General features: G+C 70.0%; 54 protein-coding genes, 1 other RNA gene and 1 riboswitch (2 of these 56 running past the window's edge). Of the genes, 32 read left to right on the top strand and 23 right to left on the bottom strand.

The window, feature by feature from the left end:
• The 3 genes from MKK88_RS31760 to MKK88_RS31750 all read right to left on the bottom strand — a co-directional run.
• A protein-coding gene (locus tag MKK88_RS31760) for a c-type cytochrome (RefSeq protein ID WP_244007458.1) crosses the window boundary here: on the bottom strand, positions 1–129 show its start. The gene continues 189 nt to the left of window position 1, outside the view; only the first 129 of its 318 coding nucleotides appear in the window; its start codon is at positions 127–129; its stop codon lies off the left edge, out of view.
• Positions 130–277: 148 nt separating this feature from the next.
• The gene (locus MKK88_RS31755; RefSeq protein ID WP_244007456.1) at positions 278–1546 is read right to left on the bottom strand and encodes a PQQ-dependent sugar dehydrogenase; all 1269 of its coding nucleotides are present in this window, start codon (positions 1544–1546) and stop codon (positions 278–280) included.
• A gap of 113 nt (positions 1547–1659) precedes the next feature.
• Positions 1660–3162: an NAD(P)/FAD-dependent oxidoreductase gene (locus MKK88_RS31750; protein WP_244007454.1), complete on the bottom strand. Its 1503-nt coding sequence runs from the start codon at positions 3160–3162 to the stop codon at positions 1660–1662.
• A gap of 268 nt (positions 3163–3430) precedes the next feature.
• On the opposite strand from MKK88_RS31750, the gene MKK88_RS31745 reads away from it, so the two are divergent.
• The gene (locus MKK88_RS31745) at positions 3431–5251 is read left to right on the top strand and encodes a hypothetical protein (protein WP_244007452.1); all 1821 of its coding nucleotides are present in this window, start codon (positions 3431–3433) and stop codon (positions 5249–5251) included.
• On the opposite strand, the gene glp is transcribed toward MKK88_RS31745, so the two are convergent.
• The 7 genes from glp to MKK88_RS31710 form a co-directional block, all read right to left on the bottom strand.
• Positions 5223–6452, bottom strand: coding sequence for a gephyrin-like molybdotransferase Glp (gene glp / locus MKK88_RS31740; protein ID WP_244007450.1), 1230 nt, complete (start codon positions 6450–6452; stop codon positions 5223–5225). The two genes, MKK88_RS31745 and glp, sit on opposite strands and share 29 nt — an antisense overlap.
• The gene (gene moaC / locus MKK88_RS31735) at positions 6449–6940 is read right to left on the bottom strand and encodes a cyclic pyranopterin monophosphate synthase MoaC (protein WP_244007448.1); all 492 of its coding nucleotides are present in this window, start codon (positions 6938–6940) and stop codon (positions 6449–6451) included. Before moaC ends, glp begins: the two co-directional genes overlap by 4 nt.
• Before the next feature lie 3 nt (positions 6941–6943).
• Positions 6944–7837 (bottom strand): indole-3-glycerol phosphate synthase TrpC, encoded by an 894-nt coding sequence (gene trpC, locus MKK88_RS31730; protein ID WP_244007446.1) that lies wholly within the window; start codon positions 7835–7837, stop codon positions 6944–6946.
• Entirely contained in the window at positions 7834–8871 is a 1038-nt protein-coding gene (gene trpD, locus MKK88_RS31725) for an anthranilate phosphoribosyltransferase (RefSeq protein ID WP_244007444.1), read from the bottom strand. The genes trpC and trpD overlap by 4 nt, the downstream gene beginning before the upstream one ends.
• 36 nt (positions 8872–8907) lie before the next feature.
• A complete protein-coding gene (locus MKK88_RS31720) occupies positions 8908–9522 on the bottom strand; it encodes an anthranilate synthase component II (protein WP_244007951.1) in 615 nt (204 codons plus the stop codon).
• Positions 9523–9792: 270 nt separating this feature from the next.
• A complete protein-coding gene (trpE, locus tag MKK88_RS31715) occupies positions 9793–11310 on the bottom strand; it encodes an anthranilate synthase component I (protein WP_244007441.1) in 1518 nt (505 codons plus the stop codon).
• Positions 11311–11314: 4 nt separating this feature from the next.
• Positions 11315–13216 carry a peptidylprolyl isomerase gene (locus MKK88_RS31710; protein ID WP_244007439.1) on the bottom strand — a complete coding sequence of 634 codons (1902 nt, stop codon included), beginning with the start codon at positions 13214–13216 and terminating at the stop codon, positions 11315–11317.
• Between the two features lie 182 nt (positions 13217–13398).
• On the opposite strand from MKK88_RS31710, the gene tpiA reads away from it, so the two are divergent.
• On the top strand, positions 13399–14160 hold the full coding sequence (gene tpiA, locus MKK88_RS31705; RefSeq protein ID WP_244007437.1) for a triose-phosphate isomerase: 762 nt from the start codon (positions 13399–13401) through the stop codon (positions 14158–14160).
• Between the two features lie 86 nt (positions 14161–14246).
• Entirely contained in the window at positions 14247–15158 is a 912-nt protein-coding gene (ppk2, locus tag MKK88_RS31700; RefSeq protein WP_244007435.1) for a polyphosphate kinase 2, read from the top strand.
• A gap of 11 nt (positions 15159–15169) precedes the next feature.
• Here the strand turns inward: ppk2 and MKK88_RS31695 are convergent, their stop codons facing one another.
• Positions 15170–15619, bottom strand: coding sequence for a nuclear transport factor 2 family protein (locus tag MKK88_RS31695; RefSeq protein ID WP_244007433.1), 450 nt, complete (start codon positions 15617–15619; stop codon positions 15170–15172).
• A gap of 264 nt (positions 15620–15883) precedes the next feature.
• Between MKK88_RS31695 and secG the strand changes: the two genes are divergently transcribed.
• The 4 genes from secG (at position 15884) to MKK88_RS31675 (ending at position 20218) form a co-directional block, all read left to right on the top strand.
• Complete coding sequence (gene secG / locus MKK88_RS31690) at positions 15884–16360, top strand: preprotein translocase subunit SecG (protein ID WP_244007431.1); 477 nt, start codon at positions 15884–15886, stop codon at positions 16358–16360.
• 144 nt (positions 16361–16504) lie between these two features.
• Positions 16505–18133 (top strand): CTP synthase, encoded by a 1629-nt coding sequence (locus tag MKK88_RS31685; RefSeq protein ID WP_244007429.1) that lies wholly within the window; start codon positions 16505–16507, stop codon positions 18131–18133.
• Between the two features lie 58 nt (positions 18134–18191).
• Positions 18192–18644, top strand: coding sequence for a DNA polymerase III subunit chi (locus MKK88_RS31680; RefSeq protein ID WP_244007427.1), 453 nt, complete (start codon positions 18192–18194; stop codon positions 18642–18644).
• A gap of 2 nt (positions 18645–18646) precedes the next feature.
• A complete protein-coding gene (locus MKK88_RS31675) occupies positions 18647–20218 on the top strand; it encodes a S10 family peptidase (RefSeq protein WP_244007949.1) in 1572 nt (523 codons plus the stop codon).
• A 59-nt stretch (positions 20219–20277) separates the two neighbouring features.
• Here the strand turns inward: MKK88_RS31675 and MKK88_RS31670 are convergent, their stop codons facing one another.
• A complete protein-coding gene (locus MKK88_RS31670; protein ID WP_244007947.1) occupies positions 20278–21300 on the bottom strand; it encodes a DUF4424 family protein in 1023 nt (340 codons plus the stop codon).
• 139 nt (positions 21301–21439) lie between these two features.
• Positions 21440–21634, top strand: a riboswitch (cobalamin riboswitch).
• Between the two features lie 33 nt (positions 21635–21667).
• On the opposite strand from MKK88_RS31670, the gene MKK88_RS31665 reads away from it, so the two are divergent.
• The 9 genes from MKK88_RS31665 to cobJ are packed head-to-tail and all read left to right on the top strand — an operon-like array spanning position 21668 to position 31013.
• Positions 21668–21850, top strand: coding sequence for a CbtB domain-containing protein (locus MKK88_RS31665; RefSeq protein ID WP_244007426.1), 183 nt, complete (start codon positions 21668–21670; stop codon positions 21848–21850).
• 16 nt (positions 21851–21866) lie between these two features.
• Positions 21867–22604: a CbtA family protein gene (locus MKK88_RS31660; RefSeq protein WP_244007424.1), complete on the top strand. Its 738-nt coding sequence runs from the start codon at positions 21867–21869 to the stop codon at positions 22602–22604.
• Positions 22597–22998 (top strand): DUF1636 domain-containing protein, encoded by a 402-nt coding sequence (locus MKK88_RS31655; RefSeq protein WP_244007422.1) that lies wholly within the window; start codon positions 22597–22599, stop codon positions 22996–22998. The genes MKK88_RS31660 and MKK88_RS31655 overlap by 8 nt, the downstream gene beginning before the upstream one ends.
• A complete protein-coding gene (gene cobW / locus MKK88_RS31650; protein ID WP_244007420.1) occupies positions 22995–24029 on the top strand; it encodes a cobalamin biosynthesis protein CobW in 1035 nt (344 codons plus the stop codon). Before MKK88_RS31655 ends, cobW begins: the two co-directional genes overlap by 4 nt.
• A gap of 46 nt (positions 24030–24075) precedes the next feature.
• On the top strand, positions 24076–27420 hold the full coding sequence (cobN, locus tag MKK88_RS31645) for a cobaltochelatase subunit CobN (RefSeq protein WP_244007418.1): 3345 nt from the start codon (positions 24076–24078) through the stop codon (positions 27418–27420).
• Positions 27417–28793: a precorrin-3B synthase gene (locus MKK88_RS31640; protein WP_244007416.1), complete on the top strand. Its 1377-nt coding sequence runs from the start codon at positions 27417–27419 to the stop codon at positions 28791–28793. The genes cobN and MKK88_RS31640 overlap by 4 nt, the downstream gene beginning before the upstream one ends.
• Complete coding sequence (locus tag MKK88_RS31635; protein ID WP_279602667.1) at positions 28790–29479, top strand: precorrin-8X methylmutase; 690 nt, start codon at positions 28790–28792, stop codon at positions 29477–29479. Before MKK88_RS31640 ends, MKK88_RS31635 begins: the two co-directional genes overlap by 4 nt.
• Entirely contained in the window at positions 29479–30258 is a 780-nt protein-coding gene (locus MKK88_RS31630) for a precorrin-2 C(20)-methyltransferase (protein WP_244007413.1), read from the top strand. Before MKK88_RS31635 ends, MKK88_RS31630 begins: the two co-directional genes overlap by 1 nt.
• Positions 30255–31013, top strand: coding sequence for a precorrin-3B C(17)-methyltransferase (gene cobJ / locus MKK88_RS31625; RefSeq protein WP_244007411.1), 759 nt, complete (start codon positions 30255–30257; stop codon positions 31011–31013). The genes MKK88_RS31630 and cobJ overlap by 4 nt, the downstream gene beginning before the upstream one ends.
• Here cobJ and MKK88_RS31620 read toward each other — a convergent pair.
• Positions 30983–31762, bottom strand: a complete 780-nt coding sequence (locus tag MKK88_RS31620; RefSeq protein WP_244007409.1) for a cobalt-precorrin-6A reductase — start codon at positions 31760–31762, stop codon at positions 30983–30985. The genes cobJ and MKK88_RS31620 overlap by 31 nt on opposite strands.
• 13 nt (positions 31763–31775) lie before the next feature.
• On the opposite strand from MKK88_RS31620, the gene cbiE reads away from it, so the two are divergent.
• Genes cbiE through MKK88_RS31600 form a run of 4 tightly spaced genes read left to right on the top strand, consistent with a single transcriptional unit; the run spans position 31776 to position 35498 of the window.
• Positions 31776–33008 (top strand): precorrin-6y C5,15-methyltransferase (decarboxylating) subunit CbiE, encoded by a 1233-nt coding sequence (cbiE, locus tag MKK88_RS31615; protein WP_244007407.1) that lies wholly within the window; start codon positions 31776–31778, stop codon positions 33006–33008.
• Entirely contained in the window at positions 33005–33409 is a 405-nt protein-coding gene (locus MKK88_RS31610; RefSeq protein WP_244007405.1) for a cobalamin biosynthesis protein, read from the top strand. The genes cbiE and MKK88_RS31610 overlap by 4 nt, the downstream gene beginning before the upstream one ends.
• Positions 33406–34182 (top strand): precorrin-4 C(11)-methyltransferase, encoded by a 777-nt coding sequence (gene cobM, locus MKK88_RS31605; protein ID WP_244007403.1) that lies wholly within the window; start codon positions 33406–33408, stop codon positions 34180–34182. Before MKK88_RS31610 ends, cobM begins: the two co-directional genes overlap by 4 nt.
• Positions 34179–35498 carry a cobyrinate a,c-diamide synthase gene (locus MKK88_RS31600; protein WP_244007401.1) on the top strand — a complete coding sequence of 440 codons (1320 nt, stop codon included), beginning with the start codon at positions 34179–34181 and terminating at the stop codon, positions 35496–35498. Before cobM ends, MKK88_RS31600 begins: the two co-directional genes overlap by 4 nt.
• A 133-nt stretch (positions 35499–35631) precedes the next feature.
• Here the strand turns inward: MKK88_RS31600 and MKK88_RS31595 are convergent, their stop codons facing one another.
• The gene (locus MKK88_RS31595) at positions 35632–36039 is read right to left on the bottom strand and encodes a helix-turn-helix domain-containing protein (protein ID WP_244007943.1); all 408 of its coding nucleotides are present in this window, start codon (positions 36037–36039) and stop codon (positions 35632–35634) included.
• Between the two features lie 377 nt (positions 36040–36416).
• Here MKK88_RS31595 and MKK88_RS31590 point away from each other — a divergent pair, with 377 nt between their 5' ends.
• Together MKK88_RS31590 and MKK88_RS31585 are read left to right on the top strand one after the other, a co-directional pair.
• Positions 36417–36764, top strand: a complete 348-nt coding sequence (locus MKK88_RS31590; RefSeq protein ID WP_244007399.1) for an antibiotic biosynthesis monooxygenase family protein — start codon at positions 36417–36419, stop codon at positions 36762–36764.
• A gap of 460 nt (positions 36765–37224) precedes the next feature.
• Positions 37225–38730 carry an exopolysaccharide biosynthesis polyprenyl glycosylphosphotransferase gene (locus tag MKK88_RS31585; protein WP_244007397.1) on the top strand — a complete coding sequence of 502 codons (1506 nt, stop codon included), beginning with the start codon at positions 37225–37227 and terminating at the stop codon, positions 38728–38730.
• A gap of 16 nt (positions 38731–38746) precedes the next feature.
• Here the strand turns inward: MKK88_RS31585 and MKK88_RS31580 are convergent, their stop codons facing one another.
• Positions 38747–39232 carry a Fur family transcriptional regulator gene (locus MKK88_RS31580; RefSeq protein ID WP_244007395.1) on the bottom strand — a complete coding sequence of 162 codons (486 nt, stop codon included), beginning with the start codon at positions 39230–39232 and terminating at the stop codon, positions 38747–38749.
• Between the two features lie 131 nt (positions 39233–39363).
• Between MKK88_RS31580 and MKK88_RS34000 the strand changes: the two genes are divergently transcribed.
• The 3 genes from MKK88_RS34000 to MKK88_RS31570 are packed head-to-tail and all read left to right on the top strand — an operon-like array spanning position 39364 to position 41170.
• Positions 39364–39498: a hypothetical protein gene (locus MKK88_RS34000; protein ID WP_279602666.1), complete on the top strand. Its 135-nt coding sequence runs from the start codon at positions 39364–39366 to the stop codon at positions 39496–39498.
• A complete protein-coding gene (locus MKK88_RS31575) occupies positions 39495–40298 on the top strand; it encodes a metal ABC transporter ATP-binding protein (protein ID WP_244007393.1) in 804 nt (267 codons plus the stop codon). The genes MKK88_RS34000 and MKK88_RS31575 overlap by 4 nt, the downstream gene beginning before the upstream one ends.
• A gap of 47 nt (positions 40299–40345) precedes the next feature.
• Positions 40346–41170 (top strand): metal ABC transporter permease, encoded by an 825-nt coding sequence (locus tag MKK88_RS31570; protein WP_244007942.1) that lies wholly within the window; start codon positions 40346–40348, stop codon positions 41168–41170.
• Here the strand turns inward: MKK88_RS31570 and MKK88_RS31565 are convergent, their stop codons facing one another.
• From MKK88_RS31565 to MKK88_RS31555, 3 genes are read right to left on the bottom strand one after another with little or no spacing between them, the layout of a single operon-like run.
• On the bottom strand, positions 41171–42034 hold the full coding sequence (locus MKK88_RS31565) for an SDR family oxidoreductase (protein ID WP_244007391.1): 864 nt from the start codon (positions 42032–42034) through the stop codon (positions 41171–41173).
• On the bottom strand, positions 42031–43176 hold the full coding sequence (gene queG / locus MKK88_RS31560) for a tRNA epoxyqueuosine(34) reductase QueG (protein ID WP_279602705.1): 1146 nt from the start codon (positions 43174–43176) through the stop codon (positions 42031–42033). Before queG ends, MKK88_RS31565 begins: the two co-directional genes overlap by 4 nt.
• A gap of 29 nt (positions 43177–43205) precedes the next feature.
• Positions 43206–43898 (bottom strand): glutathione S-transferase family protein, encoded by a 693-nt coding sequence (locus MKK88_RS31555; RefSeq protein ID WP_244007387.1) that lies wholly within the window; start codon positions 43896–43898, stop codon positions 43206–43208.
• Positions 43899–44150: 252 nt separating this feature from the next.
• Between MKK88_RS31555 and MKK88_RS31550 the strand changes: the two genes are divergently transcribed.
• The 5 genes from MKK88_RS31550 (at position 44151) to MKK88_RS31530 (ending at position 48762) form a co-directional block, all read left to right on the top strand.
• Entirely contained in the window at positions 44151–44954 is an 804-nt protein-coding gene (locus MKK88_RS31550; RefSeq protein ID WP_244007385.1) for an undecaprenyl-diphosphate phosphatase, read from the top strand.
• A gap of 180 nt (positions 44955–45134) precedes the next feature.
• The gene (locus MKK88_RS31545) at positions 45135–47024 is read left to right on the top strand and encodes a methylmalonyl-CoA mutase subunit beta (protein WP_244007383.1); all 1890 of its coding nucleotides are present in this window, start codon (positions 45135–45137) and stop codon (positions 47022–47024) included.
• 31 nt (positions 47025–47055) lie between these two features.
• A complete protein-coding gene (locus MKK88_RS31540; RefSeq protein WP_244007381.1) occupies positions 47056–47397 on the top strand; it encodes a hypothetical protein in 342 nt (113 codons plus the stop codon).
• A 167-nt stretch (positions 47398–47564) separates the two neighbouring features.
• The gene (locus tag MKK88_RS31535; protein ID WP_244007380.1) at positions 47565–48011 is read left to right on the top strand and encodes a hypothetical protein; all 447 of its coding nucleotides are present in this window, start codon (positions 47565–47567) and stop codon (positions 48009–48011) included.
• Positions 48012–48042: 31 nt separating this feature from the next.
• Entirely contained in the window at positions 48043–48762 is a 720-nt protein-coding gene (locus MKK88_RS31530; protein WP_244007378.1) for a glutathione S-transferase family protein, read from the top strand.
• 7 nt (positions 48763–48769) lie between these two features.
• Here the strand turns inward: MKK88_RS31530 and MKK88_RS31525 are convergent, their stop codons facing one another.
• The 4 genes from MKK88_RS31525 to MKK88_RS31510 form a co-directional block, all read right to left on the bottom strand.
• A complete protein-coding gene (locus MKK88_RS31525; RefSeq protein ID WP_244007376.1) occupies positions 48770–49093 on the bottom strand; it encodes a YbaB/EbfC family nucleoid-associated protein in 324 nt (107 codons plus the stop codon).
• Between the two features lie 74 nt (positions 49094–49167).
• Positions 49168–51030 carry a DNA polymerase III subunit gamma/tau gene (locus MKK88_RS31520; protein WP_244007374.1) on the bottom strand — a complete coding sequence of 621 codons (1863 nt, stop codon included), beginning with the start codon at positions 51028–51030 and terminating at the stop codon, positions 49168–49170.
• Positions 51031–51064: 34 nt separating this feature from the next.
• Positions 51065–51163: signal recognition particle sRNA small type (gene ffs, locus MKK88_RS31515), an RNA gene on the bottom strand.
• 52 nt (positions 51164–51215) lie between these two features.
• A complete protein-coding gene (locus MKK88_RS31510; protein ID WP_244007372.1) occupies positions 51216–51476 on the bottom strand; it encodes a PepSY domain-containing protein in 261 nt (86 codons plus the stop codon).
• Between the two features lie 140 nt (positions 51477–51616).
• Between MKK88_RS31510 and MKK88_RS31505 the strand changes: the two genes are divergently transcribed.
• Both MKK88_RS31505 and MKK88_RS31500 read left to right on the top strand, forming a co-directional pair.
• Positions 51617–53155 (top strand): YifB family Mg chelatase-like AAA ATPase, encoded by a 1539-nt coding sequence (locus tag MKK88_RS31505; RefSeq protein WP_244007370.1) that lies wholly within the window; start codon positions 51617–51619, stop codon positions 53153–53155.
• Positions 53152–54903 carry a bifunctional protein-serine/threonine kinase/phosphatase gene (locus MKK88_RS31500; RefSeq protein ID WP_244007368.1) on the top strand — a complete coding sequence of 584 codons (1752 nt, stop codon included), beginning with the start codon at positions 53152–53154 and terminating at the stop codon, positions 54901–54903. The genes MKK88_RS31505 and MKK88_RS31500 overlap by 4 nt, the downstream gene beginning before the upstream one ends.
• Positions 54904–54934: 31 nt before the next feature.
• On the opposite strand, the gene MKK88_RS31495 is transcribed toward MKK88_RS31500, so the two are convergent.
• Positions 54935–55333: the end of a phosphoenolpyruvate carboxykinase gene (locus MKK88_RS31495; protein ID WP_244007367.1), read on the bottom strand. Its footprint extends 1221 nt past the window's final position; the window shows 399 of its 1620 coding nt (coding positions 1222–1620); its start codon lies beyond the right edge, outside the window — the gene reads right to left on this strand; it ends in the stop codon at positions 54935–54937.

Here is a 55333-nt window from a genome sequence, read left to right as displayed (position 1 = left end):
CTTCGAGAGCCCGTCCATCCCATGACAGGTCTGGCAGGCGGTCGCGCGCTTCTTACCCGCGGCGGCATCGCCGGCCTGGGCCGCGAGCGGGATGAGGGTGGCGAGCAGAACGAGAAGCGGACGGATCATCATCGGGGCTCGGATTGCGCAACGGAACTCTCCTCCCCCTTGCGGGGAGGAGTTGGAGGTGGGGGTGGTGCAGGAGGCACCGGCGCGCTTCATATTGAACCACCCCCCCACCCTCGATCCCTCCCCACAAGGGGGAGGGAAGAACGCCCTATTTCTCGTACGAGATCCGGTAGATCGCCCCGGCGGAATCGTCCGAGACCAGCAGCGAGCCGTCGAGCATCACCGCCACATCCACCGGGCGTCCGAGATACTCGCCGTCGCCGGTCAGCCAGCCCTCCGCGAACGGCTTGACCGACTCGACCTTCCCGTCGGCCCCGAGCTTGGCGAACATCACCCGGGCGCCGATCGGCTGGGTGCGGTTCCACGAGCCGTGCTCGGCGATGAAGATTCCGCCCTTGTAGGCGGCCGGGAATTGCTTGCCGTTGTAGAAGGTCATGCCGAGATCGGCCGCGTGCGGCGGCAGTTCGGCCATCGGCGCGACCGCGTCGGCGGGGGGCGTCTGGTCCTTGTACTCGACGGTCCGCACGGCACCGCCGCCGAACCACGGGAAGCCGAAATTCTCGCCGGCCTTCGTGGCGTGGTTCAGCTCGCCCGGCGGCTTGTCGTCGCCCATGCCGTCGACCTGATTGTCGGTGAACCAGAGCGTCTTGTCGGTGTTGAAATCCATCCCGACCGAGTTGCGGATGCCGGTCGCGTAGACCTCGCGGTTCTTGCCGTCGGCGTCGATACGGATGATGCCGCCGATGCCGACCTTCTTGTAGAGGTCCATCTTGTCGGCCGGGGGCACGTTGTAGGGCTGCCCGAGCGCGATGTAGGTCTTGCCGTCGGCGCCGACCCGGCAGACCCGGGCGGTGTGGTTGAAGCTTTCTTCCGCGGCCGGGATCAGATCGCCCTGCTTGATCAGCACGCCCGCGGCGACATCCGGGTTCTCATAGAAAAACTCGGCGGCCGGGAAGGCCAGCACGCGGTTCTGCTCCACCACGGTGAGCACGCCGTCCTTCGAGAAGCAGACGCCGTTTGGGATCTTGAAGTCGATGCCCGGCGCGAAGGCGCGGACCTCGTCGGCGACCCTATCCTTGTCGCGGTCGGTGACCGTGTAGATCTTGCTCTTGCGCGTGCCGACGAACAGCACCCCGGCATTGGGGCCGACCGCGATGGCGCGGGCATCCGGCACCACGGCGTAGAGATCGATCTTGAAGCCGTCCGGCAGCTTGATCTTCGACAGGTTCTTGCGGATCGCGTCGGCGCGCCGGCCGGTCTGCGGAATCTCGGGGGCGGCCTGCGTGTTCGTGCTGTGCATGCCTTCGAGCTTCTGCAGGTCGTCGGCTTTGGCCTTGGTCTCGGCGGGGGCGGCGCCCTGCGCCAGGGCCGGCGCGGCGACGCCCGCCAACAGAGCGGCGATGATCAAGGATCGCATCGTACTACTTCCTCCCGGCCGCCCTGGTGTCGGGCGTGTCCGGGAGCGAACGATAGAGCCGCCTGTTCGAGGGACAAGCCGCGCCGGTGACGCGGCCTGCGCCCTGTCGCCGGTCAGGCCACCTTGCGCGGCACGAGCCGCTCGCTGCTCAGCGCCGCCTCGGCCCCCGACAGGCCGGCCTCGGTGTACTCGGCATCCTCGTTGACCCGCCAGACATCGTGCCGGCGCTTGTTGGCAAGGATGTTCTCCACGGTGAGCATCGCGGTCATCATCGCGTGGTCCTGGTTGTTGTACTTGTGCATGCCGTTGCGTCCAACGAGGTGCAGGGTCGGGAAATCTCGCTCCAGCTCCCGGCGCACCGTGGCGACGTGATTGGCATACTCCTCGTCGTAGACCGGATAGGCCTTGGCCTGCCGGACCACGCAGGCATCGACCACTTCGGCCGGATCGATCAGGCCGATCTGTCCGATCTCGCGCTTGGCGAGCGCCACGAGCTCGTCATCCGAAGCGGTCCAGAGCCCGTCGCCCTCGAAGCAGAAATATTCGAGGCCGAGGCAGGTATGGTCCGCATCCGGCACCATTTCGGGCGACCACGAGCGGAAATTCTGCACCCGCCCGACCTTCACGGACGGATCGTGGATGTAGATCCAGTTGTCCGGAAAATTGTTCTGCGACTTGGCGATCAGGGCGACGGTGAGGAAGTCGCGGTACTTCAACGACCGGGCGTTGAAGGTGCTCAGCGGCCGCGGGCGGATCGAGTCCACCAATTCGCGCACCGGGGCCGAGGAAACCACGTGGCGGGCCGTAAAGGTCTCGCGGCTGCCATCGGCGCTGCGGGCCGCCACGGTCCAGATGCCGGTGCCGGCATCGTAGCTGAGAGAATCGACGCTGCGGTCGAGCAGCACCTTCCCGCCCTGCGCCCGGATCCTAGCGGCGGCGGCCTCCCACATCATGCCGGGACCACGCCGCGGATAGCGGAACGACTCGATCAGCGTCTTGATCACCGGGCCGCCGGCCTTCGACGGCTTGCGAAGGCCGAGCGAGCGTTTGATCCCGTCGCGGATCGCCGCGCCAAGGTCGAGCCCCTTGATGCGCTGGGCCGCCCAATCGGCCGAGATCGCGTCGCACGACATGCCCCACACCTTCTCGGTGTAGGTCTTGAAGAAGATCGCGAACAGGCGCTCGCCGAACTGGTTGCGGACCCAGGCATGGAAGGTCTTGGGCTCGCGCACCGGCCGCAGGCGGGCCCAGGCATAGGAGGCCATGCAGGCCGCGCTGGTCAACAGGCCGAGATTCTTCAGCGCCTCGAAGGCCTTCAGCGGATACGCATAGTAGCGGCCGCGATAGTAGATCCGCGACAGGCGCGGGCGCTCGATGAAGTCATTGGGCAGAATCTCGTCCCAGAGATCGACCACCGCCTTGGACTTCGAGAAGAACCGGTGGCCGCCGATATCGAACAGGTAGCCGTTGTGGGAAACGGTGCGGGAGATGCCGCCGACTTGGGCTGGGTCGCGCTCCAGAACCGTGACGGACCGGCCCTGCTTCGACAGCAGGTAAGCGGCGGTGAGGCCCGCAGGCCCCGCGCCGATCACCAGCGTCTCGGTATGGTGGCTCATCCCGTGCTCCGGCGATACGTGGGTCGCACGACGCGCGCAGCGCCGACCTGCGGGCAGGATGCGGAGGCATGGTTAAGGAATCGCTGGCGATACAGGGGTATCGCGCAGCCGAATTCCAGTTTCCGGCAGGGGCAACGGCCGAGCTCTGGTGATCGTGGCAAATTCCGGGAGGTGGCCGGCCGTCCACGAAGGCGCCTTGACCACTCATTAAGCCTGTTGGCGCATCCTCACGGCCGAGGGCCCCGACCGCCCGTCTCAGTCACGTACCATGCCCGCTCCGGCACAGCCGACGTCTCGGCCGACATACCGGGTCGAGCCCCGCACGCTCCTCTGGGTGCTCGCAGGCCTGTGCCTTGCCACGATGGTGCCGCCCGCCGACCTGTGGGCGACGATCCATCACCTGCGCGTGCCGGATACCGACGACGCCATGCGTCTCGTCGAGGTGCGCGACCTCCTCGCCGGTCAGGGTTGGTACGATAACGTCCAGCTTCGATTTCTCGCGCCCGCGGGCGTGCCAAGTCACTGGTCGCGTCTGGTGGATGCCCCGATCGCCGGGCTGATCCTGACCCTGACCCCGTTGGCCGGCCGACCCCTCGCGGAGGGGCTGGCGGCGGCCTTGTGGCCGATGCTGCTGTTCGCGCTGTTCTGCGGCATCCTCTATCGCGGCACGCGCGCGCATTTCGGCGGCCGCGCCGCCTTGCTCGCCCTCATCGCGGCGACGCAGACCTTCGGAGTGACCATCCAGTTCGCGGCCGGGCGGGTCGACCACCACAACGTCCAGATCATTGGGATCGTCGGCCTCGCCCTCTGCATGATCCGGGGTGGTTTCCGCCCCGGCCTGATCGGAGGCGGGCTGGCGGCGCTGTCGCTCGCCGTCGGGCTTGAGGGGCTGCCGTCGATTGCGGTCGCCGGCATGTTCCTTGTCGGGGATTGGTGCCTGCGGGGCCGGCCTGCGCTGCCGCTCCTGACCGGTTTCGGCATGGGACTCGGCGTTGCCGCGCCAGCGCTGTTCGCCGCACAGACGGCGCCCCCGCTCTGGATCTCCACACGCTGCGACGCCCTCTCGCCGCCCTGGCTGTGGCTTGCCCTCGGCGGCTTGGTCTTTGCTGTCTGCGCCAGAGCGGGCGCTGAACGTATGGCATCGATCCGGGCGCGTGGCGCGCTCGCCCTCCTTTCCGGGGCGATCCTGCTCGCCGGCTTCGCCCTCGCCTTTCCACGCTGCCTGGACGGCCCGTTCCCCGACATGCCGCCCCTGGTGCGAACCCACTGGCTGCTCACGGTGAACGAGATGACCTCGCTCCCGAAATTCATCGCCCGGGGGCAGTGGGAAGCGTTGGTGTTCTATCCGGCCGCGCTGCTCGCCACCGCGACCGCGACCTGGATGACGTGGCGCGGTCCGCAGCGTCGGGCCTGGGCCGTCATGGCCCTGTTCCTCTGGCCCGGCCTGATCCTCGGGGTGTTCCAGTTCCGCGGCCTCTACATCGCGTCGGGCTTCGTACCGCTGGTCGCGGGCGCCATCCTCGATCGGGCGCTCCGGGCTGATATGGCGCCTCGGGCCGGCCTGCCCCGTTGGGGCGTCGCGCTCCTCGGCGGCAGTCTCGTGAGTACGCTCTGGATGGCGCCCGCCGTTTTGGCCGAGACGCTGGCGCCCGCCATACGGACAGCGCCCGATCCCGCCGGCGCGATCGCGTGCCGCAGCGAAGAGGCGCTGGCGCCCCTCAAGACGCTGCCACCCGGCACCGTGCTGGCACCGATCTTCATGGGCCCGGCGATCCTGTTGCACACGCCGCACGCCATCGTGGCGGCGCCGTATCACCGGGCGATCCCCGGTCTCACAGCGGCGATCGAAGGGCTTGGCGGAACGCAGGCAGACCTCGCGAGGGTGCTGACGACATACGCGGTGCGCTACCTCGTCGCCTGTCCGGCCCGGCCCGCGGAGGATCTGCAGGCCGAGACGGCCTTCGCCACCCGGCTTGCCCGCGGCGCGGAACGCTCCGATCGGCTGGTGCCCCTGGATCTGCCCGGGCCGCTCAAGGTCTGGCGCGTCGTGCCAGATTCGGTCAGAGCAGGCGGCGGTCCAGCCGGATGATCCGGCACGGATCGCCGGCCCGGACAGCGGGCTCGTGCGGCGCGCGAATCAGCAGCGCCTCGGCCTGCCCCAGGACTGCCAGCATCGAGGAATCCTGGCGCTGCTCGGGTGTCGCCACCGGAAGCCGACCGGGCTCGACGGCGAGGCGGGCGCGCATGTAGTCGGCTCGCCCATCATTGGCGTCGAGCGCCCGGCCGAGTGTCGCCGGCTCGCTGCGGTCGGCTCCAGCCAGTGGATCTCCCTGGAGCGCACGGATCGCTGGGACGACGAACAGCAGCCCGCAGACGATGGACGAGACCGGATTCCCCGGCAGCCCGATCACCAGCATGTCGCCGAGGCGGCCATGCATCAGCGGCTTCCCGGGCCGGAGCGCCACCCGCCAAAAGCCGAGTTCGAGCCCTTCGCGGGCCAGCGCCGCCTGCACCAGATCATGGTCGCCGACCGACGCGCCGCCGAGGGTGACCAGCAGATCGGCCTGCGACGCGCGGGCCCGCCGGAACGCGTCTGCCAGTGCGGCATGATCGTCCCCCGCGATCCCGAGATCGATGACCTCCGCCCCCGCCTCGGCGGCGAGCGCTCCAAGGGCGAGGCTGTTCGAGGCAACGATCTGATCCCAAGCCGGCGTGGCGCCGGGTTCGACCAATTCGTCCCCCGTAGCCAGGATTGCTACTCGTGGCCGGCGGCGAACCGGCAGATGCGGATGGCCGGCCGCCGCGGCCAGGGCGAGGCGCCGCGCGTCCAGGGCCAAGCCAGCCGTGAGCAGCGTCTCGCCGGCCGTGAAATCGAGCCCGGCGCGGCGGATGAACCGTTTCGGCTCGACCGGTTCGACCACGCGCACGGTCCCGCCCTCGGCCTGCGCATCCTCCTGAATCAGAATCGCGTCCGCGCCCTCGGGCACCGGCGCGCCCGTGAAGATCCGCACCGCCTCACCGGGACTGAGGCTGCCCGCGAACCCGTGACCGGCCGCGCTGGTCCCGACCACGCGCAAAGTCGCCCCGGCGACGGCGGCCTCGGCGCTGCGAACCGCGTAGCCGTCCATCGCCGAGGCCGGAAACGGGGGCTGGGTGCGGCTTGCGACGATATCGGCCGCGAGCGTCCGCCCTGCGGCCTGCGCCAGCGGTACATTTTCGGCCTCGACCGGGCTGCTCACGCTCGCCAGGACTCGCGCAAGCGCCTCGGCAACCGCAATCAGGCCGCTCATACGACAGGGGCCCTGTAAGCGCCGGACCGACCGCCATCCTTGGCTGTCAAGCGAATGCCCTCGATCCGCATGCCGCGGTCGACCGCCTTCACCATGTCGTAGACCGTGAGGCACGCCACCGAGACGGCGGTCAACGCCTCCATCTCGACGCCGGTCGGCCCCTGCACCCGCACCTCGGCGGCGATACGCAGGCCCGGCAAGGCGTCATCGGGCTCGATCTCGACCCGCACCTTGGAGAGGAGCAGCGGGTGGCAGAGGGGGATCAGCTCGTGGGTGCGCTTAGCCGCCATGATGCCGGCGAGCCGCGCGGTTCCGATCACGTCGCCCTTCTTGGCATCGCCCTCGCGGATCAGCGCCAGGGTTCCGGGCTCCATCACGACGATACCCTCCGCCCGGGCGGTACGGTCCGTGGCGGGCTTGTCGGTGACGTCGACCATGTTGGCCGCACCGCTGGTATCGAGATGCGTGAGCGTCGCGCCGGGCTCCATCGTTCAACCCTTCTTCCGGGTCTTGGTGTCCTTGCCGCCGGCCTTGGCGTCACCGAACAGCAGCGCGTGGGTCGCCGCCGTTACATCGGCCTGCCGCATCAGGCTCTCGCCGACCAGCACGACGCCGAGGCCATGCTCCCCGAGGCGAGCGACGTCGGCGTGGCCGCCGATACCGCTCTCGGCAACCGCGATCCGGTCCGCGGGAATGGCGGCGCCGAGGCGGATCGCCGTCTCGAACGAGACCTCGAAGGTCTTGAGGTTGCGGTTGTTGACGCCGATCATCGCGGTTCCGAGCGGGATCGCCCGGGCGAGTTCGGCTTCGTCGTGAACCTCGGTCAGGACATCCATCCCGAGGAGATGCGCCGTCTCGACCAGCGCGACAGCCTCGTCGTCATCCAGGCAGGCCATGATGACGAGGATGCAGTCCGCGCCCCAGGCCCGGGCCTCATAGACCTGGTAGGGCTCGAATATGAAATCCTTGCGCAGGACCGGCAGGCCGCAAGCGGCGCGGGCCTCGGTCAGGTAATCGGGCCGCCCCTGGAACGACGGTTCGTCGGTCAACACCGAGAGACAGGTGGCGCCCCCGGCCTGATAAGCCGAAGCCAGTGTGGCGGGGTCGAAATCGGCCCGGATCAATCCCTTCGAGGGCGAGGCCTTCTTCACCTCCGCGATGAGGGCCGGCCGTTTCTCCGCGAGATGCGCACGGATCGCCGCCGCGAAGCCGCGCACCGGATCAGCCTGCGCGACCTTGCGCTCAAGCTTCGCCAGCGGCACGCGCAGCTTCGCTTCGGCAATCTCACGGCGCTTGTAGGCCTCGATCTTGGCGAGCACGTTCGGCCTTTCCGGCGGCGCCTCGACGCCGGTCTCGCGGGTCGGCTCTTGCGTCAGGGCGCTCATCGGCCCTCCTGCCCGTTTGAGTGGTCGTTCGAAGCTCGGACAAGGCGGGCGAGCGTCGCCCGGGCCGCCCCGGAATCGATCGCATCCTGCGCCCGCGCGAGCCCATCCGCCAGGGTCGGCGCGGCGCCCGCGACGACAAGGGCAGAACCCGCGTTGAGCACCGCGATGTCCCGGTAGGCGTTGCGCGCGCCGGCGAGCACCGCCTCCAGCGCCCGGGCATTGTCGGCGGGATCGCCACCGCGCAGTTCTTCGGGCGCCCGCAAAGCCAAACCGAAATCCTGCGGATCGATGGTGAAGCGCGAGATCCGCCCCTCCTCAAGCGCAACGACCTGGGTCGGACCGGTGACGGTGATCTCGTCGAGCCCGTCGGATCCGTGGACGGTCCAGACCCGGCGGCTGCCGAGTTCGGCGAGCACCCGGGTCAGCGGCTCCGCCAGGGCCTCCTGGGCCACGCCGAACAGCTGGTAGGCGACGCCGGCCGGATTGCTCAGCGGCCCGAGCAGGTTGAAGATGGTCCGCACCGGCAGCTCCGAGCGTACGGGCGCGACATGACGCATCGCCGGGTGGTGGGTCTGGGCGAAGAGAAAACAGAGACTTGCCGCTTCCAGGCAGCGGGCCTGACCTTCAGCATCGAGCCCGAGCTTCACGCCCAGCGCGGCCAGTACGTCGGCGGCGCCGGAGCGGGAGGTCGCGGCACGGTTGCCGTGCTTGGCAACCGGAACGCCGCAGGCGGCCACGAGAATGGCGGCGAGCGTCGAGACGTTCACGCTGCCGGAATGGTCACCGCCCGTGCCGACCACATCGATGGCGCCCTCGGGGGCCACGACCCGGGTCATGCGCGCCCGCATCGCCTCGGCGGCGCCGACGATCTCCTCGATGGTCTCGCCGCGCACCTTGAGGGCCGTGAGGAAAGCGCCCGCCTGGACCGGCGTTACCTCACCCGACAGCAGGTCGTCGAAGGCCGCGCGCGCCTCGGCGCGGTCCAGGGCGAAGCCCCCGGCGACCTTCGCGAGATGGGGTCTGAAACTGTCCATGCGCTCCGTCGGCGGGCCGCCCCGGCCTCCTTCGGGTCAATGCACGTCGGCGCGGGTCCTGTCACGCGCCGCATTCCAGGCGGCGGCGAGATCCAGGAAATTCTTGACGATCTCGGTGCCGTGCTGCGAGCGGATGCTCTCCGGATGGAACTGCACGCCGTGGAGCGGGCGGTCGGCATGCTCCAGACCCATGATCAGGCCATCCGCCTCGGCGGTGACCTTCAGGGCCGTTGGGCAGCTCGCGCGGTCGACCACCAGGGAATGGTAGCGCGTCGCCTCGAAACTGTCGTTGAGGCCGCGGAACAGGCCGCTCGCACCGTGGCGGATGGTCGAGACCTTGCCGTGCAGCGGCAGCGGCGCCCGCACCACATCCCCGCCAAAAGCCTGACCGATCGCCTGAAGGCCCAGGCAGACGCCGAAGATCGGGATCTCGTCAGACAGATTGCGAACCACGTCGAGACAGATGCCCGCCTCGTTGGGCGTGCAGGGGCCGGGCGAGAGCACGATCGCGTCCGGCGCCTTGGCGCGAATTTCATCGACGGTCAGCGCGTCGTTGCGGGCGACCTCGACGGCGCCGCAGAGCGGGCCAATCAGATGGACCAGATTCCACGTGAAGGAATCGTAGTTGTCGATGACGAGGACGTTGGACATCGCGGCGGCACGCTCGGGCATGGGGGCGATGTGACCGCTCAGGGCAGAGCGGTCAACCGTGCCGGGTATCCGGCTCGCGTGGGAAGCCGCTACGCGGCCCGTTGTGTGCTCGGTCCCGGATCACATTCCGCTGGCGCTGCATGCGCCCGGGAAAAGGGGCACGGTTCATTCTGAACCGCTCCCTTTCCCGGACAGGTGGAGCGTCATGGGAACCCGATCCGGGATCCAGCACAAGGACAAGCCGCGGAGCGACCCGACTGCCGGCGCCCCCTATTGCCCCCGCTTGGCCTGCGCGGCGAACCGCACCGCCTCCTCAGCCGCCCGGAACAACGCCTTGGCCTTGTTGACGCATTCCTGCTGTTCGGAGGTTGGATCGGAATCGTACACGATCCCGGCGCCCGCCTGGACGTGCATCCGCCCGTCCTTCACCACCGCGGTGCGGAGCACGATGCAGGTGTCCATCTCGCCCCGCGCGCCGAAATAGCCGATGCAGCCGGCATAGGGCCCGCGCTTCTCGTGCTCCAATTCGTCGATGATCTCCATGGCCCGGACCTTCGGGGCTCCGGAGACCGTGCCGGCCGGAAATCCTGCGGCCAGGGCGTCGAGGGGGTCGTGGCGCGGATCGAGCTCGCCTTCGACGTTCGACACGATGTGCATCACCTGGCTGTAGCGCTCGATGAAGAACGAATCCGTCACCCGCACGCTGCCGATCCGCGAGACCCGGCCGGCATCGTTGCGGCCGAGATCGAGCAGCATCAGATGCTCGGCGCGCTCCTTCGGATCGGCAAGCAGCTCGTCGGCCAGAGCGGCATCCTCGGCCGGCGTCGCGCCGCGGCGGCGGGTGCCGGCGATGGGGCGGACCGTGACCACGCCCTCGCGCACCCGCACCAGGATCTCCGGGGAGGAGCAGACGATCTGGAAGGTTTCGAAGTCGAGATAGCAGAGGAACGGCGCCGGATTGGTGCGCCGCAGGGATCGGTACAGGCTGAAGGCTGGCAGCGTGAACGGCGCCGAGAAGCGCTGCGAGAGCACCACCTGGAACACGTCGCCCGCGACGATATACGCCTTCGCCCGCGCCACCATCGCGGAGAAGTCGCTCGGCGTCGTGTTCGAGACCGGCTCGGGAGGGGCGACCGCGGCGAGGTCCACCCGCGCCTCGATCGGCAGCGGGCCCTCAAGCGCTTCTGCCACCCGGTCGAGGCGCTGGAGCGCCTCCTCGTAAGCGGCCTGGGCTCCGAGACCGACGGCAGGCCGAACCGGCGAGACGACGGTGATGATGTCCCGGATGGAGTCGAACACCACCATGACCCGCGGCCGGATCAGGATCGCGTCCGGCACGCCGAGCGGATCGGGATTGGGCTCCGGCAGCCGCTCCATGGCGCGGACCATGTCGTAGCCGAGATAGCCGAACAGGCCCGCCGCCATGGGCGGCAGATCCTGGCCCTCGTCACCGATGGCGCTCTCGGCGATCAAAGCCCGCAGGCTCGCGAGCGGCGCCCGACCGTCGGCCTCGAACCGGGTCAGGTCGGCCCCGCGGGCGATCGCGGGCGCACCGTCCCGGCAGCGCCAGATCAGATCCGGATCGAGGCCGATCATCGAGTAGCGTCCGCGCACGGCGCCGCCCTCGACGGATTCGAGAAGGAAGGCCGGCCCCGCGTGCCGCGCGCGCAGCTTGAGGAAGGCCGCCACCGGCGTTTCGAGGTCGGCGACGAGGCTCAGCGCGATGAAGCTCGGCTGGCCGGCCTCGTAGCGCCCCGCGAAGGCCGCATAATCGGAAGCCTCGGGCATCGCCTCAATACTCGCCGCCGATGGCCCGGCGCAGGGCCGTCGCATCGACCTTCACGCCCGCGTTCTTCTGGACCTCGGTGATGTACTGGGACAGCACGTCGTCGGCGAGCGCGGCCTGGAAGTTCTGGCTGATCGTCCGGTCGCTCGGGCTGTCGGCGACGAAAGCCGGCATGGTCGCGGAGGTCACTTTGAACACCGCGCGGGAATCGTTCGCCGCAGCCGTGCCGGCCTTGCCCACCGGGGTCGCGAAGATCAGGTTGACGTCGTCGGTGGTCAGCATGTCCTTGGCTTGGTTGCGCGACAGGTCCTGCGCTTCCTGCAGGTTGACGCCGACCTCCTTGGCGATGTCCTCCATCGACTCGCCCTTGTTGATCTTCTCCACCAGCTCGCGCCCCTTGGTCTGGAGGCGCTTGGCGATCTCGGTGGCGGTCCAGCCGGCCTTCACGCCGTCCTTCACCTGATCGAGCGGCTTATCGTGCGCGGGGTCGATGTTGGTGACATCGTACCAGACGTAGCCGCCGGCCTTGGTGCGCAGGGGCTCGTTGTCGCCGCCGATCTCGGCGCGGAACAAAGCCGGCAGCGTCGTGTCGGCATCCGGGATGTCGGCGACCTTCCTGCCCGCGGGATCCTTGCCGTTGGGATCGACGGCCTTCACGGCGATCAGCTTGAGGCCGCGCTCGGCCGCGATGTCGGTGAGCGGCTTGGCGCTGGCGCGCTGATCCTCGATCGCGTCGCGGGTCGTCTCCATGGCGTCGCGAGCGCGGGCGAGCGCCAGGCCCTTGCGGATCTCGCCTTCGACCTCCTCGAACGGCTTCACGGTGCCGGGCTCGATCTTGGTCACGCGCAGGAGCACCGTGCCGAACCGGCCCTGGACCGGCTGGCTCACCCCGCCCTCCGGCAGCGCGAAGGCGGCGTCGGCCACCGTCGTGTCGAACAATTCGGCTTTGCTGAGCGTCCCGAGGGTCAGATCCTTGTCATCGGTGCCCCGCTCCGTCGCCACGGCCTCGAAGGTCTTGGAGCCGTCTTCGATCGCCTTGCGGGCCGCCTCGGCGGCAGCGGCGTCGGGGAAGACGATCTGCTGGATCGTGCGCTTTTCGGGTGCGCCGTAACGGTCCTTGTTCAGGGTGTAAGCCGCGCGGGCATCGGCGTCGCTGATGGCGTCGGGCTTGGCCATCGCGTCCGGATCGACCACGAGAAGGTTGGCCGAGCGGAATTCCGGCGCACGGAATCCGGACTTGTTCGACTCATACCAGGACTTCCGCTCGTCCTCGGTTGGATCCGGGATCTGGCCGGCGGTCGAGGGGGTCAGCATCAGGTAGGCGGCAGCGCGGCGCTCCGTCGCGTAGCGGTGGACCGCCTCGCGCAGAGCCACCGGCACATGCAGATCGGACGAGACGGCCTCGGCGAGTTGCAGACGGGCGATGACCGAGCGCTGCTCGCGCACGAACATCCCTTCGTTCAGGCCGGCACGCTGCAAGGTCTGGTAGAAGAGCTGCGGCTCGAACTGACCCTGGGCATTCTGGAAGCTCTTCTCGTCGTGGATCGCCCGGATCACCGCGGAATCCGGCACGGCGAGGCCGAGATCATGGGTCTTCTGGTCGAGGGCCGCCTCGGTGATCAACTGCGCCATCACCTGCCGGTCGAGGCCGAGCATCCGCGCCTGATCGGGGGTGAGCGCGCGCTTCAATTGCGCCTGATAGCGCTGAATCTGGTTCTGATAGGCTTGGCGCACCTGCTCGGTGGTGATCGGCGTGCTGCCGACGGTCGCCACGTTGTTGCTGGTGCCGCCGCGGAAGAATTCCTCCACGCCGAAGATGCCCACGCCCGCGATCAGCAGGGTGAAGATGATCGTCAAGACGATCTTGCCGAGCCAGTGCTGGCTGGCGTTGCGGATGCCCTGAAGCATGGTCTGCGATCGGATACCTGCGGCGGCCACCCGTTGCCGGGACGGCGCTTGCCTGAAAGCCGACCGCGATAGACCATTCGCGCCCACAGGCAAAGGCTCGGCTGTCTGCGCGGTTTGCACGCTCAAGCTCGCTCTGGTAGGCCGCGACAACTTGCGAACGGCATAGCGAGGCGGGGACGGGAATGACGCAGTCGGGGCGCAGGCCGCTGGTCGCCGGCAACTGGAAGATGAACGGTACGCGGGCGTCGATCCAGGTGGTCGAGGCGATCCGCGACGGTCTCTCCCCGGAGCTGGCCAGCCGCATCGACGTGCTGATCTGCCCGCCCGCGACGCTGATCAGCGCCTGCGTCGCGGCGACGGCGGGTTCGCCCATCGCCATCGGCGGCCAGAACCTGCACGCCCGGCCGAACGGCGCCTTCACGGGCTCGATCTCAGCCGAGATGCTGGCCGATCTCGGCGCCCGCTACGTGATCGTCGGTCATTCCGAGCGGCGGGCCTACCACCACGAGACCGACGACGGCGTCCATGCCAAGGCGCTCGGCGCCCGGCGGGCCGGCCTGTGCGGGATCATCTGCGTGGGCGAGACCATCGAGGAGCGCGAGCAGGGCCGGGCTCTCGACATCGTCCGCGCCCAGCTCGCCATCGGCCTGCCGAAGGGCGCGACCGCGGCCGACACGGTGATCGCCTACGAGCCGGTCTGGGCGATCGGCTCCGGCCGGACCCCGACCCCGCGCGACATCGCCGAGGTCCACGCCTCGCTGCGCGAGATGCTCGACAAGCTCGTGGGCGACGAGGCGCAGAAGATCCGCATCCTCTATGGCGGCTCCGTGAAGCCCGGCAACGCCCGTGAGCTCCTGTCGGTGGAGAATGTCGACGGTGCGCTGGTCGGCGGCGCGAGCCTCGTGGCCGAGGATTTCCTGGGGATCTGCGCAGCCTACGCGTGAAGCTGGCGGCATGGGTCGCAGGGTTCTCGGGGTTGTCACACGAGCCTGTTTAAGGATCCCGGTGTTCCACCACCGCGATTCGGGCCATGACGGACGATCAATCCCCCGCCGACCCCAAGCTGATGGAGACGATCCGCCGCGAGATCCTCGACAGTTACGACGAGGAAATCGAGCTCGGCTTCGAGGAGGACCGCCTCGATAGTCTCGACGGCGGCGCGGGATCCGGTCTCGATCGCCGCTTTTACTTCCGGGAGTTGCTGCGCCTCCAACACGAGCTGGTCCGGCTCCAGGATTGGGTGCAGCACAAGAAGCTGCGTGTGGTCGTGCTGTTCGAGGGGCGCGATTCTGCTGGCAAGGGCGGCGTGATCAAACGGATCACGCAGCGCCTGAACCCCCGCGTCTGCCGGGTCGCGGCTTTGCCTGCGCCGAACGAGCGCGAGCGGACGCAATCGTACTTCCAGCGCTACATCGCCCATCTGCCGGCCGGCGGCGAAATCGTCCTGTTCGACCGGTCGTGGTACAATCGTGCCGGAGTCGAGCGCGTCATGGGCTTCTGCTCGGAGGCCGATGTGGAGGAGTTTTTCCGCTCCGTGCCTGAGTTCGAGCGGATGCTGGTCCGCTCCGGGATCATCCTGTTGAAGTACTGGTTCTCGATCACCGACGAGGAGCAGGCCCTGCGCTTCAACATGCGCATCACCGATCCGCTGAAGCAGTGGAAGCTCTCGCCGATGGATGTCGAATCCCGCCGACGCTGGGAGGATTATACCCACGCGAAGGAGGACATGCTGACCCGCACGCACATCCCGGAGGCGCCCTGGTGGGTGGTCGAGGCGGTGGACAAGAAGCGCGCGCGGCTGAATTGCATCAGCCATCTGCTGGAGCAGATCCCCCACGGCGAAGTCGATCATCCGCCCGTGCAATTACCCGATCGGGTGCGGCACGCGGATTACATCCGCGCACCGATCCCGCCGGAGATGCATGTTCCGGTTAAATACTGAAGGCCCGCGGCTCAGATCTTGAACGCCTGACGCGCCAGCAGGCGCCAGCGATCCCCGTCGCGGTGCCAGACCTGCATCACGCCGATATGCACCGGGGCGGACTTGCCATCCGTCACCACTTCGCCGGTGAAGACGTGGCGGGCGATGGCGTCGTCGCCCACCACCGAGACCGAGTTGTCCGACAGGGTGATGCTGGGGAAGGTCTGGCGCTTGCTCGCCAGCGGCGCGATGAAGGCCTTCTTGTCCTGCACGAGGCCGCTCGAATGGCCGTAGCTCAGCCCGTCGAGGGTCAGCGCGTCGAGCGCGGCCCCGTCGCCGGCGAGCAGGGCTTTGGTGAGCGCGTCCACCTGCGCCTCGACGGCGGCTTTCGGGTCGTGGGGCTGCCCGGCGGCGAAGGCCGGCGCCATCAGCGCGGACGTGGCGAGGGCAGCGGCGAGTGCGGCGCGACGTGAGATCGGCATGGCGTCCTTCCCTGGCGGGGCGGCGGATTCTTTCGAGCCGTCCTTCGGGTGAATGGAGAGCACAGCCGGCCGGCCGGCGCGAGGGGCGCGACTGACAGGGAAGGTCCGATCGTCGAGTTGGCGCCGGTTCCCGATTGGTGTATGCGGCCGGGATCATTTGCGGCTGCTGTCCTGGGCATCGGCCGCCTGCGCGCCCGCCTTCCGGTCCCCGCGGCCGGCCCTCGAGGAGCGACGCGCGGATCAAATTACGCTTTCGGAACACCGATGCAGACCGTCCTGATCGTCGTCCACCTCATCATCGTGCTCGCGCTGATCGGCGTCGTGCTGCTTCAGCGCTCCGAGGGCGGTCTGGGTCTCGGCGGCGGGGGCGGTGGTGGCGTGGCGGGCTTCATGACCGGCCGCGGCCAGGCCAACGCGCTGACGCGGGCGACCGCCATCTTGGCGGCCCTGTTCTTCGCGACGAGCCTGCTGCTCGCGATCTTGTCGCACCGCTCGCAGGCGCCGAAGTCGATCCTCGACACGGGCGTACCGCAGGGCGCGGGCCAGCCTGCCAAGCAGCCGACCGGCGCCGACAACCTGCTCGACACGCTGCGCCAGCAGCAGGACCGGGTGCCCGCGACGGCACCGGCCCAGCCCGCACCGACGCAAGCCGCTCCGGCCCAGCCCATTCCCGCCCAGCCCACTCCTGCTCAGCCCGCGCCGGCTCAGCCGACCGTGCCGGAAGCGCCGCAGTCGCGCTGACCGAGCCGCGACTCAAGCCGGTCCCCTGACAGCCCGGCCGGCCCCGCTGAGCTGTCCCATGCATTTTGCGATCCCCAGCCCTCGCACGGGCCGGGGCCATCGGCGTTTGGCAAACGCCGGCACCTTCTTTATGGACCGAAGCCCATGACGCGGTACGTTTTCATCACCGGCGGCGTGGTTTCCTCCCTGGGCAAGGGGCTGGCCTCGGCAGCCTTGGCGGCGGTGCTTCAGGCCCGGGGCTACCGGGTCCGGATGCGCAAGCTCGACCCCTATCTCAACGTCGATCCGGGGACGATGAGCCCGACCCAGCACGGCGAGGTCTTCGTCACCGACGACGGCGCCGAGACCGATCTCGACCTCGGCCATTACGAGCGCTTCACCGGCGTGCCGGCGAGCCGAGCCGACAACATCACGACCGGCCGGATCTACCAGGACATCATCGCCAAGGAACGGCGCGGCGACTATCTCGGCGCCACCATCCAGGTAATTCCCCACGTCACCAACGCCATCAAGGACTTCGTTCTGGAGGGCAACGACGCGTACGATTTCGTGCTTGTCGAGATCGGCGGCACGGTGGGGGATATCGAAGGGCTGCCGTTCTTCGAGGCGATCCGCCAGCTCGGCCAAGCGCTGCCGCGTGGCAGCTGCTGCTACGTCCACCTCACGCTGCTGCCCTACATCCCGTCGGCGGGCGAGTTGAAGACCAAGCCGACCCAGCACTCCGTGAAGGAGCTGCGCTCCATCGGCATCCAGCCCGACATCCTGCTCTGCCGCTGCGACCGGGACATCCCGGCCGACGAGCGCCGCAAGCTGGCCCTGTTCTGCAATGTCCGCGAGACGGCGGTGATCGAGGCCCGGGACGTGGCGTCGATCTATGAGGTGCCGCTCTCCTATCGGAAAGCCGGGCTCGACCGGGAGGTGCTCGGCCATTTTGGGCTGGAGCACGGCCAGGAGCCGGATCTCGGCCGCTGGCAGACCATCGCCGAGCGGGTGCGCAACCCGGAGGGCGAGGTCTCCATCGCCATCGTGGGCAAGTACACGGGTCTGAAGGACGCCTACAAGTCGCTGACCGAGGCCTTGACCCATGGCGGAATCAGCCACCGGGTGAAGGTCAACCTCGAATGGATCGAGGCGGAGGTGTTCGAGCGCGAGGACCCCGCGCCGTTCCTGGAGGGACTGAACGGCATCCTGGTGCCGGGCGGGTTTGGCCAGCGCGGCGCCGAGGGCAAGATCCGTGCGGCGCGCTACGCTCGCGAGAAGCGCATTCCCTATCTCGGCATCTGCTTCGGCATGCAGATGGCGGTGATCGAGGCGGCGCGTTCCCTCGCCGGCCTGCCGGAGGCCAACTCGACCGAGTTCGGCGATACCGCCGAGCCCGTGGTCGGCTTGCTCACCGAGTGGCTGCGCGGCAACGAGCTGGAGCGGCGCGCCGCGGCGGGCGATCTCGGCGGCACGATGCGGCTCGGCGCCTACGACGCGAAGCTCGATCCCGAATCGAAGATCGCGCAGATCTACGGATCGGCGGAGATCTCCGAGCGGCACCGTCACCGCTACGAGGTCAACATGGCCTATCGCGAGCGGCTGGAGGCCCAGGGTCTGCGATTCTCAGGCGTGTCGCCGGACGGACTCCTGCCGGAGACGGTGGAGCATGTCGGGCACCCGTTCTTCATCGGTGTGCAATTCCACCCCGAGCTCAAGTCGCGCCCCTTCGAGCCGCACCCGCTGTTCAAGGGTTTTGTCGGCGCGGCGATCGAGCAGAGCCGGCTGGTCTGACGCCGCGGCGGCGCGCCGCTCCTCGCGTCGCGGCACGAGACCCTATATTCCTGTCACCGTGACCGAGATCCTGTTCTACCACATGCAGCGACAGCCCCTGGAGAAGGTGCTGCCGAACCTCGTCGAGCGCTCCCTCGACCGTGGCTGGCAGGCCGCGATCCAAGCGGCCAGCGAGGAGCGCCTGCAGGCGCTCGACGACCACCTTTGGACCTATACGGACGAGAGCTTCCTGCCGCACGGCACCGACCGGGAGCCCGATGCGGGCAGCCAGCCGGTGGTGCTGACGCTCCGGGACGTGAACCCCAACACGGCCTCGATCCGCTTCCTCGTGGAGGGCGCGGACCTGCCGCCGGATGCGGATGCCTACGAGCGGATCTGCATCCTGTTCGACGGGACCGATCAGGACGCCCTGCTGCGTGCCCGCGAGCAGTGGAAGCAGGCCAAGGAGGCCGGCCACACGGTGGCCTACTGGCAGCAGGACGATTCGGGCCGCTGGAACAAGAAGGCGTGACCGTGACCCTCAAGAAACGCCTCGCCCCTGCGCTCGGCCTCGTCCTGGCGCTCGGCTCATCCCTCCCGCTCAGTGCGCAGGATGCCCCGCACGGCCATCCCCAGCCGGAAGCCCGGCAGGCTCCCCGCGGCCCTGAGGGCCGCCGTCTGCCGCCCGATTCGGTGACGCAGCAGAGCGTTACGCTGCCGGACGGCCGGAGCCTCGCCTTCACCGCGACCGCGGGCAGCCTGCCGCTGGTTGACGAATCCGGCAAGCTACAGGCCGAGATCGCCTACGTGGCCTACACGATGGCGCCGGAGGCTGGTCGCACGCGCCCCGTCACCTTCGCGATCAACGGCGGCCCGGGCGCGGCCTCGGCCTATCTCAACATCGGCGCGATCGGCCCCTGGCGGCTACCCACGGGCGGCGACAGCATCAGCCCGTCCCAGCCGGTGGCGCTCACCGCCAATGACGGCACGTGGCTCGACTTTACCGACCTCGTCTTCATCGATCCGGTCGGCACCGGCTACAGCCGCGCGGCGGATGGCAACGGCAAGGCCTACTGGTCGATCGATTCCGACGCCTCGACCCTGGCGGCCGTCATCGCCCGCTATCTGCGGGTCAATGACCGCATGGCGGCGCCGAAATTCTATGTCGGCGAGAGCTACGGCGGGTTTCGGGGACCCTTGATCGCCGAGAAACTGCAGGACGAGATCGGCGTCGGCCTGTCCGGGATGGTGCTGCTGTCGCCGGTGCTTGATTTCGGGTGGCTGGAGACGCCCCGGGCCAACCCCTGGGGCTACGTGCTCAAGCTCCCCTCCCTCGCGGCCGGCGCGCTGGAGCGGAAGGGCACCGTGCCGACGCCGGCCCTGCTTGGCGACGCCGAGGCCTACGCCTCCGGCCCCTACCTGGCGGATCTGCTCAAGGGTCCGTCGGATGCTGGCGCGGTGGCGCGGATGACCGAGAGGGTCGCGCCCCTGGTCGGGCTTGACGCCGCGCTCGTGCGGGCTCAGGCGGCCCGGCTCTCCACCCGCAGCGTCCAGCGTGAGATCGACCGGACCCAGGGCCGTGTCGCCAGCGCCTACGACACCGGGATCACCGGCTGGGACCCGAACCCGGATGCCGCGCAGTCGAGCTTCGACGATCCCCAGCTCACCGCGCTCCAGGCGCCGCTCACCAGCGCGATGCTCGATCTCTACGCCCGGACATTGAAATGGCCGGTGCCGAACATGCGCTACGAGCTCCTGAACAACGCCGTGAACCACGGCTGGAGCTGGGGCTCGGGCCGGCAGGCGCCGGAGGTGCTGTCCAACCTCAAGGGTGCGCTGGCGCTCGACGGGCGCCTGCGCGTCCTCGTGGCGCACGGCTTCACGGATCTCGTGACCCCGTACTTCGCCTCGAAGCTCCTGCTCGCCCAGGTCCCCGCCTACGCGGCCGGCCGCCTGGATCTGGCGGCCTATCCGGGTGGGCACATGTTCTACACCCGGCCCGATTCGCGGGCGGCGTTCCATAAGGATGTGGCGCGGCTCTACGCGGAGGCCCTCAAGGCCCGCGACGGGGATGCGGCACCCCGGAACGCGAAGGATGTGCCCTGACGGCAGATGGCTTCGCCAGGGCGGAAGGGTCTTCGCGGAACGCCGCGCCGGGCCCGCCGTCAGATCGGCGGCGCGGCTGACACGCGCGACGCACTCTTCAGAAAGAGCACGTCGATATCGCGCTGCGGAACATAGTCTTTTACAACCATCTCGACGGTGGTCGGACCGGTCTTCTTGAGATTGCTGCCGCAGAACGCGACCAACGTGACCGGGTCGCCCTTGTCCACGATCAGCCTGAACGTGCCGATCGCCCCGGTACCGGTGGGGACCCCGTAAGTGAGAGACTGCTCGTAAGCCTGGAAAAAGCGGCTGCCATCCGCACTTGCCCGCCGATACAGGGCCTGGGCCGTCCGAGCGAAGGCGGGGTCCGTGCAGAACCTGTCCGCGTAGCGCGCCATCTGCGACGGCCCCAGATCCGGAGAGCCGAACGACAGGCTGGATTGGGCCCCAAGGCTCGGTGTGAAGCTCTGGTGGACCGTGACCTCCCGTCCGGCCGGAAAGGTCAGCCGCCGTGCATAGCGCGATTTCAGCGTCCAGAGCGGGACGTCGGAGATTGTCCCGTCCCGATGCACTTGCCGGTCGAGGAAACCGGCCTCGATCAGGGATTTTCTGCGCTGTTCCGAGAGACGGCGCAGGGGTACCGCCGTTGCCGCGACGGTCGGCACCAGGGGAATTCCCAGGCTCTTCAGCTCGTCGGTGATCTCGAAGGCTTGCCCCTCACGCATCAGGAATGCGCGCTGATCGAGTTGCCAGGGGACGGCTTGGCCATCGACCGCGGCCTCGAAGGCCAGGAAATTGGCCTGCGCCGGATCGGGGATGGAAACGGCCATCGCAGCCGCGCCGACGAGATCGGGCATCGGGAAGGTCAGAGTGGCCTGGATATCTGCGCCGGTCGGATTGCGAAACCGGTAATCGGCCTTCACCACCTGTTCCGAGAGGTAAAGGTCTTCCGCTACGAGCGTGATCGCGCTTCCGGGTTCGAGGACGAGGCCGCCCGCCTTAAGCGCGCCCTCGGTGTCGTCGGCCCGGGCCGGCAGGGATGCTGCCGCGAGGAGGGCGAGGGTCAGCGACAGGATTCTCATCACGTTCACGCATCAGAGTTCGGGGCTATGGACTAGCGGCGCGGCCATCGCGACCCTATGGACACCCGTCCCACCCGCCGATCGCGGGGCCGCGGACATGATTCCGCTGCGCCTCCGTTGTGCGAGGGCTTTCATGTGTCTACAACGATCACGTGACGGTGCCCCGGCGACGGGGTGAAAAGGGAATGCGGTGAGGGGCGCGAGCCTCGATGCCGCGGCTGCCCCCGCAACTGTGAGCGGCGAGCGCCTGCCGAGGGCCACCGGAGCGATCCGGGAAGGCGGCAGGGGCGTCGAGCCGCGAGCCAGGAGACCTGCCGTCACGACAGGATTCCGTTTTGCCGCCGGTGGGGCGGTTGGAGACATGCCCATGACGACCTCGACCCTCGCTCCCGTCACCGTCGGCACCCGCGCGTCGGAGCGCCCGATCGCCGTGGCGCTCGCGGCCGTCCTCGGCCTCGGCCTGCTGTTCATGGTCGGATTCTCGCCGGCAATCGCGTTCCACAACGCGGCCCACGACTTCCGGCACACCCAGAACTTCCCCTGTCACTGACGCCATCGTCCCAGGGATGATCATCCGGCTTCTGTCGGCGGCTCTGGCTGCCGGCTTCTTCGCGGCCGTCGTCGTGACGGGCCTCGAACTCACGCTGACCTCTCCCCTGATCGTGGCGGCCGAGCGCTTCGAGCAGGCCGAGCCCAGCCATCAGGCCGCCCGCGCGCTGCCGATCGTCCTCGCGCATGCCGGCCACGATCACGCGACGCCGGACGCTGCGCCGGAATGGCAACCGGGCGCTGGCCTGCCGCGCATGGCTTATACCGGACTGGCGACGCTGGTCGGCGCCGTCGGTTACGCGCTGCTCCTCGGCGCCGTGATGCTCGCCTGCGGGCGGGAGCCGACGCCGCAGATCGCCCTCGCCTTCGCGGTCGCCGGATTCGCCAGCGTCGCCCTGGCCCCGGGCCTCGGCCTGCCGCCGGAGCTGCCCGGCAGCGAGGCGGCGCCGCTCGCCGTCCGTCAGGCGTGGTGGGTGATGACTGCGGCGGCGACCGCCATGGGTCTCTACCTGATTGCGGTGCGCCGGGCCTTGATCGCCATCCTGGGCGGCCTCGTCCTGATCATCGCACCACACATGGTCGGCGCGCCGCAGGCGCCGGAGGGTGCGTCCGCGCTGCCGGCGGCTTTGGCCGCGCAGTTCGCCGCCCGCTCCCTGGCGATCAGCTTCGTGTTCTGGATGCTGCTCGGCCTCGGGCTGGGCCGGGCATGGCAGGTCTTCGGGCGCGAGACGACCCGGGGGATGGCCCGTGGCTGAGACTGTCCTCTACGTCTGTACCACCTGTCGCCGCGTGGGCGATGATCCGGACGGCCCCCGGGCCGGGGCCCGCCTCCTCGACGCTTTGAGGGATCGCGCCGGCACGACACCGGATCTGCGCGTCGAGCCGGTGGAATGTCTGTCGGTCTGCAAGCGGCCCTGCACGGTGGCGGTCGCCGCGGCCGATCGCTGGACCTACGTGTATGGTGACATGGACCCGGCCGCCTCCGCCGAGACCATCCTGGCTGGGCTCGCTGCCTACGCGGCGACGCCGGACGGTATCGTGCCGTGGCGCGAGCGCCCGACCGAATTCAAAAAGGGCGTGATCGCCCGGATCCCCCCCTTCCCCGCACCGCGCCCGCTCCCGGCCGGCACCCTGGAGGCCGCCGAATGACCATCGTTGCCAAGATCCCCTGCACGATCGTCACGGGCTTCCTCGGCGCCGGCAAGACGACGCTCGTCCGCCACGTGATCGAGAACGCGAAGGGCCGCCGCCTCGCCATCCTGGTCAACGAGTTCGGTGATGTCGGCTTCGACAAGTCGTTCCTGGCCGCCTGCGGGGTCGAGGGCTGCACCGAGGACGCCATCGTCGAGCTGCCGAACGGCTGCATCTGCTGCACGGTGGCGGACGATTTCGTGCCGGCCTTGGAGACCCTGCTCGCCCGGGCCGAGCCGCCGGAGCACATCCTGATCGAGACCTCCGGGCTCGCCCTTCCGAAGCCGCTGGTCCAGGCGTTTCAATGGCCGGCGATCCGCTCGCGGGTGACGGTGGACGGCGTGGTCGCGGTGGTCGACGGGCCGGCGGTGGCCGCGGGCGCCTTCGCGGAGGATCCGGAGGCCCTGGCCGCCCAGCGCGCCGCCGACCAGTCGGTCGATCACGACAACCCGCTGGAGGAGGTGTTCGAGGACCAGCTCCTGTGCGCCGACCTCGTGGTGCTCAACAAGGCCGATCTGATCGACGCGGACACCCGCGCCCGGGTCCGGGCCGAGGTGGAGGGCCACCTGCCCCGGGCCGTGAAGGTGGTGGAGACCGAGAAGGGCGCGATCGATCCGCGGGTGCTGCTGGGCCTCGGTGCCGCCGCCGAGGACGATCTGGACGCCCGCCCCTCCCATCACGGCGAGGGCGAGGATCACGACCACGACGATTTCGAGACGGTGGCGCTGCCGATCCGCCCGGCAGTGACGGCGGCGGATCTCGCGGCCCGCGTCGAGTCGGCAGCCGAGACTGCGGGCGTGCTGCGGATCAAGGGATTCGCCGAGGTCGAGGGCAAGGCGATGCGCCTCGTGGTGCAGGGTGTCGGCCGGCGCGTCACCCACCATTTCGACCGGCCCTGGCGGGCGGGCGAGGCGCGTGACGGGGCGCTCGTGGTGATCGGCCTCAAGGGGTTCGACCGGGACGCGGTGGCAGCGGCGCTCGCGGGATGAGACTGGTCGCGCGCGCCGGTCCGGACACGGCTTAGGGACGGGCGCGATGCATCTGGTGCGCATCGATGCCGTCTCCCTCGATGAGGGTGAGGCGGCTTTGGATCTCGGGCAGCGGCCCGGCGATTGCGTGGTGCTGTCCTTCACCGACAGCGACCTCACCGGGATCGCGCGGGCCCATGCCGCCGAGCCGGGTCTGCCGAGCCTGCGCCTCGCCAAGCTGGCCAAGCTGCGCCATCCATTGTCGGTCGATCTCTACGTGGACCGGGTCGTATCGCGCGCCCGCATCGTCGTGATCCGCTGCCTCGGCGGCCTGGATTACTGGCGCTACGGCGTCGAGCGCTGCGCCGAGGCCGCACGGGCGCACGGAGTCGTGCTCGCGGTGCTGCCGGGGGACGACCGGCCCGATCCGCGGCTCGCCGCCTTCTCGACCGACCCCGCGCTGGCGGACCGGCTCGACACCTATTTCCGCGCTGGCGGGCCCGAGAACCTGCGCCGGATGCTGGGGCTGCTCGCCGCCCGGACAGGCACCGACCTCCCGGTCGAGCCGCCCCTCCCGCTGCCCCGCGGCTTCGCGTGGTGCCCGGGCTGCAGCACGCCGCCCCTCGATCAGGCCCTCGCAGCGGCGAGGACCGCGATTCCGCTCGCGGGCGCACCGGCCGAGCCGCTCGTGCTGCTGCTGGTCTACCGTTCGGCCGTGCTCGGCGGCGACACGGCCCCGTTTGTTGCCCTGATCGCGGCCCTGCGCGCCCGCGGGATCGGCGTCCTGCCGATGGCGGTATCGAGCCTGAAGGAGCCCGGAGCCGCCGCCGCGGTCGCGGACGCCGTGCGGGCGCGGCGCCCCGATCTCGTCATCGCCGCCACCGCGTTCTCGGCCCGCGAGGACGGGATCGACTTCGTCCTCGACGGTGCCGACTGCCCGGTGCTCCAGGCTTTCACCGTCGCGTCCCCGCGCGCGGCCTGGGACGCCTCGGCCCGCGGGCTTGGGGCGGCCGATCTCGCCATGCAGGTGGCGCTGCCGGAATTCGACGGCCGCCTTTCCGGGTTCCCGATCTCCTTCAAGGAGGAAGAGCCCGAGATTGAGGGTTTCGCCGAGCGCCGGGCCGTACCCTACGCGCCGGGGATCGCGGCGCTCTCCGACCGGGTCGCCGGCTGGTTACGGCTGGCTGCCCTGCCCCGGGCCGAGCGGCGTATCGCGATGGTCCTGTCCGATTATCCTGCGCGGGGCGGCCGAGCGGGCTTCGCGGTCGGGCTCGACACGCCGGAAAGCGCCCGGGTCATCGCCGCGGACCTCGCCAGCGCGGGTTACGCTGGGTGCGACCTGCCCGAGGCCGGCGCGTTGATGACGGCTCTCACCGAGGGGCCGGCAGCGTTCTGCGTGCCGCTCGCCCGCTATCGGGCGTGGCTCGACAGCCTGCCGGAGGCGACCCGCACTCCGATCACCGACGCCTGGGGCGGGCCGGAGTCCGACGCCGCGTGCCAAGAGGGCGCCTTCCGATTTCGGATGGTGACGGCCGGCCCGATGGATCCTGTGCGCGGCGGCCTCACGGTGTTCCTTCAGCCCGACCGCGGGCGCGATCCCGACCGCAAGGCCGGCTACCACGATCCCGAGCGCGTCCCGACCCACGCCTATCTCGCCTTCCATCTCGGGCTGCGGCACCATTTCGACGCGCTGGTCCAGCTCGGTACCCACGGCACGACCGAGTGGCTGCCCGGCAAGGCCGTGGCCCTGTCGCCGAATTGCTTCCCGGCGCTCTGCATCGGCGCCCTCCCGGTGGTCTATCCGTTCATCGTCGATGATCCCGGCGAAGCCGCGCCGCTCAAGCGCCGTCTCGGTGGCATCGCGCTGGGGCACCTGACGCCGCAGGTCGCCACCCACGACCTCTCGCCCGAGGCTGCCCGGCTGCGCGAACTTGTGGAGGAATACGCCGCCGCCAGCGTCCTCGATCCCCGCCGCGCCGCCCTGATCGCGCAAACCATCCTGGAGGAGGCGCGCGATTCCGGGCTGCTCGACGGAGCCGGCATCGACGCCGACACGCCGATGGACGAGGCACTGACCCGGCTCGACGCCCATCTCTGCGACCTCGGCGAGACCAGCTTCCGCGATGGCCTGCATGTCTTCGGTCGTGCGCCCGACGGTGCCCCCACCCCGGTGGCGGAGAGCGCGGCGGCCGAGCGGGCCGGCCTCCGCGCCGCCCTCGACGGCCGGTTCGTGGAGCCCGGCCCGTCCGGCTCGCCGTCGCGCGGGCGCGCGGATGTGCTGCCCACCGGACGCAACCTCGCGACCCTCGATCCGCGGGCGATCCCGAGCCGCGCGGCCGCACTGTTGGGAGCGAAGGCCGCCGATGTCGTGGTGACGCGCTACCTTCAGGACGAGGGCGCCTATCCCGCACGGATCGTGATGGATCTCTGGGCCTCGCCGACCCTGCGCACCGGTGGCGAGGACGTGGCGCACGCGCTGGCGCTGATGGGTGTCCGGCCAGTCTGGGACCATGCCAGTACCCGCGTCACCGGGTTCGAGATCCTGCCCCTGGCGATGCTCGACCGGCCGCGCATCGACGTGACGGTGCGGGTCTCGGGGGCTTTCCGCGACACGTTCCCGGACACGCTGGCACTGATCGACCGCGCCGCCCGCGCGGTGGCCGACCGGGATGAGGCGGACGACGAGAACCCCCTGGCGGCGTCCCGCAGGCGCGGCGAGAGGGCGGCCCGGGTCTACGGCGCGGCGCCGGGCCGCTACGGCGCCGGGACGGCCGCCACCGCCCTCGACGGAACCTGGGACACGCAAGGCGATCTCGGCCGCGCCTATCTGGCGGCCAGCGCCCACGCCTACGGCGACCGCGAGGGGCCGGACGCGGATTTCGCCGCCCGGGTCGCCGCAGCCGACGCCTATCTGCACGCCTTCGACGCGGCCGAGCGCGACCTGTTCGACGGCGACGCCGCCGTCGACGCGATGGGCGGCTTCGCGGCCGCGGCGGCCCTGCAGGATGCCCGTCCGGCGCTCTACAGCCTCGACGTCTCGGTGCCGGAGCGTCCGAAGGCCCGCACCGCCCGGGAGGATGCGGCGCGCCTGATCGGTGGACGGCTCGCCGATCCCCGATGGATCGCCGCACAGCTCCGCCACGGCTACCGGGGGGCTCAGGAACTGGCTCAGGGGCTCGACGCGGTGTTCGTGCTCGCCGCCGCGAGCGATGCCGTGAGCGATGCCGGCTTCGACCGGCTCTACGGGGCCTGGATCGCCGACGCCGAGGTGTTCGATCGCCTGCGTGCTGCGAATCCAGCGGCGGCCCGGGCCATCCTCGAGCGCTTCGACGAGGCGCGTGACCGTGGCCTCTGGCACAGCCGGCGCAACGCCCTGCCGGCCGACGCGCTGTTGCCGGAGGCCGCCGAGTGAGCGCGCCCCCGCATCGCCGCATGCTGCCGGACGCACCCAGTCGCAGGGGCTGGTGCCCCAGCCTCGCCCGCCCGATGCCCACGGGGGACGGGCTTCTGGCCCGCGTCCACCCGCCACTGGGAATGCTCTCGCTGGAGCAGGCCCGCGTCGTGGCGCGGGGGGCGCGGCATTTCGGGAATGGCCATCTTGATCTGACGGCCCGGGCCAATCTTCAGATCCGCGGTGTTTCCGAGGCGAGCAGCGCGCCACTCGCCGGGCTGCTCACCGAAGCCGGCCTCGGCGATCGGCGCGCCGATGGCGGTCCGCAACGCCTGACCCTCACGCAACCGCGCGCGGGCCAGGATCCCACCGAGGTGATCGATGTGCCGGCGCTCGCCCGGGCGATCGAGGCGGCGGCGCTCGACATCCCCGGCCTGCCGGCCAAGACGCTGGTCGTGGTCGAGGGGCGCCCGGACGTGACAGCGCCGGAGGCCGATTGCCTCGTGACGGCCCGCGATGCCGGGTTCGTCGACGTCGCGATTGCCGCCGCGGATAGGATGCACACCGTCACCGATTGTACCGCGACCGAAGCGCCGGCCGTCGTCTCCGCGTTGCTCGCGGCCTTCGCGCGCACCGGCCGCCGGCGGATGCGTGATCTGTCGGAGGCGGAGCGAGCGGCCTTGCTCGATTCGGTCGCCGCAGCGGTGGGCCATCAGGATCGGCAGACCGGACCTGCCACGCGTTCCGCCTTGCCCCTCTGCGCAGGAGGGGGAACGCGCGACGTGTCGTTCGCCCCTGCGACCGGCCGCGACGAGAGCGGAAGCGTCCAGATGCTCACCGTGGATGCTCCCTTCGGCCGCTGCACCGCGGCTGCCCTCGATCGCGTCGTGTCCGCGGCGGAAGCCATCGGGGCAGACGCGATCCGCCTCTCGCCGACACGCGGCTTCGTCCTGCTCGCCTCGGCTGGCGTGCCGGCGGTCGCGGCTTTGGCGGACCTCGCGACGGACTTCATCGTCGCACCCGACGATCCAAGACGCAGCGTCGACGCCTGCACGGGCGCGCCGGGCTGCGCCTCCGGCTCAACGGCGACGCTCCTCGATGCCGAGCGGCTCGCCCAGGACTTCCGGCCGCTGGCGGCGCAGGGGCTGGCGGCGCATGTCTCGGGCTGCGCCAAGGGCTGCGCACGGCCAGGCCCCGCCGACCTGACGCTGATCGGCAGCCAGGGCCGCTACGGGATCGTCCTCGGCGGTGCGCCCGGGGATGAGCCGGCGATACACCTCCCTATCGAGGCCGTTCTGGACCGGTTAGGAAGGGCCAAGACTGGTGGGCTTGCTGCGGCGTTCGCGCCGAATATGGCTTGGCCAGATGATGGGGGAGACGGAAGACCGGCATGAGCGCGAGCCTGAATGCCCTGCGCCAGGCAGGATCGGAACCGGCGGCCCAGGAGCCCCCCTCCCGCTACGATTACATCCGCGATGGCGGTGCCATCTATGCGCGCTCCTTCGCGATGATCCGCGCCGAGGCCGATCTCACCCGCTGGACCGGCGCCGCCGAACGCGTGGTCGTGCGCATGATCCACGCCTGCGGCATGACCGACCTTCCTGCCGACGTGGAGATGTCGGACGATTTCGCCGAGGCCGGCGTCGCCGCGCTCCAGGCCGGGGCGCCGATCCTCTGCGATGTCCGCATGGTCGCTGACGGCGTCACACGGGCACGCTTGCCCGCCGCCAATCCGGTGCTCTGCACGCTGGGCGATCCCCACGTTCCGGACCTCGCCCAAGCCCTCGGCACCACCCGCTCGGCCGCCGCCATGGAGTTGTGGCGGGAGCATCTGCCGGGCAGCGTTGTGGCGGTCGGCAATGCGCCGACCGCCTTGTTCCGCCTGCTGGAACTGCTCGACGCGGGCGTGGCGCCGCCCGCCGCGGTGATCGGCATTCCGGTCGGCTTCGTCGGCGCCGCGGAGTCCAAGGACGCGCTGGCCCGGGACGGCCGGGTACCGTTCGTGGTCGTCCACGGGCGGCGCGGCGGCAGCGCCATGACGGCTGCCGCCGTCAATGCGCTCGCCAGCGAGGTCGAGTGATGGACGGGTTCGAACGGCTCGACGCGCCGACCGAGACGCTACCCGCGGCCGCAATCACCGGCACGCTCTATGGAGTCGGTATGGGTCCTGGCGATCCGGACCTGCTGACCGTCAAGGCGCAGCGCATCCTGATGCGCGCGCCGGTGCTGGTGCATTTCTGCAAGCGGGGCAAGCGCGGCAACGCCCGCACCATCGCGGACGCAATCCTGTGCGATCCCGACCGCGAGTTGGCGCTCGCCTATCCCTACACGACCGAGATCCTCCCGGAGCACCCGGATTACGTTGCGGCTCTGGCCAGGTTCTACGACGACGCGGCCGGCCGGCTTGCCGATCATCTCGGCGCCGGGCGGGACGTGGCGATCCTGTCGGAGGGCGATCCGTTCTTCTACGGCTCGTTCATGCACCTGTGGCGGCGCCTGAAGGACCGCTTCCCCGTGGAGGTGGTCCCGGGCGTCACCGGCATGTCGGGCTGCTGGACCCGGGCCGGGACGCCGATCACCTGGGGCGACGACGTCCTGACCGTTCTGCCCGCAACCCTGCCGCTCGATGTCCTCACCGAGCGCCTGCGCGGAACCGACGCCGCCGTGGTGATGAAGCTCGGCCGCCATTTGCCGAAGGTGCGCGCGGCACTCGAAGCCGCGGGGCTCCTCGCACGGGCGGTCTATGTCGAGCGCGGCACGATGGCGGGCGAACGGGTCGTCATGCTGGCCGACAAGGCCGACGATGCCGCGCCGTATTTCTCGATGGTCCTGCTGCCCGGCGAGGGGCGTCGGCCGTGAGCGGCAGCCTGACGGTGATCGGCCTCGGCCCGGGCGACGAAAGTCTGCTGACCGGATCCGCCCGCCGGGCTTTGGACGCCGCGGACGACATCGTCGGCTATTACCCCTACGTCGCCCGGGTGCCGGAGCGGCCGGGCCTGACCCGGCACGCCAGTGACAACCGCGTCGAGGTCGATCGCGCACGCCATGCCCTGCAGCTCGCCGCCGCCGGCCGGCGGGTCGCCGTGGTTTCGGGCGGCGATCCCGGCGTGTTCGCGATGGCGGCGGCCGTCTTCGAGGCGGTGGAGCACGGCGAGCCCGGCTGGCGTGACCTCGCTATCACGGTCGAGCCCGGGATCACCGCGATGCTGGCGGCTGCGGCCCGACTGGGCGCCCCGCTCGGCGGCGATTTCTGCGCCCTCTCGCTCTCGGACAATCTGAAGCCCTGGCCGGTGGTGACCGCCCGGCTGGAGGCGGTGCTGCGCGCCGATCTGGTCGTGGCCCTCTACAACCCGATCTCGACCGCCCGGCCCTGGCAGCTCGGCGCCGCCTTGGAGATCGCGGCGGGTATCCGCGAACCGGGGACGCCGGTGATGTTCGCCCGCGCGATCAGCCGGCCCGACGAGGCGATCCGCGTGACGACGCTGGCCGAAGCGCCATCCGCCCCCGCCGACATGGCCACCATGGTGATCCTCGGGGCATCGACCACGCGCCTGATCCCCCGGGACGGACGCCTGCCCTTCGTCTACACCGCGCGCAAGGTCGAGGCCGCGTGAGCATCGGCCCCCAGCCAGCGCAGCGCGCCGGACGCGTCGGGCACGCTCGGCACGTCGGGCTTCACCGGTCGGCGCACCATCACCACGGGAATTGCCAGCGCGCGCGCCGCCGCGATCTTGCCGTAAGTGGCCGCCCCGCCCGAGTTCTTGGTGACCACGATCTGGATGCCAGCCTGTCGCATCAGCGTTGCCTCGGCGTCCGCGTCGAACGGCCCGCGCGCCTCGATGGCCGTGAGATGGGGCACCGGCAGAAGGTCGCCCAGCGGTTCGACCGTGCGCGCCCAATAGGCGTGCTGCGGCGCCACCGCGAAGGCGCCGGCCTCCTGCCGGCCGACCGTCAGGAACACGCGCCGGGGTTCGGGGCCGAGCGCCGCAGCGGCGGCCGGGATGCTCTCGACCTCGGTCCAGTCGTCGCCGGGCATGGGGCTCCAACCCGGACGGCGGATTGCCAGCAGCGGCACACCCGCGAGGACCGCCGCCCGTGCGGCGTTGTCCGAGATCCGGGCCGCGAAGGGATGCGTGGCATCGATCAGGCGGTCGAACCGTTCCGTCCGCAGGTACTGCGCGAGGCCCTCGGCGCCCCCGAACCCGCCGCTCCGGGTCGGAACCGGCTCAGGCTTCGGCGCGGCGGTTCGGCCGGCCAGCGACAGCATCACCGACACGTCGTCCCGCCCGGCGAGCGCGCGCCCCAGGGCGCTGGCCTCACCGGTCCCGCCGAGGATGAGGATCCGCGTCACACCGTCCGTCATGGTGGCCTTGTCCATGAGCGGTGAGGCCCTGTCGAGCCGGGACGCACCGGGACGCTGGCTGTCGATCATCGGCATCGGCGAGGATGGTCGGTCTGGCCTCGCCCCTGCCGCCGCCGCCGCGCTCGACGCGGCCCAGGTGGTCTACGGCGGCAGCCGCCACTTCGCCTTGGCCGGCCCCCTGCAGGCCGAGGGCCGGCCATGGCCGCGCCCGATCCACACGGCCTATCCGGAGATCCTCGCCCGCCGGGGCCGGCCCACCTGCATCCTGGCGACCGGTGATCCGTTCCATTATGGCATCGGCGCCGAGATCGCCCGGCTGGTCCCGCCTGCCGAGATCCGCGCCTTCCCGCAACCATCGGCGTTCAGCCTCGCCTGCGCGCGCCTCGGCTGGCCGCTGGCCGAGTGCGGCCTCGTGACCCTCCACGGCCGGGCCCTCGCGCGGATCGTGCCGCAACTCCAGCCGGGGGCCCGGCTGCTGGTCCTGTCGTGGGACGGCACCACACCGGGGGCGCTGGCGGCGCTCCTCACCGAGCGCGGCTTCGGGTCATCCGCCGTGACAGTCCTGGAAGCGATGGGTGGCCCGCGCGAGCGGATCCGCGCGGCGCGCGCCGACGCCTTCGATCTCGCCGACATCGATCCGCTCAATACCGTGGCGATCACCGTGGCCGGTACCGGGTTCGCGCTGCCCCTTGCGCCGGGGCTCGACGATGCCCTGTTCGAGAATGACGGGCAGCTCACCAAGGCCGAGATCCGGGCGCTCACCCTGGCGGCCCTGCGTCCCCATCCTGGCCTGCTCCTGTGGGATATCGGGGCCGGTGCCGGCTCGATCACCATCGAGTGGATGCTGCGCCATCCCAGCCTGCGCGCCGTCGCGATCGAAGTGCGCCCGGACCGGGCCGAGCGCATCCGGCGCAATGCCGAACACCTCGGCGCGCCGGACCTCACCGTGGTGACGGGCACCGCGCCGGATGCGCTGGCCGGCCTGCCCGAGCCGGACGCGGTGTTCATCGGCGGCGGCGTCTCGGAGCCGGGTGTGCTGTCGGCAGCCCTGGCGGCCCTCAAGCCGGGCGGGCGCTGCGTCGCCAACGCGGTGACGCTGGAGGGCGAAGCGGCCCTGCTCGGGGCCTTTGCGACATGGGGTGGCAACCTGCGCCGCTTGTCCGTCGAGCGTGCGAGCCCGGTGGGGGGCCTGCACGGCTGGCGGCCGGCGATGCCGGTGACCCAATGGGCCTGGACCAAGCCATGACCAATCTTCTCGCCGCCGGAATCGGTTTTCGCCGCGGCACCGGAGCCGACGAGATCGCGGCGCTGATCACCCGGGCTCTTTTGCATGTCGGCGCCGGACCGCGCGACCTGACGGCTATCGCTACGGCGGCCGACCGGACCTGCGAGCCGGCGATCGCTCAGGCCGCGGCGCGCTTCAGCCTGTCGCCCTGCCCCATCGACCCTGAGGCGCTGGCGGCCCGCGATGCCGAACTCGTCACCCGCTCGGCGCGGATCGAGCACCTGCGCGGCGTCGGTTCCCTGGCGGAGGCCGCGGCTCTCGCAGCGGCCGGTCCGGGCAGCCGGCTCACCCTTCCCCGGATCGCGAGCGCCGGTGCAACCTGCGCGCTCGCCGTCGGCCAGAGCACGATACCGGCAGCATGACCGTCCACTTCATCGGCGCAGGGCCCGGCGCGGCCGACCTCATCACGGTCCGGGGCCGCGACCGCGTCGCCGCCTGCCCGGTCTGCCTGTACGCCGGATCCCTCGTGGCGCCGGAGATCCTCGGCTGGTGTCCGCCGGGCGCCCGGATCATCGACACCGCCCCCCTCGACCTTGACGCCATCATGGCCGAGATCGCGGCGGCGCACGAAGCCGGCCACGACGTGGCGCGGCTGCATTCGGGCGATCTGTCGATCTGGAGCGCGCTGGCGGAGCAGATGCGCCGGCTCGACGGACTGGGCATCCCCTACACGGTGACGCCCGGCGTCCCCGCCTTTGCGGCCGCGGCGGCGCTGCTGCGGAAGGAACTCACCGTGCCGGGTGTGGCGCAATCAGTGATCCTCACCCGCACCTCCGGCCGGGCGAGCGCCATGCCGGAGCGCGAGACCCTGGCGGCCTTCGCGGCGACCGGCGCCACGCTGGCGATCCATCTCTCGATTCACGTGGTCGAGCGGGTCGCCGCCGAACTGATCCCCTTCTACGGGCCATCCTGTCCGGCCGCGGCGGTGTTCCGCGCCTCCTGGCCCGACGAGCGGGTCCTGACCGCCGATCTCGCCAGCCTGCCGGCCCGTGTGGCGGAAGCCGGTCTCGAACGCACGGCGCTGATCCTGGTAGGCCCGGCGCTCGGCGCTGAGGGATTCCGCGAGAGCGCGCTTTACGCGGCCGCATACGACCGGCGTTACCGGCCAGGCGGTACGGTCGGAGGGCGGACGTGAGCGCCCCCGGCCTCCTCATCGCGGCGCCGCGTTCGAGTTCCGGCAAGACGACCGTGGCCCTTGCGCTGATGCGGGCGCTCACGCGGCGGGGCCTGCGGGTGCGCGCCGCCAAATGCGGCCCGGACTATATCGATCCGGCCTTCCATCAGGCGGCGACCGGCCGGCCGAGCTTCAACCTCGACAGTTTCGCCATGGTGCCGCCCCTGCTCGACACGCTGGCTCGCGCAACCACGGCCGATGCCGACCTCGTGATCGCCGAGGGCTCCATGGGCCTGTTCGACGGAGTCCGGGCCGCCGAGAGCCGGACGGGGGCCAATGCCGACATCGCCGCCCGCTACGGCTGGCCCGTGGTGCTGGTGGTGGACGTCTCCGGGGCGGCGCAATCGGCTGCCGCCGTGGCCCTGGGCTGCCGGCTCTACGATCCGCGGGTAACGATCGCGGGGGTCATCCTGAACAAGGTGGCGAGTGCGCGGCATCGCCGCCTCGTGGAAGCCGGGATGGCGCGTGCCGGGCTCCCGGTGCTCGGCGCGCTGATGCGGGACGCGCAACTCGTCCTGCCGGAGCGTCACCTCGGCCTCGTTCAGGCTGGGGAGACCGCCGATCTGGAGGCGCGGCTCGACCGGCTCGCCGACCTCGCGGCGGCCGGGATCGATCTCGACGCGGTTGTGGCCGCGGCCGCCGGCGCCGTGCCGGATGTGAGGGGCGCCCTACCCCCGCCGCCCGGCCAGCGTATCGCGGTGGCCCGGGATGCCGCGTTCAGTTTCCTCTATCCGCATCTGGAAACCGGTTGGCGCATGGCCGGTGCCGAATTGATCCCGTTCTCGCCGCTCGAGGATGAGCCGCCGTCGTCAGATTGCGACGTCTGCTGGTTGCCGGGCGGCTACCCTGAGTTGTATGCCGGCCGGCTTGCCGGCGCTGCCACCTTCCTCGAGGGCCTGCGCGTTTTCGCGCGGACCCGACCGATCCACGGCGAGTGCGGCGGCTACATGGTCCTCGGACGTTCCCTGGAGGACGCGGAGGGTGTCACGCACCCCATGGCGGATCTCCTCCCGGTGGCGACCTCATACCACCGCCGCAAGCTTCATCTCGGCTACCGGGTGGCGCGCCTGAGCGGCGACGGGCTGCTCGGCCGGCGCGGGACGCGCCTCATCGGCCACGAGTTCCACTATGCCAGCGAACTCTCGCCGTCAGCCCCGGAACCGGACGCCCTTGCCCATGTCACGGATGCGGAGGGATCCGATCTCGGCTTCGCCGGGCACCGGGTCGGCACCGTATCGGGCAGCTTCTTCCACCTGATCGCCCAGGATCCGGCCTGAGCTGTCCGAGGCCACCGAAGGCGGACTCGACCCGAAGGGCGGGCGCTAGGGAGAGTCGAACCTTCGGCCTCGCGCGCTCCACCGGCGGCGAAGAGGCGTTCAACAGTCGCGTGGGGGCCGGAGAGCGCCGGTCCTACGCGAGATCGCTCGGCGGCGCGGTCGTGCGGGACTGGGCGAGGCGGGCGGCGCTGCGGACCAGCGCGAGCACGTCGCGGCGCATCTGCTCATCTTCGATCTGTGCGTAGGCGCGCAGCAACTCGATCGCCCCTTGACCACTGAGGAAGCCGAACACGTCTTCCTGAGTATTGGCGCGCGGCTCGCTCTCCTCAAAGAAGGCCGAGACCGGGACATCGAGAAGGCGCGCGATTTCGCGAAGCCGCCCGGCGCCGACCCGGTTCTGACCCTTCTCGTATTTCTGCACCTGCTGGAAGGTGACGCCCACCGCATTGCCCAGCGCGGTCTGGCTCATGCCTCGGGCCTTCCGCAGCGCGGTGATCCGGATACCGACCAAGCGATCGACATCCGTCGTCTGCTTCGGCATCGCCTGACCCGACGTCTCCCTCTCGCCGGAGGTGAGTGCATCCGATTGCGGACGCGCCGTCTCCCCCTCACCGTCGCGCCGCTTCACCGTCCGTCCCACCTTCCGAAGTCATGACATAGGATCGTGCGGCTTTGAGTTCGCCGAGGGCATAGCGCCGATCTGCGGAACATACCGGCCGCGACACAGTAGGACACCAAGTTATCAAGCTCTGCAAGTCGAATATTACATCTTGTAGTTTAAGCACACACAACTTTGCAACAATGTTGCTGAAATGTCGACCCTAACTCAGCGCTTTCACGAGGTGCGCCCCGTCGCCGCGCGGGCGCGCATGGGGGCGGAGAAACCGCTAGGAGATCCTGTCCGCAGAGGAGAATGACATGTTCATCGCGATGAATCGCTTCAAGGTCGTTAAGGACGCGACGGCAGATTTCGAGGCCGTCTGGCTCGGGCGCGACAGCCATCTCGGTGAGATGGAGGGCTTCGTGGAATTCCATCTCCTGCGAGGGCCCGAGCACGATGACCACGTCCTCTATGCCTCGCACACGATTTGGCGATCACGCGCCGATTTCGAGGCCTGGACCCGCTCCGAGCAGTTCCGGAAGGCGCATGGCCGCGTGCCCACGACCAAGCCGCTCTATCTGGGCCATCCGCAGTTCGAAGGTTTCGAGGCCATCCAGACCGTCGGCGGAGCCGAGTCCGCCCAGGAACAGACCCAGGTGGTCTGATCGATCCGACCGCGCATCCGCCAGGGCGCCCGCCGCCGTGGCGGATGCGGAGTCGGGCGGGCATACCACCAGCACGGCGCCCGGGACTCATCTTCGGTCGTCGTGCCGGCCTAGCTGATCTCAACGCGCGGCGTCTCGCTCCAGACGCCCGAGCCAGGACCAGCCTTTATCCCTTTTGGTTGAGCTTTTCCTTCAGCCTAACGCGCCAGAATTGAAGGGCGCGAGGTGTGTGAAGTACGTACCCAATCAATGCCCGTCACATCTGCGGCAAACAGCGGATTTTAACCAATCGTTCATTGCCGGTTTAGTCCACACGTACTAGACCGGGACGGCCCAGAAGAATTGGGTTCGTGATTCTCCGGGCCCGCCGCTTGCTCCGTTACCGGTACAGGCCGGCACTGAAACACGCCGTGTTTCAGACTGGTACAAAGTCCGATCAAGACGGGACGTGGCGCGCCAGATGTTTCACGAACGGATCCCGGAGACGTTCCAACTTCTGCCGGCTTCGGCGGATCGCCGTCGCAACGTGTGGTCGGCGCTGCTGCCCCATCGTGGGCGCGCTGCGGCGCGGATCGCCCTATCGTCGGCTCTGGCCGCCACGGATCTCGCGGCGATCCTCGCGGTCATGCTGTTCATGGAATGCGCCTACGAGATCGTCTACCAGGACGGCCTCATCGGCACCGGCATCCTGCGCGGTCTTCGGCTCGCCTCACTCCTCGGCCTCGTCATCGTGGCCACGAACGCGTTGCGCGCGGAATACAGCCTCGACAACGTGATCGCGCGGAAATCGAACATCCAACGCACGGCCTCGCTCTGGCTGGTGGCCTGGGCCGCCGTGCTGGTGGTCGGCTTCATGACCAAGACCACCGTCGATTACTCGCGCCTCGTCTCCCTCGGGTCTTTCCTCGCCGGGCTGCCCGCCCTCATCCTGACCCGTGGCGCGATGGTCCGCCTCGTGCGGCGACGCCTGACGGCCGGTTCGGCCTCGGTCAGCCGCGTCCATCTCGTGGGCTACGAGGAGGATATCACGCGTTTCTACGCCAGCAACGCGATCGACCGGCTCGGCCTGCGGATCGTCGGCACGAGCTACCTGCGCCGCGTCGATCCGGGCGCGGATACCGCCGCCCGGCACGATCAGTTGCAAGAGGATCTCGATCTCGCGGTCTCAGTGGTACGCTTCCTGCGCCCGGACGACGTGTTCGTCCTCGTGCCGTGGACCGACAATGCCGAGGTCGAGCGCTGCATCGATGCGTTCCTCCGGGTCCCCTCGGCGCTGCATCTGCGGCCCGGCGCGATGCTCGACCGGTTCCCCGACCTGCAGGTCGCCCGGGTCGGCGGCGTGTCCGGTATCAATATCGGCCGTCGGCCGCTGAACCTGGGCGAGGTCGTGCTGAAGCGGGCGCTCGACCTCACGGTTGCAACGATCGCGCTGGTCTCGCTGTCGCCGCTGCTTGCGCTCATCGCGCTGGCGATCAAGCTCGACAGCCGGGGCCCGGTATTCTTCCGCCAGAAGCGCTACGGCTTCAACCAGCAGCCTTTCGGCGTGTTCAAGTTCCGCTCGATGCGGACGGAGGCCAATGCCGTTTTCCGGCAGGCGACCCGCAACGACAACCGGATCACCCGGGTGGGCGCGATCCTCCGGCGGACCAATCTCGACGAGCTGCCGCAGCTCCTGAACGTCCTACGGGGGGAGATGTCGCTGGTCGGCCCCCGCCCCCATGCCCTGGCGCATGACCGAAGCTTCGAGCGTCGCATCGCCCTCTATGCCCGCCGCCACAACGTGCGACCGGGGATCACCGGCTGGGCGCAGGTCAACGGCTTCCGCGGCGAGACGCTGACCGATCTCGACATGGAGCGACGCGTCGCCTGCGACCTGCACTACATCGACAATTGGTCGGTCTGGTTCGACCTCCAGATCATGATCCAGACGCTGATCTCGCGCCGCGCCTACCGGAACGCGTTCTGAGCTCCCGGACACGCGGTCACGGCGCGTGGTCCCGTTCCCGGCACGCGCCGCAATCGCCCTCGACCTCGAGGATACTGTGGGTCGGGGTGAAGCCCGCCCGCTCCAGCGTGCGCTCCAACCCGCCCTCCACGTCGGCCGAGGACGCCTCATCGACGCCGCCGCAGGTGCGGCAGATCAGGAAGATCACGCCTTCCCCGGGCGCGTGATCGTGCCCGCACGGGATGAAGGCGTTGCGGCTCGCGATCCGGTGGACCAGCCCCTGCTCCATCAGGAAGTCCAGGGCGCGATAGACTGAGACCGGCGCGACGCGCTTGCCCGGCGCGCTGAGGCGCTCAGCGATGTCGTAGGCGCCCTGCGCCTTACCGGACCCGGCCACCGCCTCCAGAACCTCCCGGCGCAGCGGGGTGAACTGAAGGCCGCGCTCCCGGCAGATGGCCTCCGCCCGTGCGACCATGTCGGGGGCGGCGGTCCGACACGCGTCGTGCCCCTCGTGGCGGTGCATGATGGCTCCCATGACAGATCCGCAGGTTGTCCCGCGGGTTTGTTACAGTGTATCACCGCTGGCCCGGACCGCACCAGTCTCCGCACTGCCGCGCACCTGCCCCGCGCCGGCCCGAGCGCGACGAGGACGCCTTGCCCATCATCTCCAGCCCCAGACGCGCGGCCCGGCGATCCCTGTTCCAGAGCGGGATCGGCCCGCGCCTGGCCCTCGCCGGGAGCCTCTCCGCCCTGGTCTGGCTGACGATCGCCTGGGCGCTCGCGACATGAGTGCCACCACCATACCGGTTCCGGATCCGATCCGGTTGGTCAGCCTGACGCTGGGCTACGATCGGCATCCGGCGATCCACCATCTGGACGGGACCGTGCACGCCGGCGATCTGCTCGCCTTGGTCGGACCGAACGGAGCCGGGAAGTCGACCCTGCTCAAGGGGATGGTTGGAGAGATTCCCTGCCTCGACGGGCGCGTCGAGCGGAGCGGGGCCATCGCCTACATGCCGCAGGCCGACGAGATCGACCGCAGCTTCCCCCTGAGCGTGATGGATCTCGCCGGGATGGGCCTGTGGCGGCGCGCCGGCGCGTGGCGAAGCCTGAGCCGGCAGCGGCGCGCCATCGAGGCGGCCCTCGCCGCGGTCGGCCTCGACGGGTTCGAGGCGCGCCCGATCGGTACCCTCTCGGGTGGGCAGTTCCGCCGCGCTCTGTTCGCCCGGCTGATCCTTCAGGATTGCCCCGTCATCCTCTTGGACGAGCCGTTCACCGGTATCGACGCACGCACCGTCGACGATCTGCTGGCGCTGATCCGGGGCTGGCACGCGGAGGGCCGCACGGTGGTCGCGGCGCTGCACGATCTGGCGCAGGTGCGCGCCCATTTCCCGATGACGCTGCTGCTCGCCCGCGAGCCCATTGCCTGGGGCCCGACGGCCCGGGTGCTCACGGCGGAGAATCTCGCGCGCGCCAGAAACCTCTCGGAGGCCTGGGACGAGGGTGCGCCGGTCTGCGCTGGTCCGCGGATCAGCGGGAACCACGACCACGGCGCGCACGGCCATCACCATCACGAGGATGCCGCGTGATCGATCCGTTCGGGTCCCTGGTCGCGCCATTCGTGGAGTTCGGCTTCATGCGCCGGGCGCTGGCGGGCTGCCTCGCCCTGTCGGTCTCGGCGCCGCCGGTCGGTGTATTCCTGACGCTGCGCCGGATGAGCCTGATGAGCGACGCGATGAGCCACGCCATCCTGCCCGGCGCCGCGGCGGGCTTCCTGGTCGCCGGCCTGTCGCTGCCGGCGATGACCCTCGGCGGCTTGGTCGCGGGCCTCGCGGTGGCGCTACTTGCGGGCGCCGTCACCCGCGCGACGACGGTGCGGGAGGACGCCAACCTCGCGGCCTTCTACCTGATCTCCCTGGCGGCCGGGGTGCTGCTGGTCTCCCTGCGCGGCTCGCAGATCGACCTGATGCACTTCCTGTTCGGATCGGTCCTGGCGCTGGACGATGCTGCCCTTTGGCTACTGGGCGGCATCAGCACGCTGACTCTGGTGGCACTCGCCGTGCTTTACCGGCCGCTGGTGATGGAATGCGTCGATCCGCTGTTCCTGCGCACGGTGAGCCGCAGTGGCGGTCCGGTCCATTTCGCCTTCCTGGCCCTGGTGGTGATCAACCTCGTCGGCGGGTTCCAGGCCCTGGGGACCCTGCTGGCGGTCGGGCTGATGCTGCTGCCGGCGGTGGCGGCCCGGTTCTGGACCCGCGATCTCGGCGTCCTCATCCCCGTCTCAATTCTGATCGCCGCCCTGGCGAGCGTGTCCGGGCTCAGCCTGTCGTACCAGCTCGACCTCCCGAGCGGCCCGGCCATCGTGCTGGCCGCCGGGGCGCTCTACCTGGCCTCGATGCTGGTCGGCCCGCGCGGCGGATTGCTCCGCCGCCTCATCCGGCCCCGTCACCTCGAGGCCTGATCAGGGCTGCTCCTTCAGCGCCGCCAGACCCTCGCGGTAAGTTGGATAGGCCAGCGCGACGCCGAGTTCCTCGCGGATCAACCGGTTCCGCACGCGCTTGTTCTCGCCGTAGAAGCTTCGCGCCATCGGCGACAGGTCGGCGGTCTCGAAATCGATCTCGGGCGGCAGCGCCAGCCCGGTCAGGGCGGCGGCGTGCTCGATGACCGTCTGGGGCGCGGTCGGCTCGTCGTCGGTGACGTTGTAGATCGCCCCCGCACGCGGCCGCTCGATCGAGGCCAGCAGGGTCGTGGCGATATCGTCGACGTGGATGCGGTTGAAGACCTGTCCGGCCTTCACGATCCGCTGGGAGCGCCCCTCGCGCAGCTTCACGATCAGGTTACGCCCCGGCCCGTAGATGCCCGACAGCCGGAAGATCTGGACCGCCTTACCGGTCGCGGCACCGAGCGCCAGCCACGCATCCTCTGCGTCGAGCCGGATCCTGGAGCGGCCGCTGCGAGGGCTGGCGGGCGTGGTCTCGTCGATCCAGGCGCCCTGCTGATCGCCGTAGACCCCGATGGTCGAGAGGTAGCCGACCCAGCCGATCCGGCTCGCGGCGATCACATCCGCGTAGCGGGCGAGCACGGGGTCGCCGTTCTCCCCTGGGGGTACCGAGACGAGGAGCGCGTCGGTTTCCGAGAGATCGGTGGCGATGCGCGGATCGTCGGCGCCAGGGCCGAAGGCGCGCATGGCGAAACCCGCCTCCGCCGCGAGGCGCCCGGCGGAGGCAGATTCGGTGACGGTGGCGAACACGGTGCCGAACCGATCGCGCGCCCGCTCGGCGAAGCGGCGACCGGTGAAGCCCAGGCCGAAGACGAAGAGATTCATGCCGCGGATGTCTCGCCGGCACAGGCTTCCGTCAAGCCGACGGCGTTCCGCCACTCGTCGCGGACATGCGGATCGGTCTCGCCCGGTCCGTGCCGATGATGCAGAACCTGAATGGCCTCCGCTTCAAGCAGTTGCCCACACGCCCAGACCGCCATTCCGCGCACCAGCGGCGAGGGATCGGCCAGCCGCGCGACTGCCGCGTCGGCGAGGTCGGGCGCACCGGAATTCCCGACCGCGATCATCACGTTGCGCAGGAATCGATCGCGGCCGGTGCGCTTCACCGGCGTACCGGCGAACAGGCTCCGGAAGGCCGCATCGTCGAGGGTGGCGAGATCGGCGAGCGGCGGGGCCGCCAGATCGGCCCGCGCCGCGAGGCGGGTCTCGGCGGCAGTGCGGGCGAATTTGTTCCAGGGACAGACCGCCAAGCAGTCGTCGCAGCCGAACACCCGGTTGCCGATGGCCGGCCGGAACGCAGCCGGGATCGGGCCGGCATGTTCGATGGTCAGGTACGAGATGCAGCGCCGCGCATCGAGCCGGTAAGGCGCCGGGAAAGCATCGGTCGGGCAGATATCGAGGCAAGCGCGGCAGGAGCCGCAATGGTCGCGTCCGGGCGCGTCCGGCTCGAATTCGGCGCTGGTATAGATCGCCCCGAGCAGGAGCCAGTTGCCGTGCTCCCGGGAGATCAGCACCGTGTGTTTGCCCTGCCAGCCGAGCCCCGCCGCTTCGGCCAGCGTCTTCTCCATCACCGGCGCGGTGTCGCAGAAGACCTTCACGCGCACGTCGCCCTTCGCCGACAGGTAGCCGCCGAGCTCTTTCAGTTTGCCCTTCAAAACCTCGTGATAATCTCGCCGCTGCGCGTAGGCTGCCACCACACCGCGCTCGGATTGCGCCACGAGCGCCAGCGGATCGTGCTCCGGCCGGTAGCTCATGGCGAGAACCAGGATGCTGCGCAGACCGGGCCACAGACCGGTGGGGCGGGCGCGTTGATCGGCCCGCTCGACCATCCAATCCATGGTGCCGTGGGCGCCCTCGGCGAGCCACGTCGAGAGCCGTTCGGGCAAATTGGGCAGACGGTCGGGCCGCGTCACACGCAGGCCGCAGAAGCCGAGCGCCCGGGCCCGGGTCTCGACGAGGCGGCGCAGGTCGGCGCCGATATAGGTCCGTCGGGCGTTCAGAAATCCAGATCCGCGTAATGGGCGGCCGGCGGCATGCCGGCGACCCGGTCGGCGAGCAACCCCCGGAACGAGGGCCGCGACTTCACCCGGGCGTACCAGTTCCGTGCCATCTCGTCCTCATCCCAGGGCACATCCCCGAGATAGTCGACACAGGAGAGATGGGCGGCAGCCGCGAGATCGGCATAGGTCAGGTTGTCGCCCGCAATCCAGCGCCGCCGGGCGATCAGGTAGCCGATATACTTGAGATGGTAGCGAACGTTCGTGCGCGCAGCCCGGATCGCGTTCATGTCGGGCGGGCCGCCGCCCGCGTTGCTGGACATGAAGCGCTTCGAGATCTTCTCGTTGACGAGGTAGCCCGTCACCTCCGATTCGAACTTCACCAGGAACCAGTCGAGCAGGCGCCGCACCTCGACCCGGTCCACCGTATCATCCGGCAGCAGGCGGCGGCCGGAGAGGCCGAGCCCCCGGGTCTCGTCGAGGTATTCGGCGATGACGCCGGCGCCGGGCACCACGAGGCCGTTCTGCTCCAGCAGCACCGGGGTGACGCCTGCCGGATTGATCAGCAGGAAATCGTCCCGGCGCTCCCAGGGCCGTTCCTCGAACAGCGTCGGTTCCATGCCCATCTCGGCAAGCACGAGACGGATGAACCGGGAATTCGCGCAGAAGGGGAAATGATAGAGGGTCGCCATCGAGGCCGTGCGGGACGTTCGGTCGGGCAGCGCGGCTGGTCCCGCGCTCGTCGAGGATCCTGAAGCGCAGGTCTTCAGCGCGCAGGACTTCGGACCGAGCGTTATTGCCCGACCGTTGCCGAGCCCTTAACACGCGCAGCCGGTATCGGTAACCGCCCGTCAATCCTGATGGGTGAACCCTCCGGCCAATTCTTCAGATGGCGCGACCTGCCCGGCACGGGCCGGCGCGCGCCTGCGGCACAGGACGTGACGATGGATCCGGTCAGCATCGGCAAGGCAGTCCTGCTCGCGCTGGTTGAGGGCGCAACCGAGTTCATCCCGGTCTCCTCTACCGGGCACCAGCTCCTCGTCGGCCACTTCATCGGGTTCCACTCGCCCAACAACACCTTCGAGGTGCTGATCCAGCTCGGCGCGATCCTGGCGATCCTGCTGGTCTATTTCCGCCGCCTGCTCGGCATCGCCACCGCGCTGCCGAACGATCCCAAGGCCCGCCGCTTCGTGCTGGGCATCCTGGTGGCGTTCCTGCCGGCGGCGATCATCGGCGGCCTCTTCTCGAAGGTGATCAAGGCGTATCTGTTCAACCCCTGGATCGTCTGCGCGACCCTGGTGGCGGGCGGCCTCGTGCTGCTCGTCATCGACGACACCGACCTGAAGGTCCGCAAGACCGACGTCTACGATTTCTCGCTGCCGATGGACCTGAAGATCGGCATCTTCCAGTGCCTTGCCATGATCCCCGGCGTCTCCCGCTCCGGCGCCACCATCGTGGGCGCGATGCTGATGGGCGCCGACAAGCGCTCCGCCACCGAGTTCTCGTTCTATCTCGCCATGCCCACCATGGCGGGGGCCTTCGCCAAGGACCTGCTCGACAACTACAAATACCTGTCGAGCAACGATGTCGGCCTGATTGTGATCGGCTTCATCGTGTCGTTCATCTCGGCGCTGGTCGTGGTGCGGGTGCTGCTGGACTACGTCTCCCGGCACGGCTTCTGGCTGTTCGCGTGGTGGCGCATCATCGTCGGCGCGCTGGGTTTTGCCGGCCTGATTATCTTCGGGTGAGGCAGGGCATCCCCTTGGGCTGGCCCGGGCCTTCCTGCGAAAACCGATCTTGGCGCATCAAAAAGCGCTCACCGGCGGCTTGATCTTTCCTCAACCATCGGACGATTGCCACCGGCGAGGCGGCATGCGAGGCAATCTCATGAAAGCGGTGCACAAGACGCCGCGTTCTGGGACGCTCCGATGGAAGACAAACCGCTCGCCGACCTCTTCGAGCCCGCGAGCCGGGGGCGCTGGCTCGGCCTCGTCGAGGGCGTCCTGAAGGGTGCCGATTTCGAGAAACGGCTGGTCTCCCGGACGGCGGATGGCCTGCGGATCGAGCCGCTCTACGGACCGGCCGAGCCAGCTGCCCAACCGGTGCGTGAGCCGGGTCCGTGGCGGATCGCCCAGCGAGTGGATCATCCGGATCTCGCCGCCGCCAATGCTCAGGCTCTCAGCGACCTTGATGGCGGTGCCGACGCCCTTGTTCTGGCCTTCGCCGGCGCACCCGGCGCTCGGGGCTACGGTCTGAATGTGGCGAGCGTCGAGGATCTCGACGCTGCGCTGAAGGGCGTGATGCTGCCCCTGATCAACCTGCGCCTCGATGCCGGCGGCCGGGGGCTTGAGGCGGCTCGTCTCGTCAAAGCTCTGGCGGAGCGGCGGGGCGAGGATCTATCAAGCTACGATCTCGACCTCGGCATCGATCCCGTCGGCGTGTTGGCGGCGACCGGGAGCCTGGGCGCCGTGTGGAGCGAGATCGCCCCGCGGCTGGCCGAGACGGCGGCGGACCTGGAAACCGCGGGTTTCACCGGCCGGGTCTTCCTGGCCGATGGCCGCCCGTATCACGAGGCCGGCGCCGGTGAGGCGGCTGAACTCGGTGCCGTGCTCGCCACAGCGCTGACCTATCTCCGCGCCCTGGAGGCTGCCGGCCACGACCTCGACACCGCCCGCTCCCGCATCGCTGTGCTGCTCGCAGCCGACGCCGACGAATTCGTCACCGTCGCGAAGTTTCGTGCGATGCGCCGCCTCTGGGCGCGGGTCGAGCAGGCCTGCGGGCTGGAGCCGAAGCCCGTGCGGCTCCACGCCGAGACCGCGTGGCGGATGATGACCCAGCGCGACCCGTTCGTGAACATTTTGCGCACCGGCATGGCGGCGGCCTCCGCCGGGATGGGCGGCGCCGATGGCGTCGCGGTCCTACCCTACACGCAGGCGCTCGGCCTGCCCGACGCCTTCGCCCGGCGCGTGGCCCGCAACAGCCAGATCGTGCTGATCGAGGAATCGCACCTCGCCCGCGTCAGCGACCCCGCCGCGGGTGCCGGAGGGTTCGAGGCCCTGACGGCGGAGATCGCCGAGGCCGCCTGGGCGGCCTTCCAGGCGATCGAGGCCGAGGGCGGCATCGTCGCTTCTTTGAGCATCGGCAAGCTGCAACGCAGGATCGAGGCGGTCCGCGAGGCCCGCACGAAGGCCGTGGCGAACCGCCGCGAAGCCCTCACCGGCGCCAGCGAGTTCCCGAACCTTGCTGAGAAGCCGGTCACGGTGCTCGACGTGCCGCGGGTCCCCGCGCCCCGGAGTGCCAATTTCGGTCCCGGCTCGGCGGTCGCCTGCGATGCCCTGCCGTCCCAGCGTCTCGCCGAGCCCTACGAAGCCCTACGCGACGCCTCCGATGCCTATCACGCCAAGACCGGCCGCCGGCCGACCCTGTTCCTGGCCAATCTGGGTTCGGTGGCGGCGTTCAACGCCCGGGCGACCTTCGCGGCCAATGCCTTCGCGGCTGGTGGCATCGAGGCCCTGTCGAACGACGGTTTCGCCGACGCCGACGCCGCTGCGGCGGCGTTCCGGGAATCGGGCGCCAGCCTCGCCTGCATCTGTTCCACCGACGCGATCTACACGGAGCGCGCCGTCCAGACTGCGGAAGCGCTCGCGCGAGCCGGCGCCGGAGTAATCTACCTCGCCGGGAAACCCGCGGATCTCACCGAGCCGCTGAAGCAGGCGGGGGTGCAGGCCTTCCTGCATGTCGGCTGCGATCTCCTCACCCTGCTCAACGGCGCCCTGCGCGCCGCCCTGCGCCCTCCATCGCCGCAGCGGACCGTCTGACACAGCTCCCCTCAAGCCGAACCGACGCCGTATGACGCGCCTGATCGCCACGCTCCCGATCCTTGCGGGAACCGGTCAAGCCATGGCCCTTCCCCGCAGCGTGCCGATCCCAGGCCGCTATGACGGCACGTGCAGCGTCGGGATCGTCACCGAAGCGGGACTCTGCGACCGGGCCTACCGCTATCCCATCCGGATCGAGCACGGCGTCGCACGCTTTCTCGGCACGGCTTTGACGGTACAGGGCAGCGTCGCCGGAGACGGGACTGTCCGCGGCTCGATCTCCAACGGTACCGCGACGGCGGACGTGCGCGGGCGCCTGCGACGGACTGGATTCGGCGCCGGCACCTGGGTCACCTCGGGGGCGCTCGCATGAAGCGGGCATTGCAATGCCGAACGGCGCAGCTGAGGCTGCGACCTTGCGTCATGGAACAACCGCGCTGTTGCCCGAAAGCAGGCCCGGACGATGCCGTGTCAGCCGCGTTCCCGACGCAATCATGAGGGAATGCTGAACACGGTTCGGATCCCCGACGAGGCCGCCGCATGAAAACTTCGATCCTCGCGTTTTTCTCCGTCCTTGCGCTCGTGTCGACGGCACAGGCGCGCTCCCACCGGCACCCTCCCGTGCAGACGGTGAATCAGGCCGAGGCCGAGAAAGTGTTGGCTCCGCTCCGGCAGGCGGCCACCGCGTGCTTCGCCGACACGGTCCTGTCGAACCCCAAGGCCACCGCCGAGGCACGCGCCGGTCGCTGGTACGAGGCGGTGGGCATCACGGGCTTCCTCTGCCGTCCGGAGGTCGCCGCGATGATTCAGGCGCACGATCAGATCTACGGGGCGAAGACCGGCGAGCGCTACTTCAAGACCGCCTATGCCAAGCACCTTGACCAGCAGCTCGCCGAGCGGCTTCAGCCGGTGCTGGCCCGCAAGACCGTCGCCAGCGCCGAGCCGCCGCCCGAGAAGACCAGCGAGGACAGCGCGGCGGGCAACTGAGCCAGCGCCGTAGGCGGGGAGCCGTCCGGCGATGAGCTACGAGCTTCACTACTGGCCGATGATCCAGGGGCGCGGCGAGTTCGTCCGTCTCGCTCTCGAAGAAGCGGGCGTCGATTATATCGATGTCGTCCGTCAGGACGATGATGCGGGCGGCATCGATCCGATGCTCGACCGCCTGTCGGATCCCAAAAATCCGCGCCCGCCCTTCGCGCCTCCCTTCCTGCGCGACGGCGATCTCGTCATCGGGCAGAGCGCCGCAATCCTGCTTCATCTCGGCCCGCGCCTCGGACTCGCGGGCACCACCGAGCGCGACCGGATCTGGACGCATCAGCTCCAGCTCACCATCGCGGATGCCGTGGACGAGGTGCACGACACGCACCACCCGCTCGGCGTCGACCTCTACTACACGGACCAGAGGCCAGAGGCGCTGCGCCGGGCGGCCGGATTCCGGAAGACCCGGCTGCCGAAATTCCTCGGCTATTTTGAACGCGTGCTCGCGGCCAACGGCGGCACAGGACTGGTCGGCGCGGATCTGACCTACGCGGACCTGTCGCTGTTCCAGCTCGTCGATGGGCTGCACTACGCCTTCCCGAAGGCCACCGCGGTGGCGCTACAGTCTGCGCCGCAGGTGGAACGGCTGCATGCCGCCGTCGCGCAGCGCCCCCGGATCGCCGCCTATCTGTCGAGCGAGCGGCGGATCCCGTTCAATGAGGACGGGATCTTCCGGCGCTATCCCGAGCTCGACGGCTGAAGGCCGCTTAGAACGGCAGTTTCATCCCGGGCGGCAGGGGCAGCCCCTTGGTCAACTCGGCCATATGCTCCTGCATCGTCGCCTCCGCCTTGCCGCGGGCATCATTGCAGGCGGCCACGATCAGATCCTCCAGGATCTCACGCTCGTCCGCGACCATCAGCGCGGGATCAATCGTGATCCCCTTCATCTGACCCTTGGCCGTCATGGTGACATGAACCGAGCCGCCACCGGACGCGCCGGTGACCTCGATCTGATCCATTTCGGACTGCAGGTTGGCCATCTTCTCCTGCATGGCCTGGGCCTGCTTCATGATGCCCATCAGATCACGCATCGGAACTCCTCCCTGTACTGTCGTCGTCTGATCTGGGTACGGGCCAGCCCGCCATCCATGGCCGGGCCGAAGCCTCAGCGATCGTCGTCCTCGACCTCGTCCACCCGGGCCGCGTCGCCCTCTCCGAGAATCTCCTGCTCGGCGGTGGGAAGCGCCTCGGAGGCCGTCTCGCGCACGTCGACGATTTCGGCCCCGGGAAAGCGGGTGAGCACCTCGCGCACGAACGGATCCGCGGCGGCGTTCTCCCGGCGGGTCTCGACCACCGCCCGGGCCGCTGCATCACGGGTCGGCGCCCCCTCCTCCTTGGAAAGAGCGACGGACCAGCGCCGGCCGGTCCAGCGCTCGATCGCCGCCGCAAGGTCCGTGGCGAGGCTCGGCCGACCGCCCTGGGCGAGACGGAACTCGATCCGTCCCTCTTCGAAGCGCACGAGATGGACGTCCCGTTCAAGGGCCGTCCGCAGCAGAATGTCCCGGTTGGCATCCGCCAGGGCAATGAGATCCTCGAACCGTCCGAGCCGCAGCGTCGGCGGCGCGACGGGGGCGGGTTGTGCGGCCGGTACGGCCATCGCCACCGGGGCGGCGGTCGGGACGGACTCTGCGGGGAGCGTCCGGGGCGCCGCAGCGAGCGCCGCCGAGCCCCCGCCGCGCAGATCCGGGATCGGCGGCAGCGCGGGACGCCCTGTCGGGGCAGGCTCGTCGACGGGAGCCGTGGCGGCCTCGGCCTTCAACTGGCGCAGCGCCTCGTCCGGGGTCGGGAGGTCGGCCGCGTAGGCGAGGCGCACGATCGCCATCTCGGCCGCCGCCAGCGGACGCGGCGCGGCCTGCACCTCAGGGATCGCCTTGAGCAGGATCTGCCACGCCCGCGACAGGGCGCGGATCGACAGTTTTTCGGCAAACTGTCCGCCGCGGACGCGCTCGGTCTCGCTGAGCGTCGGGTCCTGGGCGGTCTCGGGCACCACCTTCAGGCGCGTCACCAAATGCGTGAAGGCCGCGAGGTCCGAGAGCACCACCGACGGGTCGGCGCCCGAATCGTACTGCGCCCGCAACTCGGAGAAAGCCGCCGGTACGGAGCCGCGCATCACCGCCTCGAACAGATCGAGGATCCGGGCGCGGTCGGCCAGCCCCAGCATGTCGCGCACGCTCTGCGCGGTAACGGCCCCGGCGCCGTGCGCGATCGCCTGGTCGAGGAGCGAGAGGGCGTCGCGCACCGATCCCTCGGCGGCGCGCACGATGGCGCCCAAAGCCTCGTCCTCAGCTTCGACCCGCTCAGCCGCGCAGACCTTCGCAAGATGGGCGTGGAGCACCGGCGCCTCGACCCGGCGTAGGTCGAAACGCTGGCAGCGGGACAGGATCGTCACCGGGACCTTGCGGATTTCCGTGGTGGCGAACACGAACTTGGCGTGGGGCGGCGGCTCCTCCAGCGTCTTCAGGAAGGCGTTGAACGCCTTCTCGGACAGCATGTGGACCTCGTCGACGATGTAGACCTTGTAGCGCGCCGAGACCGGTCCGTAGCGGATGCCGTCAATGATCGCCCGCACGTCGTCGATGCCGGTATGCGAGGCGGCATCCATCTCCAGCACGTCCATGTGCCGGGATTCCATGATCGCCGCGCAGTGCAGGCCGAGTTCCGGCATCGACACGGTCGGGCCGGTCTCGGGCCGACCGGCCAGGGCGTAGTTGAGGCCGCGGGCGAGGATCCGCGCCGTCGTGGTCTTGCCGACGCCGCGGACGCCCGTAAGCATCCAGGCCTGCGGGATGCGGTTGGCCGCGAACCCGTTGGCGAGGGTGCGGACCATCGCCTCCTGGCCGATCAGGTCGCCGAAATGGGTGGGGCGGTATTTGCGCGCCAGTACGCGGTAGGGCGTCGCCGCGGCGACGGGCGCTGGAAACCCGGGCAGGCCCGGCTCGTCGTCAGGCGTGCCGGTCGAAGCGTCCATGCCGGTCGGGATCGGGCTGCCGCGCGCGAGAATGAGGTGGGAGGCTGGACGAAGACCCGCTCGGTCTCGTTAGGGCTGCTTCCTTCCGGACCTGACCCGGTTGGCGAGTGAAACGTCCCTCGCCAACCCCCCGCCGGCTATATGGCCGGGCTGCCCGCCGAACGCAAGCGTCGCCATCGCGTGGCCTACTCGGCCTTGCGCTTCACGATCGTCAGGGTCTTGGGATCGAGCTTCAGGTCGAACTTCTTGCCGCTGGCGTCGATCGCGTCGTCGACCTCGATCATGCCGTCGTCGAGCTCGATCTCCTCCCACTTGGTGAAGCCCTCCTGCTTGAGCATGGCTTCGACCTTGGCCTGCTGATCGGGCGGCAGCTTCTCGTCGGCCCGGGCGACGAGGCCGGTCCCGGCCAGGAGGGCCAAGGCGAGAAGGGGCGGGGCGAGGCGCATGTGGGTCTCCGTTCCGATGCGTGTTGCCGGCTGTGAACAGGAATGCGGAGCCGGTGTTCCGTCCCGCCGCCGATCCTCTTGAGCGCCTTGCGATTCTCCCGCACATCTACGCGGCTTCGCGCTTCGAGGATTCTCCACCTATGGTCACCCGTGTCGCCACCGTGGCCTTCGAGGGCATCGAGGCGCGGGCGGTGGACGTGCAGGTGCAGATCATCACCGGCTCGGTGGTGTTCAACGTGGTCGGCCTGCCCGACAAGGCGGTGGGCGAGTCCCGCGAGCGGGTGCGCGGCGCACTGATCGCCTCGGGTCTTGCGCTGCCGGCCAAGCGCATCACCGTGAACCTCGCCCCGGCCGACCTTCCGAAGGAGGGTTCGCACTACGACCTGCCGATCGCGCTGGGCGTGATGGCGGCGATCGGCGCGATCCCGGCGGATGCGCTCGCCGGCTACTGCGTGCTGGGCGAACTCGCGCTGGACGGCAGCATCACGGCGGTGAACGGCGTGCTGCCGGCGGCCATCGCGGCGGCCGAGCGTGGCCTCGGGCTGATCTGTCCGGCCGCCACCGGACCGGAGGCGGCCTGGGCGGGCGGCGATCTCGACGTGCTCGCCCCGCGCTCGCTCATCCAGCTCGCCAATCATTTCAAGGGGAGCCAGGTCATGGCCCGGCCAGAACCCGCGATGGCGGGTCAGAGCGGTCCGCTGCCGGACCTCGCCGACATCAAGGGCCAGGAGGGCGCCAAGCGCGCCCTGGAGGTCGCGGCGGCCGGGGGCCACAACCTGCTGATGAACGGCCCGCCCGGCTCGGGCAAGTCGATGCTGGCCGCCCGCCTCCCCTCAATCCTGCCGCCGCTCGGGCCCCGCGAATTGCTCGACATCTCGATGATCCAGTCGGTGGCGGGCGCGCTGAAGGACGGCGCCCTCTCGAACCGCCGGCCGTTCCGGCAGCCGCATCATTCGGCCTCCATGGCGGCCCTCGTCGGCGGCGGCCTCGGGGCGCGCCCCGGCGAGGTGTCGCTGGCCCATGGCGGGGTGCTGTTCCTCGACGAGTTGCCCGAATTCACCCCGCAGGTGCTCGACAGCCTGCGTCAGCCCATGGAGACCGGCGAGGTCATGATCGCGCGCGCCAACCACCGGGTGACGTACCCGGCCCGGTTCCAGCTGGTCGCCGCCATGAACCCGTGCCGCTGCGGCCAGGGCCTCGAACCGGGCTATGCCTGCCGGCGCGGCCCGAACGAGCGCTGCATGGCGCAGTATCAGGCGCGGATCTCCGGTCCGCTCCTGGACCGGATCGATCTGCGCATCGAAGTGCCGGCCGTTACCGCGGCCGACCTGATCCTGCCGCCGCCGACGGAGGGCTCCGGCGAAGCGGCCACCCGCGTCGCCGCGGCGCGCGCCCGCCAAGCGGCACGGTTCAGCGAGCGCGGCTTGCCCGCGGCGACCACCAACGCCGCGTGCCCGGCCAACCTGATCGAGCAGGTCGCGAGCCCCGATGCGGAGGGGACGGCGCTGATCCGGCAAGCGGCCGAGACCATGCGGCTCTCGGCCCGGGGCTTCCACCGCACGCTGCGTGTGGCTCGCACGCTCGCCGATCTCGACGGCGAGCCGCAGGTGCGTCGGATGCATCTCGCCGAGGCGTTGTCCTACCGCGGCCGGGGCGACAGCGCGGCGGCGGCTGCTTGAGCGCGGGTCCGTCGCACGATCTCGCGGTCACGGTCGGCCAGCACAGCGCGGCTGGCCGGAAGGCCGAGAACCAGGATTTTCAAGGCTCGCTTGTGCCTGCGCCGCCGGCGCTCGGGCTCAAGGGCATCGCGGTGGCGCTCGCCGACGGGATCAGCAGCAGCGCGGCCGGCGCGGCGGCGAGCGAGACCGCGGTCAAGAGCTTCCTCAGCGATTACTACGCCACCCCCGACACGTGGTCGGTGAAGAACGCTGCACAGCGGGTGATCGCAGCGACCGATTCGTGGCTCTACGCGCAGACACGGCGCGGCATCGATCCCAACGATGCCGACAGGGGCTATGTGACCACCTTCGACGCCCTGATTCTGAAGGGACGGGGTGCTCACCTGTTCCATGTCGGCGATGGCCGGATCTGGCGCGTCTCGGGCCGTTCCCTGGAACAGCTCACCGAGGATCACCGCGTGGTGGTCTCGGCGGCGGAATCCTATCTCGGCCGGGCGCTCGGCGTGACCGGCCGGGCGGAGATCGACTACCAGAACCTCGCCATCGCGGCCGGCGACATCTTCGTCCTCACGACGGACGGCGTCCACGAGCACGTCCGCCCCCGGGAGATCGTGGCCGCGATCATGGCCGCGGATGATCTCGATGCCGCAGCCCGGGCCATCGTGGACGCCGCGCACGCGGTCGGCAGTCCCGACAACCTGACGATCCAGATCGTCCGGGTCGAGGCCGTGCCGGAGGGCGAGGCTGCCGACCTTCTCGGGGATGTCGACGGGCTCGATCCCGCGCCGCTCCTCGACCCGCCGGCCGAGTTCGACGGCTACCGATTCCTGCGAATCCTCCATTCCGGCCCGCGCAGCCGCGTCTATCTGGCGGTCGAGGCGGAGACCGGGGCGCGGGTCGCCCTGAAGGTGCTGTCCCTCGATCTGCGCGACGACCCCGCCCAGCGCAAACGCTTCGCCCTGGAGGAGTGGATCGCCCGGCGGATCGACAACCCGCACGTGCTGAAGGCCCAGCCGCCGGCGCGGCGCCGCAGCCATCTCTACACGGTGATGCGCTACGTCGAGGGCCAGACCCTGACCCAGTGGATGCGCGATCACGCAACGCCCGAGCTGGAGACGGTGCGCGGCCTCGTCGAGCAGATCGCCCGGGGCGTACAGGCTTTTCATCGCCGGGAGATGGTCCATCAGGACCTGCGCCCCGACAACGTCCTGATCGACACGAACGGAAGCGTGCAGGTGATCGACTTCGGCGCCACCAAGGTGGCCGGCGTCGTGGAGGGTGATCCGCGGATCGATGCCGCCGAGATCCTCGGGACGGTGCAGTACACGGCGCCGGAATGTTTTTTGGGTTTCGCGTCTACCGCCGCCTCCGACGTGTTCTCGGTCGGCGTGATCGCCTATCAGATGCTGACGGGGCGGCTGCCTTATGGCGATGCGGTGCCGCGGGCGCGCACGGCCTCAGCCCAGCGCAGGCTGCGCTACGCCTCGGCGCTGACCGTGCGGCCGCTCCTCCCCGTCTGGGTCGACGGCGCGCTGCGGAAGGCGGTGCATCCGGATCCGCTCAAGCGCTACCGAGCGCTGTCGGAATTCGTCCACGACCTGCGGCATCCGAACCCGGCTTTCACGGATGTCCGCCGGCCGGCCCTGCTGGAGCGCGACCCGCTCCTGTTCTGGCGGCTGCTGTCGCTGGTTCTGGGACTCGTGGCGCTGACGCTGGCGGGGATCCTGATCGCGCATCCGCCGCGGTGAGGGCGGCCGCCCGGGCCGCCCTCGGTGCTGATCAGGCCGCGATCGCCTGCGCGGTCGGCCCGGCGGCGCGCACGTCGGCATCGACGTGGCCCTCGAACCGCTTGAAGTTGTCGTCGAACATCTTCACCAGCCGCGCCGCCGTCTCCACGAAGGCGCTTTTGTTGCCCCAGGTCTTCACCGGGGTCAGGATGTGCGGCTCAACGCCCGGGACCGAGACCGGCACCGCGAAGCCGAAATACGGATCCCGCCGGAACTCGGCCTGCGACAGCGAACCGTCCAGCGCCGCGGAGAGCAGGCGACGCGTCACGCGGATCGGCATCCGCCGCCCGGTGCCGACGCCGCCGCCGGTCCAGCCGGTGTTGACCAGCCAGCAATCGACGTCGTGCTTGGCGATCAGGTCGCGCAGCAGGTTGCCGTAGGTGCTCGGGTG

Source organism: Methylobacterium sp. E-005 (assembly GCF_022829725.1).
Taxonomy (GTDB): Bacteria; Pseudomonadota; Alphaproteobacteria; order Rhizobiales; family Beijerinckiaceae; genus Methylobacterium.
The sequence above is the reverse complement of the archived record's forward strand: the minus strand, read 5'-3'. Positions and strand labels throughout refer to the sequence as shown.

What these genes read in the sequence shown, in the direction of transcription:
- MKK88_RS31545 (WP_244007383.1), top strand. Translation starts at nt 45,135, where the DNA reads ATGGAAGACAAACCGCTCGCCGACCTCTTCGAGCCCGCGAGCCGGGGG.
- trpD (WP_244007444.1), bottom strand. Translation starts at nt 8,871, where the DNA reads ATGGACAGTTTCAGACCCCATCTCGCGAAGGTCGCCGGGGGCTTCGCC.
- MKK88_RS31585 (WP_244007397.1), top strand. Translation starts at nt 37,225, where the DNA reads ATGTTTCACGAACGGATCCCGGAGACGTTCCAACTTCTGCCGGCTTCG.
- tpiA (WP_244007437.1), top strand. Translation starts at nt 13,399, where the DNA reads ATGACGCAGTCGGGGCGCAGGCCGCTGGTCGCCGGCAACTGGAAGATG.
- MKK88_RS31720 (WP_244007951.1), bottom strand. Translation starts at nt 9,522, where the DNA reads ATGTCCAACGTCCTCGTCATCGACAACTACGATTCCTTCACGTGGAAT.
- MKK88_RS31595 (WP_244007943.1), bottom strand. Translation starts at nt 36,039, where the DNA reads ATGCCGAAGCAGACGACGGATGTCGATCGCTTGGTCGGTATCCGGATC.
- trpC (WP_244007446.1), bottom strand. Translation starts at nt 7,837, where the DNA reads ATGAGCGCCCTGACGCAAGAGCCGACCCGCGAGACCGGCGTCGAGGCG.
- trpE (WP_244007441.1), bottom strand. Translation starts at nt 11,310, where the DNA reads ATGCCCGAGGCTTCCGATTATGCGGCCTTCGCGGGGCGCTACGAGGCC.
- MKK88_RS31610 (WP_244007405.1), top strand. Translation starts at nt 33,005, where the DNA reads ATGACCAATCTTCTCGCCGCCGGAATCGGTTTTCGCCGCGGCACCGGA.
- MKK88_RS31695 (WP_244007433.1), bottom strand. Translation starts at nt 15,619, where the DNA reads ATGCCGATCTCACGTCGCGCCGCACTCGCCGCTGCCCTCGCCACGTCC.
- MKK88_RS31550 (WP_244007385.1), top strand. Translation starts at nt 44,151, where the DNA reads ATGGATCCGGTCAGCATCGGCAAGGCAGTCCTGCTCGCGCTGGTTGAG.
- MKK88_RS31580 (WP_244007395.1), bottom strand. Translation starts at nt 39,232, where the DNA reads ATGCACCGCCACGAGGGGCACGACGCGTGTCGGACCGCCGCCCCCGAC.
- MKK88_RS31660 (WP_244007424.1), top strand. Translation starts at nt 21,867, where the DNA reads ATGATCATCCGGCTTCTGTCGGCGGCTCTGGCTGCCGGCTTCTTCGCG.
- MKK88_RS31555 (WP_244007387.1), bottom strand. Translation starts at nt 43,898, where the DNA reads ATGGCGACCCTCTATCATTTCCCCTTCTGCGCGAATTCCCGGTTCATC.
- MKK88_RS31630 (WP_244007413.1), top strand. Translation starts at nt 29,479, where the DNA reads ATGGACGGGTTCGAACGGCTCGACGCGCCGACCGAGACGCTACCCGCG.
- MKK88_RS31570 (WP_244007942.1), top strand. Translation starts at nt 40,346, where the DNA reads ATGCGCCGGGCGCTGGCGGGCTGCCTCGCCCTGTCGGTCTCGGCGCCG.
- MKK88_RS31685 (WP_244007429.1), top strand. Translation starts at nt 16,505, where the DNA reads ATGACGCGGTACGTTTTCATCACCGGCGGCGTGGTTTCCTCCCTGGGC.
- MKK88_RS31665 (WP_244007426.1), top strand. Translation starts at nt 21,668, where the DNA reads ATGACGACCTCGACCCTCGCTCCCGTCACCGTCGGCACCCGCGCGTCG.
- MKK88_RS31670 (WP_244007947.1), bottom strand. Translation starts at nt 21,300, where the DNA reads ATGAGAATCCTGTCGCTGACCCTCGCCCTCCTCGCGGCAGCATCCCTG.
- MKK88_RS31750 (WP_244007454.1), bottom strand. Translation starts at nt 3,162, where the DNA reads ATGAGCCACCATACCGAGACGCTGGTGATCGGCGCGGGGCCTGCGGGC.
- MKK88_RS31535 (WP_244007380.1), top strand. Translation starts at nt 47,565, where the DNA reads ATGAAAACTTCGATCCTCGCGTTTTTCTCCGTCCTTGCGCTCGTGTCG.
- moaC (WP_244007448.1), bottom strand. Translation starts at nt 6,940, where the DNA reads ATGGAGCCCGGCGCGACGCTCACGCATCTCGATACCAGCGGTGCGGCC.
- MKK88_RS31520 (WP_244007374.1), bottom strand. Translation starts at nt 51,030, where the DNA reads ATGGACGCTTCGACCGGCACGCCTGACGACGAGCCGGGCCTGCCCGGG.
- cobW (WP_244007420.1), top strand. Translation starts at nt 22,995, where the DNA reads ATGACCATCGTTGCCAAGATCCCCTGCACGATCGTCACGGGCTTCCTC.
- cobM (WP_244007403.1), top strand. Translation starts at nt 33,406, where the DNA reads ATGACCGTCCACTTCATCGGCGCAGGGCCCGGCGCGGCCGACCTCATC.
- cobN (WP_244007418.1), top strand. Translation starts at nt 24,076, where the DNA reads ATGCATCTGGTGCGCATCGATGCCGTCTCCCTCGATGAGGGTGAGGCG.
- MKK88_RS31540 (WP_244007381.1), top strand. Translation starts at nt 47,056, where the DNA reads ATGACGCGCCTGATCGCCACGCTCCCGATCCTTGCGGGAACCGGTCAA.
- MKK88_RS31575 (WP_244007393.1), top strand. Translation starts at nt 39,495, where the DNA reads ATGAGTGCCACCACCATACCGGTTCCGGATCCGATCCGGTTGGTCAGC.
- MKK88_RS31525 (WP_244007376.1), bottom strand. Translation starts at nt 49,093, where the DNA reads ATGCGTGATCTGATGGGCATCATGAAGCAGGCCCAGGCCATGCAGGAG.
- MKK88_RS31620 (WP_244007409.1), bottom strand. Translation starts at nt 31,762, where the DNA reads ATGACGGACGGTGTGACGCGGATCCTCATCCTCGGCGGGACCGGTGAG.
- MKK88_RS31590 (WP_244007399.1), top strand. Translation starts at nt 36,417, where the DNA reads ATGTTCATCGCGATGAATCGCTTCAAGGTCGTTAAGGACGCGACGGCA.
- MKK88_RS31635 (WP_279602667.1), top strand. Translation starts at nt 28,790, where the DNA reads ATGAGCGCGAGCCTGAATGCCCTGCGCCAGGCAGGATCGGAACCGGCG.
- MKK88_RS31755 (WP_244007456.1), bottom strand. Translation starts at nt 1,546, where the DNA reads ATGCGATCCTTGATCATCGCCGCTCTGTTGGCGGGCGTCGCCGCGCCG.
- MKK88_RS31505 (WP_244007370.1), top strand. Translation starts at nt 51,617, where the DNA reads ATGGTCACCCGTGTCGCCACCGTGGCCTTCGAGGGCATCGAGGCGCGG.
- MKK88_RS31565 (WP_244007391.1), bottom strand. Translation starts at nt 42,034, where the DNA reads ATGAATCTCTTCGTCTTCGGCCTGGGCTTCACCGGTCGCCGCTTCGCC.
- MKK88_RS31710 (WP_244007439.1), bottom strand. Translation starts at nt 13,216, where the DNA reads ATGCTTCAGGGCATCCGCAACGCCAGCCAGCACTGGCTCGGCAAGATC.
- MKK88_RS31510 (WP_244007372.1), bottom strand. Translation starts at nt 51,476, where the DNA reads ATGCGCCTCGCCCCGCCCCTTCTCGCCTTGGCCCTCCTGGCCGGGACC.
- secG (WP_244007431.1), top strand. Translation starts at nt 15,884, where the DNA reads ATGCAGACCGTCCTGATCGTCGTCCACCTCATCATCGTGCTCGCGCTG.
- cbiE (WP_244007407.1), top strand. Translation starts at nt 31,776, where the DNA reads ATGAGCGGTGAGGCCCTGTCGAGCCGGGACGCACCGGGACGCTGGCTG.
- MKK88_RS31530 (WP_244007378.1), top strand. Translation starts at nt 48,043, where the DNA reads ATGAGCTACGAGCTTCACTACTGGCCGATGATCCAGGGGCGCGGCGAG.
- glp (WP_244007450.1), bottom strand. Translation starts at nt 6,452, where the DNA reads ATGAGCGGCCTGATTGCGGTTGCCGAGGCGCTTGCGCGAGTCCTGGCG.
- ppk2 (WP_244007435.1), top strand. Translation starts at nt 14,247, where the DNA reads ATGACGGACGATCAATCCCCCGCCGACCCCAAGCTGATGGAGACGATC.
- MKK88_RS31745 (WP_244007452.1), top strand. Translation starts at nt 3,431, where the DNA reads ATGCCCGCTCCGGCACAGCCGACGTCTCGGCCGACATACCGGGTCGAG.